General features: G+C 72.3%; 51 protein-coding genes (1 of these 51 running past the window's edge). 23 read left to right on the top strand and 28 right to left on the bottom strand.

The features are described 5' to 3' along the window. The 4 genes from rsrA to NUM_RS18550 all read right to left on the bottom strand — a co-directional run. Positions 1–251, bottom strand: the 5' portion of a protein-coding gene (gene rsrA, locus NUM_RS18565) for a mycothiol system anti-sigma-R factor (RefSeq protein WP_207126145.1). The gene continues 22 nt to the left of window position 1, outside the view; 251 of the gene's 273 nt are visible here — the first part of the coding sequence; its start codon is at positions 249–251; the stop codon falls past the left edge of the window. A gap of 63 nt (positions 252–314) precedes the next feature. Beyond that, a complete protein-coding gene (locus NUM_RS18560) occupies positions 315–1,166 on the bottom strand; it encodes a sigma-70 family RNA polymerase sigma factor (protein ID WP_370467015.1) in 852 nt (283 codons plus the stop codon). A 142-nt stretch (positions 1,167–1,308) separates the two neighbouring features. Continuing rightward, the gene (locus tag NUM_RS18555; protein WP_225918677.1) at positions 1,309–1,986 is read right to left on the bottom strand and encodes an alpha/beta hydrolase family protein; all 678 of its coding nucleotides are present in this window, start codon (positions 1,984–1,986) and stop codon (positions 1,309–1,311) included. Beyond that, on the bottom strand, positions 1,941–2,285 hold the full coding sequence (locus tag NUM_RS18550; protein WP_035298069.1) for a WhiB family transcriptional regulator: 345 nt from the start codon (positions 2,283–2,285) through the stop codon (positions 1,941–1,943). The genes NUM_RS18555 and NUM_RS18550 overlap by 46 nt, the downstream gene beginning before the upstream one ends. A 433-nt stretch (positions 2,286–2,718) precedes the next feature. Here NUM_RS18550 and NUM_RS18545 point away from each other — a divergent pair, with 433 nt between their 5' ends. From NUM_RS18545 to NUM_RS18535, 3 genes are all read left to right on the top strand, one after another. Continuing rightward, positions 2,719–3,978 (top strand): 3-phosphoshikimate 1-carboxyvinyltransferase, encoded by a 1,260-nt coding sequence (locus NUM_RS18545; RefSeq protein WP_225918676.1) that lies wholly within the window; start codon positions 2,719–2,721, stop codon positions 3,976–3,978. Between the two features lie 197 nt (positions 3,979–4,175). Beyond that, complete coding sequence (gene rsgA, locus NUM_RS18540; protein WP_207126188.1) at positions 4,176–5,102, top strand: ribosome small subunit-dependent GTPase A; 927 nt, start codon at positions 4,176–4,178, stop codon at positions 5,100–5,102. A 299-nt stretch (positions 5,103–5,401) separates the two neighbouring features. Then, on the top strand, positions 5,402–6,148 hold the full coding sequence (locus NUM_RS18535; RefSeq protein ID WP_207126144.1) for a lysozyme: 747 nt from the start codon (positions 5,402–5,404) through the stop codon (positions 6,146–6,148). A gap of 64 nt (positions 6,149–6,212) precedes the next feature. Here NUM_RS18535 and NUM_RS18530 read toward each other — a convergent pair whose 3' ends face one another. Next, positions 6,213–6,746, bottom strand: a complete 534-nt coding sequence (locus NUM_RS18530) for a DUF2087 domain-containing protein (protein ID WP_207126143.1) — start codon at positions 6,744–6,746, stop codon at positions 6,213–6,215. Between the two features lie 110 nt (positions 6,747–6,856). Between NUM_RS18530 and hisN the strand changes: the two genes are divergently transcribed. Together hisN and NUM_RS18520 are read left to right on the top strand one after the other, a co-directional pair. Next, positions 6,857–7,663, top strand: coding sequence for a histidinol-phosphatase (hisN, locus tag NUM_RS18525; protein ID WP_207126142.1), 807 nt, complete (start codon positions 6,857–6,859; stop codon positions 7,661–7,663). Positions 7,664–7,832: 169 nt separating this feature from the next. Next, on the top strand, positions 7,833–8,681 hold the full coding sequence (locus NUM_RS18520) for a hypothetical protein (RefSeq protein WP_225918685.1): 849 nt from the start codon (positions 7,833–7,835) through the stop codon (positions 8,679–8,681). 68 nt (positions 8,682–8,749) lie between these two features. Here NUM_RS18520 and NUM_RS18515 read toward each other — a convergent pair whose 3' ends face one another. The 4 genes from NUM_RS18515 to NUM_RS18500 all read right to left on the bottom strand — a co-directional run bounded on the left by NUM_RS18515 (position 8,750) and on the right by NUM_RS18500 (position 12,345). Next, on the bottom strand, positions 8,750–9,307 hold the full coding sequence (locus tag NUM_RS18515; protein ID WP_207126140.1) for a hypothetical protein: 558 nt from the start codon (positions 9,305–9,307) through the stop codon (positions 8,750–8,752). Positions 9,308–9,400: 93 nt separating this feature from the next. Next, on the bottom strand, positions 9,401–9,832 hold the full coding sequence (gene tsaA / locus NUM_RS18510; RefSeq protein WP_225918675.1) for a tRNA (N6-threonylcarbamoyladenosine(37)-N6)-methyltransferase TrmO: 432 nt from the start codon (positions 9,830–9,832) through the stop codon (positions 9,401–9,403). Positions 9,833–9,925: 93 nt separating this feature from the next. Further along, positions 9,926–11,611, bottom strand: a complete 1,686-nt coding sequence (locus tag NUM_RS18505) for a hypothetical protein (RefSeq protein ID WP_207126138.1) — start codon at positions 11,609–11,611, stop codon at positions 9,926–9,928. Then, positions 11,608–12,345, bottom strand: a complete 738-nt coding sequence (locus tag NUM_RS18500) for a hypothetical protein (protein ID WP_207126137.1) — start codon at positions 12,343–12,345, stop codon at positions 11,608–11,610. Before NUM_RS18500 ends, NUM_RS18505 begins: the two co-directional genes overlap by 4 nt. Before the next feature lie 40 nt (positions 12,346–12,385). Here NUM_RS18500 and NUM_RS18495 point away from each other — a divergent pair, with 40 nt between their 5' ends. Then, entirely contained in the window at positions 12,386–13,822 is a 1,437-nt protein-coding gene (locus NUM_RS18495; protein WP_308440577.1) for a helix-turn-helix domain-containing protein, read from the top strand. A gap of 24 nt (positions 13,823–13,846) precedes the next feature. On the opposite strand, the gene NUM_RS18490 is transcribed toward NUM_RS18495, so the two are convergent. The 5 genes from NUM_RS18490 to NUM_RS18470 all read right to left on the bottom strand — a co-directional run bounded on the left by NUM_RS18490 (position 13,847) and on the right by NUM_RS18470 (position 22,474). Further along, a complete protein-coding gene (locus NUM_RS18490) occupies positions 13,847–14,686 on the bottom strand; it encodes a phosphoribosylaminoimidazolesuccinocarboxamide synthase (RefSeq protein WP_207126135.1) in 840 nt (279 codons plus the stop codon). A gap of 239 nt (positions 14,687–14,925) precedes the next feature. Then, positions 14,926–19,032 (bottom strand): carboxypeptidase regulatory-like domain-containing protein, encoded by a 4,107-nt coding sequence (locus NUM_RS18485; RefSeq protein WP_225918674.1) that lies wholly within the window; start codon positions 19,030–19,032, stop codon positions 14,926–14,928. Between the two features lie 312 nt (positions 19,033–19,344). Next, a complete protein-coding gene (locus NUM_RS18480) occupies positions 19,345–20,178 on the bottom strand; it encodes a carbohydrate ABC transporter permease (protein ID WP_207126134.1) in 834 nt (277 codons plus the stop codon). Then, the gene (locus NUM_RS18475; RefSeq protein ID WP_207126133.1) at positions 20,178–20,996 is read right to left on the bottom strand and encodes a carbohydrate ABC transporter permease; all 819 of its coding nucleotides are present in this window, start codon (positions 20,994–20,996) and stop codon (positions 20,178–20,180) included. Before NUM_RS18475 ends, NUM_RS18480 begins: the two co-directional genes overlap by 1 nt. Before the next feature lie 110 nt (positions 20,997–21,106). Then, a complete protein-coding gene (locus NUM_RS18470; protein ID WP_207126132.1) occupies positions 21,107–22,474 on the bottom strand; it encodes an extracellular solute-binding protein in 1,368 nt (455 codons plus the stop codon). Between the two features lie 178 nt (positions 22,475–22,652). On the opposite strand from NUM_RS18470, the gene NUM_RS18465 reads away from it, so the two are divergent. Continuing rightward, positions 22,653–23,966 (top strand): ROK family transcriptional regulator, encoded by a 1,314-nt coding sequence (locus NUM_RS18465; RefSeq protein WP_207126131.1) that lies wholly within the window; start codon positions 22,653–22,655, stop codon positions 23,964–23,966. 124 nt (positions 23,967–24,090) lie between these two features. Next, complete coding sequence (treZ, locus tag NUM_RS18460) at positions 24,091–25,875, top strand: malto-oligosyltrehalose trehalohydrolase (RefSeq protein WP_207126130.1); 1,785 nt, start codon at positions 24,091–24,093, stop codon at positions 25,873–25,875. A gap of 186 nt (positions 25,876–26,061) precedes the next feature. On the opposite strand, the gene NUM_RS18455 is transcribed toward treZ, so the two are convergent. The 5 genes from NUM_RS18455 to NUM_RS18435 are packed head-to-tail and all read right to left on the bottom strand — an operon-like array spanning position 26,062 to position 32,465. Next, positions 26,062–27,003: an ROK family protein gene (locus tag NUM_RS18455; RefSeq protein ID WP_207126129.1), complete on the bottom strand. Its 942-nt coding sequence runs from the start codon at positions 27,001–27,003 to the stop codon at positions 26,062–26,064. Further along, positions 27,000–28,772, bottom strand: a complete 1,773-nt coding sequence (locus tag NUM_RS18450) for a dipeptide ABC transporter ATP-binding protein (RefSeq protein WP_207126128.1) — start codon at positions 28,770–28,772, stop codon at positions 27,000–27,002. The genes NUM_RS18455 and NUM_RS18450 overlap by 4 nt, the downstream gene beginning before the upstream one ends. After that, positions 28,769–29,650, bottom strand: coding sequence for an ABC transporter permease (locus tag NUM_RS18445; RefSeq protein WP_207126127.1), 882 nt, complete (start codon positions 29,648–29,650; stop codon positions 28,769–28,771). The genes NUM_RS18450 and NUM_RS18445 overlap by 4 nt, the downstream gene beginning before the upstream one ends. 43 nt (positions 29,651–29,693) lie before the next feature. Then, the gene (locus NUM_RS18440) at positions 29,694–30,653 is read right to left on the bottom strand and encodes an ABC transporter permease (RefSeq protein WP_207126126.1); all 960 of its coding nucleotides are present in this window, start codon (positions 30,651–30,653) and stop codon (positions 29,694–29,696) included. 3 nt (positions 30,654–30,656) lie between these two features. Beyond that, complete coding sequence (locus tag NUM_RS18435) at positions 30,657–32,465, bottom strand: peptide ABC transporter substrate-binding protein (RefSeq protein WP_207126125.1); 1,809 nt, start codon at positions 32,463–32,465, stop codon at positions 30,657–30,659. 264 nt (positions 32,466–32,729) lie between these two features. On the opposite strand from NUM_RS18435, the gene NUM_RS18430 reads away from it, so the two are divergent. From NUM_RS18430 to NUM_RS18420, 3 genes are all read left to right on the top strand, one after another. After that, entirely contained in the window at positions 32,730–33,932 is a 1,203-nt protein-coding gene (locus NUM_RS18430) for an ROK family transcriptional regulator (protein WP_207126124.1), read from the top strand. A gap of 40 nt (positions 33,933–33,972) precedes the next feature. Further along, positions 33,973–35,487: a M81 family metallopeptidase gene (locus NUM_RS18425; protein ID WP_225918673.1), complete on the top strand. Its 1,515-nt coding sequence runs from the start codon at positions 33,973–33,975 to the stop codon at positions 35,485–35,487. A 118-nt stretch (positions 35,488–35,605) separates the two neighbouring features. Beyond that, positions 35,606–36,331, top strand: a complete 726-nt coding sequence (locus tag NUM_RS18420; RefSeq protein ID WP_207126123.1) for a copper homeostasis protein CutC — start codon at positions 35,606–35,608, stop codon at positions 36,329–36,331. 21 nt (positions 36,332–36,352) lie between these two features. Here NUM_RS18420 and NUM_RS18415 read toward each other — a convergent pair whose 3' ends face one another. Then, positions 36,353–37,171: an alpha/beta fold hydrolase gene (locus tag NUM_RS18415; RefSeq protein ID WP_207126122.1), complete on the bottom strand. Its 819-nt coding sequence runs from the start codon at positions 37,169–37,171 to the stop codon at positions 36,353–36,355. A gap of 117 nt (positions 37,172–37,288) precedes the next feature. Between NUM_RS18415 and NUM_RS18410 the strand changes: the two genes are divergently transcribed. The 3 genes from NUM_RS18410 to NUM_RS18400 all read left to right on the top strand — a co-directional run bounded on the left by NUM_RS18410 (position 37,289) and on the right by NUM_RS18400 (position 39,492). Next, on the top strand, positions 37,289–37,894 hold the full coding sequence (locus NUM_RS18410; protein WP_207126121.1) for a TetR/AcrR family transcriptional regulator: 606 nt from the start codon (positions 37,289–37,291) through the stop codon (positions 37,892–37,894). A 212-nt stretch (positions 37,895–38,106) separates the two neighbouring features. Then, positions 38,107–38,316, top strand: a complete 210-nt coding sequence (locus NUM_RS18405) for a VOC family protein (RefSeq protein WP_207126120.1) — start codon at positions 38,107–38,109, stop codon at positions 38,314–38,316. An 84-nt stretch (positions 38,317–38,400) separates the two neighbouring features. Further along, the gene (locus NUM_RS18400; protein WP_207126119.1) at positions 38,401–39,492 is read left to right on the top strand and encodes a serine hydrolase domain-containing protein; all 1,092 of its coding nucleotides are present in this window, start codon (positions 38,401–38,403) and stop codon (positions 39,490–39,492) included. Positions 39,493–39,524: 32 nt separating this feature from the next. Here the strand turns inward: NUM_RS18400 and NUM_RS18395 are convergent, their stop codons facing one another. After that, positions 39,525–40,706, bottom strand: a complete 1,182-nt coding sequence (locus NUM_RS18395) for an ROK family protein (RefSeq protein WP_207126118.1) — start codon at positions 40,704–40,706, stop codon at positions 39,525–39,527. A gap of 75 nt (positions 40,707–40,781) precedes the next feature. On the opposite strand from NUM_RS18395, the gene NUM_RS18390 reads away from it, so the two are divergent. Beyond that, the gene (locus NUM_RS18390) at positions 40,782–41,888 is read left to right on the top strand and encodes a mandelate racemase/muconate lactonizing enzyme family protein (protein WP_207126117.1); all 1,107 of its coding nucleotides are present in this window, start codon (positions 40,782–40,784) and stop codon (positions 41,886–41,888) included. A gap of 334 nt (positions 41,889–42,222) precedes the next feature. Here NUM_RS18390 and NUM_RS18385 read toward each other — a convergent pair whose 3' ends face one another. From NUM_RS18385 to NUM_RS18375, 3 genes are all read right to left on the bottom strand, one after another. Continuing rightward, a complete protein-coding gene (locus tag NUM_RS18385) occupies positions 42,223–44,094 on the bottom strand; it encodes a glycoside hydrolase family 15 protein (RefSeq protein ID WP_207126116.1) in 1,872 nt (623 codons plus the stop codon). A gap of 118 nt (positions 44,095–44,212) precedes the next feature. Further along, positions 44,213–44,920 carry a YcnI family protein gene (locus NUM_RS18380; protein ID WP_207126115.1) on the bottom strand — a complete coding sequence of 236 codons (708 nt, stop codon included), beginning with the start codon at positions 44,918–44,920 and terminating at the stop codon, positions 44,213–44,215. 35 nt (positions 44,921–44,955) lie between these two features. Continuing rightward, positions 44,956–47,058, bottom strand: coding sequence for a copper resistance protein CopC (locus NUM_RS18375; protein ID WP_207126114.1), 2,103 nt, complete (start codon positions 47,056–47,058; stop codon positions 44,956–44,958). A gap of 330 nt (positions 47,059–47,388) precedes the next feature. On the opposite strand from NUM_RS18375, the gene NUM_RS18370 reads away from it, so the two are divergent. The 3 genes from NUM_RS18370 to NUM_RS18360 all read left to right on the top strand — a co-directional run bounded on the left by NUM_RS18370 (position 47,389) and on the right by NUM_RS18360 (position 50,650). Continuing rightward, the gene (locus NUM_RS18370; protein WP_225918672.1) at positions 47,389–47,952 is read left to right on the top strand and encodes a MauE/DoxX family redox-associated membrane protein; all 564 of its coding nucleotides are present in this window, start codon (positions 47,389–47,391) and stop codon (positions 47,950–47,952) included. Further along, positions 47,945–48,670 carry a DsbA family protein gene (locus NUM_RS18365; protein ID WP_207126113.1) on the top strand — a complete coding sequence of 242 codons (726 nt, stop codon included), beginning with the start codon at positions 47,945–47,947 and terminating at the stop codon, positions 48,668–48,670. Before NUM_RS18370 ends, NUM_RS18365 begins: the two co-directional genes overlap by 8 nt. A gap of 165 nt (positions 48,671–48,835) precedes the next feature. After that, positions 48,836–50,650, top strand: a complete 1,815-nt coding sequence (locus NUM_RS18360) for an alkyl/aryl-sulfatase (RefSeq protein ID WP_207126112.1) — start codon at positions 48,836–48,838, stop codon at positions 50,648–50,650. A gap of 39 nt (positions 50,651–50,689) precedes the next feature. Here the strand turns inward: NUM_RS18360 and NUM_RS18355 are convergent, their stop codons facing one another. Beyond that, entirely contained in the window at positions 50,690–51,361 is a 672-nt protein-coding gene (locus NUM_RS18355; RefSeq protein ID WP_207126111.1) for a GAP family protein, read from the bottom strand. Positions 51,362–51,574: 213 nt separating this feature from the next. Between NUM_RS18355 and NUM_RS18350 the strand changes: the two genes are divergently transcribed. Further along, a complete protein-coding gene (locus NUM_RS18350; protein ID WP_207126110.1) occupies positions 51,575–52,177 on the top strand; it encodes a DUF7144 family membrane protein in 603 nt (200 codons plus the stop codon). 93 nt (positions 52,178–52,270) lie between these two features. After that, positions 52,271–52,744 carry a thioredoxin-dependent thiol peroxidase gene (gene bcp / locus NUM_RS18345; protein ID WP_207126109.1) on the top strand — a complete coding sequence of 158 codons (474 nt, stop codon included), beginning with the start codon at positions 52,271–52,273 and terminating at the stop codon, positions 52,742–52,744. Here the strand turns inward: bcp and NUM_RS18340 are convergent. Further along, on the bottom strand, positions 52,653–53,666 hold the full coding sequence (locus NUM_RS18340; protein ID WP_207126108.1) for a DMT family transporter: 1,014 nt from the start codon (positions 53,664–53,666) through the stop codon (positions 52,653–52,655). The two genes, bcp and NUM_RS18340, sit on opposite strands and share 92 nt — an antisense overlap. A gap of 74 nt (positions 53,667–53,740) precedes the next feature. Here NUM_RS18340 and NUM_RS18335 point away from each other — a divergent pair, with 74 nt between their 5' ends. After that, the gene (locus tag NUM_RS18335; protein WP_207126107.1) at positions 53,741–54,640 is read left to right on the top strand and encodes a LysR family transcriptional regulator; all 900 of its coding nucleotides are present in this window, start codon (positions 53,741–53,743) and stop codon (positions 54,638–54,640) included. A gap of 114 nt (positions 54,641–54,754) precedes the next feature. Here NUM_RS18335 and NUM_RS18330 read toward each other — a convergent pair whose 3' ends face one another. Then, the gene (locus tag NUM_RS18330; RefSeq protein WP_207126106.1) at positions 54,755–55,390 is read right to left on the bottom strand and encodes a hypothetical protein; all 636 of its coding nucleotides are present in this window, start codon (positions 55,388–55,390) and stop codon (positions 54,755–54,757) included. Then, positions 55,387–55,983, bottom strand: coding sequence for a M48 family metallopeptidase (locus tag NUM_RS18325; protein ID WP_207126105.1), 597 nt, complete (start codon positions 55,981–55,983; stop codon positions 55,387–55,389). Before NUM_RS18325 ends, NUM_RS18330 begins: the two co-directional genes overlap by 4 nt. A 568-nt stretch (positions 55,984–56,551) precedes the next feature. Here NUM_RS18325 and NUM_RS18320 point away from each other — a divergent pair. Both NUM_RS18320 and NUM_RS18315 read left to right on the top strand, forming a co-directional pair. Beyond that, positions 56,552–56,704, top strand: coding sequence for a DUF5679 domain-containing protein (locus tag NUM_RS18320; RefSeq protein ID WP_169745899.1), 153 nt, complete (start codon positions 56,552–56,554; stop codon positions 56,702–56,704). A gap of 273 nt (positions 56,705–56,977) precedes the next feature. Next, positions 56,978–57,422: hypothetical protein (locus NUM_RS18315; RefSeq protein ID WP_370467014.1), on the top strand; the 445-nt coding region annotated here is incomplete at its 3' end.

Genomic DNA, 57,422 nt, shown 5'->3' with positions numbered 1-57,422 from the left:
ACCACCAGCTCGCGCAGCCGGGTGATGAGCCGGGCCTTCAGCTCCACCGGGGCGTGCTCGCCGCCGCAGCAGCGCGCCACCAGCACCTTGACCTCCTGCTCGATGCCGTACTCCCGCAGGCAGGGCGTGCACTCGTCCAGGTGCTCCCGGATCACCTCACGGCGATCGTCGGTGCACTCCAGATCGAGGTACAGGTACACCTCGTTGAGCACGTCTCGGCAGTCGGTCTCGTGCGGATCTCCGCAGCTCACGAGCGCACCTCACTTCGCACGGTCGTCATGCTGCCCACGCACCTCGTCGTCGCCTGCACGACGTCACACCTCCTGCCCGGCCGGCGCCGAGCTCGCGCGCGAGATGCCCCGGTCGTGTGCGTACGTCTCGAGCATCTGGCGCAGGTTGCGTCGACCGCGGTGCAGCCGGGACATCACCGTGCCGATCGGCGTGTCCATGATCTCCGCGATCTCCTTGTACGAGAAGCCCTCGACGTCGGCCAGGTAGACCGCCAGCCGGAACTCCTCCGGGAGCTGCTGCAGCGCGTCCTTCACGTCGGAGTCCGGCAGGCGGTCCAGCGCCTCGGTCTCGGCCGAGCGCAGCCCGCTGGACGAGTGCGAGCCCGCCTCGGCCAGCTGCCAGTCGGTGATCTCCTCCGTCGGCGCCTGCACCGGCTGACGCTGCCGGCGCCGGTAGGAGTTGATGTACGTGTTGGTCAGGATGCGGTAGAGCCACGCCTTCAGGTTCGTGCCCTGCTGGAACTGGTGGAAGGCGGCGTAGGCCTTCAGGTAGGTCTCCTGCACCAGGTCCTCGGCGTCTGCCGGGTTGCGCGTCATCCGCAGGCCAGCCGCGTACAGCTGGTCCACGAACGGCATCGCGTCCTGCTCGAACCGGGCGCGCCGGCGTTCCGGCGTCTCGGTAGGCGTCACGTGATCGTCCCCCCTCGACCGCACCTCGGCCGAGGATACGCCGAGCCGACCCACGCCGGAGCCGCTCACGCCCGGGGTGTCGGCGGACACGCTCGGGGTCCACTCGGGTGCCGTCAGCAGGCTGCGCAGCCGGGCCGAATCACCCGTCCTGGCGCTACGAGCCGTTACCACCACAATTGCTCCCTCCGTCCCCGGGCCGCCCCGGGGCGCGTCAACTGGTGACAACGCCCGCGGTGGTGGTGGCATTCCACCGGCAGCCGGCGCCGGCCCGGTGCGCCGGCTCACGCCGGGGCCCGCCGCTCGGTGCGGCGGCTCAACCCACTCGCCCCGCCGGCTCACGCTGCTCGCCAGCCGGCTCACACCCGGGGCGCGCGCTCGGTGCGACGGCTCAGACGTCCCGGCGCGCCGGCGCACGGCGGCGTGGGCGGGACCAGCCACGCTCGGCGAACCAGTCGCGCACCACGGCGGCGACCCCGGCCGGGTCGACGCTGAGGCCGTGTCGCTCCCCCGGCCGTACCACCACGCGCACGGTGCCCGACGACGGCGGTACGCCGAAGGGGTCGCGGTCGCCGTTGACGACCAGCGTGGGCAGCCCGGTGTCCAGCTCCGGCAGCCGGGACTTCTCCGGTTTGCCCGGTGGGTGCAGCGGGAACGCCAGTGCCAGCACCCCGGACGCGTCGAGGGCGCGGGCGGTGCGACAGGCGACCCGGGCGCCGGACGAGCGGCCACCGACCACCAGCGGTACCGCCGGAAGATCGGCCCGCAGCGCGGTGACCGCCTCGACGAACGCCTCGTCCAGGTGGTTGGCGGGCGCCGGCGCGCGGCGACCGGCCACCCGGTACGGCTGGGTGAGCCGGGCGATCGCCACCCGTGCGGGCAGCAGCGCGTCGCGCACCGCGACCAGGTCGACCGCGTCCACTCCGCCGCCGGCGCCGTGCCCGAGCACCAGCAGGCTGCGCGGCGCCGACGGCAGGTCGAGCTCGATCCGCGCCGCACCACGCGAGGTCTGCAGTGCCTCGACTACGGCATCGCGGGAGCCGGCTCCGGGGTGTTTTCCGATCGCCATGCCACCAGCATGGCGCGCCGCTCCCGGGGCGTGGTGCCACCCCAGACTCCGTTGCAGTCCCCCTGGTCGAGTGCCCAGGCGAGGCAGGCGCCCTGCACGTCGCAGGAGCGACAGAGGGCGAGCGCGACGTCGGCGGGTTCACTCGGCGCAGGGAAGAACGTCTCCGGGTCGACCGTCTGGCAGCGCCCCTGGGCACGCCAGGCGAGGTCTCCCAACCGGTCGCGCCGAGCCCTGAGCAACCGAGGGTCCCGGCATGCCGCCGCGACCTCGTGCGGGCGGGGCATCCGCGCCCGGGTCATGTGCCACCTCCGAGCTGGGTGGGGCAGTGGTGGGTGGTGCGGCGTCGAGGCCGCGGGGCTGTGTTTTACCCCACCACGCAGACCACACGCAAGGGTTGTCGGCGCGCCCACTGTCACCGTTCGCCACCAAACCGACCATTCGCCCGCGATTTTGCTGGTCATCGTGGTACGCCCGGCGACCTCGTCCGATCAGCGGAGCGAGCCGGGGCCGCCTCGACACCGGGCGCGTATCGTCCACAGTCGATGCCCGTACCGTTCGGCGGCCACACCCTCGCCCGCCGCGGGTGCGGTCACGAACCTGCCCTCACCCGGGCAGACTGGGATGATGAGTACGAGCGGGGGTCCGGCAATGCCGGCAGCGGACAAACCGGGCAGGCGACTTCCCAGCAGTCGACCGCCCCGCCGGGCCCGGACCGACGAGCCGAAAACGCCGGTGCCCTGGGCGACGCCGACGGCGAACCAGCCGGTCGACACCACCGTGCCGGTACCGGGCTCGAAGTCGATGACGGCCCGCGCGCTGCTGCTCGCGGCGATCTCGATGGGGCCGAGCACGCTGCAGTTCCCGTCCGAGTCCCGGGACTCGGTCGTGCTGGCCCGTGGGTTGCGCGCGATGGGCTGTCACGTGTCCAGCGCGGACGACGAGCAGTGGCTGCTGCGGCCGCGGCCACTGGCCGGCCCGGTACGGGTCGACACGGAGCTGTCCGGCGCCGCGACCCGGTTCCTGCCGCCGCTGGCCGGGCTGGCGAGCGGGCCGATCTCGTTCGACGGTGACCCGGTGCTGCGCCAGGCCCGGCTCGAACCGCAGCTGGCCGCGATGAGCAGCCTGGGCATCCGGGTGGACAGCGCGACCGGCGGGCTGCCGCTGACGGTGCACGGCGTCGGGCACGTGCCGGGCGGCGCGGTCAGCCTCGACTCCTCCGCCTCCAGCCAGATGGTGTCCGGGCTGCTGCTGGTGGGCGCCGACTTCGACCAGGGGCTGCGGGTGCGGCACGAGGGCCCACCGCTGGCCGGTACCCCGCACGTCGAGCTGACGGTGACGATGCTGCGGGCGGCCGGCGCGGCGATCGACGCGTCGGTACCGGACAGCTGGGAGCTGCGGCCGGGCCGCCTGACCGGGCGGGCCTGGACGATCGAACCCGACCTGGTCGCGGCCGCGCCGTTCCTCGCCGCCGCGATGGTGACCGGCGGCACCGTGCGGGTACCGCGGTGGCCGACCCGGGCGGCGCAGCCGACCGCGGCGCTGCAGGAGGCGCTCACCGGCTTCGGCGCCCGGTGCACCCACACCACCGACGGGCTGGTGGTGGCGGGCTGCGACAAGCCGCACGGCGCGGACGTGGACGTGGCCCGGCTCGGCGAGCTGGTGCCGGTGCTCGCGGCGATCGCGGCGCTCGCCGACGCCCCGTCGTACCTGCGCGGGGTGCGCCGGCTGGCGGGTGAGCCGGACCTGGTCAGCGGCGTGTGCGCGGGGCTGGCGGCGCTGGGTGGCGCGGTCGAGGAGGCGCCGGACGGGCTGCGGATCACGCCCCGGCCGCTGCACGGCGGCGTGTTCGACACCCGCGGCGACCACCGGCTCGCGTACGCCGGGGCGGTGCTGGGCCTCGCGGTGCCCGGGGTGCAGCTGTCCGACGTCGGTACCACCGCGAAGAGCCTGCCGGGCTTCCCGTCCCGCTGGCACCGGATGCTCGCCGGCTGACCCGGACGGCCGCGTCCGGGGGTGCCGGCGAGGGCCGCCGGATAGGGTCGCGGGCAGCAGGGTCAGTCTCGACGCCGGCGGGCATCGGGCGACGCGACGAGATGCCGGGTGGGTGGATGGCAACGGTCAAGCGCCGGGAGTACGACGAGGACGACGTCCGGGTGCGCCCGGGTCGCGGTTCTCGCCCCCGGACCCGGATCCGTCCCCGGCACGCCGACGCCGCCGGCGGGTTCGTGGTCGGCGTCGACCGGGGCCGGTACACCTGCGTGCTGGACGAGGGCGGCACGGTGACCGCGATGCGCGCCCGGGAGCTGGGGCGCAAGTCGGTGGTGGTGGGCGACCGGGTGGCGGTGGTCGGCGACCTGACCGGGGCGGCCGGCAGCCTGGCGCGCATCGTCCGGATCGAGCCGCGCCGCTCGGTGCTGCGGCGTACCGCGGACGACGACGACAACACCGAGCGGGTCATCGTGGCCAACGCCGACCAGCTGGTGATCGTGTCCTCACTGCAGGATCCGCCGCCGCGGACCGGGTTCATCGACCGGTGCCTGGTCGCCGCGTACGACGCGGACATCGAGCCGCTGCTGTGCCTGACCAAGGCGGACCTGCCGGCGGCCGACGAGGCCCGCTCGGAGCTGCTGGACTACTACGCCGACCTGGACCTGCCGCGGGTGGACACCCGGCCGGACCGGCCGCTGACCGAGCTGGTGGACCGGCTCGCCGGCCAGCTGTCGGTACTGGTGGGCCACTCCGGCGTGGGCAAGTCGACGCTGGTCAACCGGCTGGTGCCGGGCGCGGACCGGGCGGTCGGGGTGGTCAGCGCGATCGGCAAGGGGCGGCACACCTCGACCAGCGCGGTGGTGTTGCCGCTGGTCGACGGGGACGGCTGGCTGGTGGACACGCCGGGCGTGCGGTCGTTCGGCCTGGCACACGTGTCGGCCGCGTCGCTGCTGTCCGGGTTCCCGGACCTGGCCGAGGGTGCGGCGGACTGCCCGTCGGGCTGCTCGCACGGCCCGGACGCGCTGGACTGCGGGCTGGACGCGCTGGTCGCCGCCGGGCGGGCCTCGGCGCGCCGGCTCGCCTCGTACCGGCGGCTGCTGGCCTCGCGGTCCGGCGCCGAGTGGTGACCCGCCACGGTGGTGAGTGGTGACCCGCCGCGGTGGTGAGTGGTGACCCGCCGCGGTGGTGAAACGGCGATCGCTACCCACTGGTAACGAGAACGGCGGAAGTCACCACTCTGGGCGATGGTTGAGAAGAATTTCTCCAGGATCTCTTGAGCTGCCCGTCCCAAGGTGAGAATCTGTGCCGTATCCAGCCTGATTTGGAAGTTCGTTTCGGACTCGTACCCGATGCCCGGACAGGCACCGAACGGTCCGACACCGACCTCCGCCCCCCACTGTGGCTGGAACACTCAGGAGGTTCAGTCATGACCGGTTCCCCAGCCCGGCGGATCAGACGCCTGGTGATCGCCGCGATCGGGATGGCCAGCGCCGCGGTGATGAGTCTCGGCCTGGCCGCCCCCGCCCACGCGGCCACCTACGTCAAGGGCATGGACGTCTCCGGCTACCAGGGCAACGTCAACTGGTCGGCCGCCTGGAACAACGGCGGACGCTTCGCCTACGTCAAGGCGACCGAGGGCACGGGCTACATCAACCCGTACTTCGCCCAGCAGTACAACGGGTCGTACAACGTGGGCATGATCCGCGGTGCCTACCACTTCGCCCGCCCGAACATCTCCTCCGGCGCCACCCAGGCCAACTACTTCGCCGCGCACGGCGGCGGCTGGTCGGCCGACGGCAAGACGCTGCCACCGGCGCTGGACATCGAGTACAACCCCTACAGCGGCGGCACCTGCTACGGGCTGTCGCACGCCGGCATGGTCAGTTGGATCCGCGACTTCTCCAACACCATCAAGGCGAAGTACAACAAGTACCCGATGATCTACACGACGTTCGACTGGTGGAACACCTGCACCGGCAACTCCAGCGCGTTCGCCTCGACGAACCCGTTCTGGATCGCCATCTACCGCTCCACCCCGCCGACCTCGATCCCGGCCGGCAGCGCCACCTGGACCATGTGGCAGTACGCCGACTCCGGCACCTTCCCCGGTGACCAGGACTACTTCAACGGCGACATGACCCGGCTCAAGGTGCTCGCCACCAACCACGACTGATCGGCTCGCGGTACCCGCCTCGGCGCCTCTCGCAGCAGCGAGGGGCGCCGAGCGCCGTTCCGGCTCAGATGTCGACGGGACCGCCGGTACGCCAGTAGATGCCGTGCTCGCGGGACATCAGCTCCTCGTCCACCAGGTACCGGCGCAGCGACGCGTAGTCGTGGTACCAGGCGCGCAGGACCGCGTCGACGGCGCGCTCCGGGTACCGCACGCCGGGTTCGAAGCAGGCGGCCAGGTGCTCCAGCACCACGCGCCGCTTGCCGCGTGCGGCCGGGATGCTCACCAGCCGCCCGTCGGTGACGAACGCGCGCAGCACCGCGTCCCGGTTGTCGTCGGGATCCAGCCGCTCGGCCGGCGCGGCGGTCAGGTTGTCCCGTACCGCGGTCTTGAACACCGACAGGTCCGCGGCCAGCACGCCGCCGTGCTCGGTCACCAGGCCGCGATCGGTCAACACCCCCAGGGCCCGGACCACGTCCCGGGCGACCAGTCCGGTCGCCTGGGCCACCGCACTGGGCGAGGTGGCACCGAGCGCGACCGCGGCGTACGTCTTGACTCGCTCCGGCTCGGCCAGCAGCCGGCAGATGGTCTCCGGGTTCATGATCCGATTATCCGTGCGGCGCGGCCAAGCGGCACGCCGTCGGCGCGCGGCCGGTGCCGGCGCGGGCGGCTGCGGCACCGTGCTGTGCGGGTACCTCTAGAGTTCTCGGCATGACCCGCGCCCACGACGACCACCTCGACGACCTGTCGCTTGCGCACGTGCTCGCCGACGCGGCCGACCGCATCTCGATGGCCCGGTTCCGCGCGCTGGACCTGCGGGTCGAGACCAAGCCGGACCTGACCCCGGTGACCGACGCCGACTCGTCGGTGGAGGAGTCGATCCGGGCGTCGCTGGCCCGGGCCCGGCCGCGCGACTCGGTGCTCGGCGAGGAGTTCGGGGCGAGCGACCCGGGCGACTGGCGGGGCAACCGGCAGTGGATCGTCGACCCGATCGACGGGACGAAGAACTTCGTCCGCGGGGTGCCGATCTGGGCCACCCTGATCGCGCTGTTCGCCGGCGGCCGGCCGGTGGTGGGCCTGGTCAGCGCACCGGCACTGGGTCGCCGCTGGTGGGCCGCACTGGGCCACGGCGCGTACGCGGGGCGCAACGCCACGCACGCCAGTCGGATCGGCGTGTCCGGGGTGAAGTCGCTGTCCGACGCGTCGTTCTGCTACTCGTCGCTGACCGGCTGGGAGCAGCGCGGCAAGCTCGACGGGATGCTGTCGCTGACCCGGCGCTGCTGGCGGTCCCGGGCGTACGGCGACTTCTACGGCTACATGCTGCTCGCCGAAGGCGCGGTGGACGCCGTGGTGGAGCCGGAGCTGTCGCTGTGGGACGTGGCGGCGCTGATCCCCATCGTCACCGAGGCGGGTGGCAGTTTCACCGATCTGGCTGGCACGCCCGCGCCGGGCGACGGCAGCGCGGTGGCCAGCAACGGGCCGCTGCACGGCGAGCTGCTCACCACACTGAGCGACTGACGGTAGCCAGTTCGACACGGTACGAGCTTGCCTGGCGACCGTCGGCGGTCAGGCGGCGACGGGCGGTCGTCGCGGGTTTCCCGGCCGGACAATCACCGGTGTCGATGCCGTGGCGGGTAGCGCATATCCTCGCCCCGTGATGTCTGTGGGTTGGCTGAGCCTGTTCGCGATGATCCTTGCGTACGGCGTGGCCAACCTGCTGCAGTCCGTCGCGGCCAACCGGGTGCAGGTGCACGACACGCTGCACCCCGGCCTGTTCGTCCGGCTGGCCGGCCACAAGACGTACGTGATCGGCGTGGTGCTGCAGTTCGTCGGCTTCCTGCTCGCCTTCCTCGCCCGCCGTGACCTGCCGCTCTACCTCGTCCAGGCGTCCTCGGCGGCCGGTATCGGGGTGATGGTGGTGCTCGGCGTCGTCCTGCTGCGCTGGCGCATCGTGCCGCTGGAACTGGGCCTGATCCTGCTGCTGTCGGTCGGCATCGCCGCCCAGGTGCTCGCCGCGAAACCCGGCCCGGCCCACCGCATCGGTACCGTCGGGGCGATCGTGCTGCTCGCCGCCATCGGCGCCATCGGCGCGCTCGCGCTGCTCGCGGTGCGGCTGCGCGGCTCGGTCGGGTCGGTGGCGCTCGGCTCGTTGGCCGGGATGGCGTTCGGGGCCGGCGCGATCGCGTCCCGGCCGCTCGCCTCGGCGCCCAGCCTCAGCGGGCTGGCCACCAGCCCCCTGCTCTACCTGCTGATCCTGCACTCGATCCTGGCCCAGCTGCTGCTCGGACTGGCCATGCAGCGCGGCAGCGCGACCGCCGCCGTGGCGGCGATGGACGCCGCGTCGGCGATCCCGGCGGCGGTGGTCGGGCTGCTGTTCCTCGGCGACGGCATCCGGGCCGGCATGCACTGGATCGCCCTCGCCGGGTTCTGCGTCTCGCTGTGCGCGGTGCTGCTGCTCAGCCGGTACGCCCGGCCGCAGCCGCGGCGCATCGCCGCCGGCCGGGTCACCGCGTTCGGTCCCGCCGACGTGCACTGACCCGTCGAGCACCGTGGTGGCGCGGAGGCTGGTGCGAAACCTCGTGCTCGGCGCTCCCCCACGGCCGCTCAGCCGAAGCCCGGCGGTGGGGTGGCCTCCCGCAGGGCCCGGCGGCGGGCGTGCCGGCGCAGCGCCACGACCAGGCAGACGATGCCGGCGAACAGCAGGCCGCCGCACGGGCAGGCGAGCGCGGCGACGATACCGCCGACCAGCCGCGGCCCGCTGAGCATCGCGCCGATCGCCAGGTCCTTCCGACCGTCCGGGCTCGTGCAGGTCAGCCGGTAGTCACCGGCCCGGTCGGCACGCAGCTGGTAGGCGGCCGACCAGGACTCGTCGCCCTGGCTCATGGTCAGCCCGGACGTCTCGGCCAGCGTGAGCCCGGCCGGGTTGGCCGTACAGTGCAGCTCGCCGCCGGCGGTGTCCCCGGAGACGTACAGGGTGCGTTGCTGGCCGGCGGACAGCGACAGGCGCACGGTCTGCCCGGTCTCGAACCGCTGCAGGTGACCGAGCGCCGGACGCAGCGCGAACAGGAACGCGCCGATCCCGGCGGCGACGCCGAGCACCAGCACCGCGATGGCGATGCCGTACCAGAGGCGGCGGGGTCGGATCGTCGGCTGGTCGGTCATCGGTTCAGCCTGCCAGGCCGGCGCCAGTCGCGGTGACCGCCGCGCCCGCGTCGCCACCGTCGCGCCGGTCGGCGGCGACGGCGGGCGGACGGGTCAGCGTTCGGCGGCCGGGCCGAGGACCGGTTTGAGGTCGACGATCGGGGTGCCGTCGAGCGCCTCCAGGCCGGCGACCCGGATCCGCAGCCCGTCGATCGCGCGGATGGTGACCCGGTGCAGCCCGATCGGGTTCGGCCGGTCCGGTGAGCGGGTGGCGAACACGCCGGTGACCGGCCGGTCGGTGTCGCCGCGCGGATGCACGGCGAGCACGCCGCGGTCGGCCCGGTGCAGCCAGGTCAGCACCAGGACGTCGGTGCCGACCGCGAGGTCGCGCATCGCCTCGGTCAGGTCGGGCTCGAACACCAGCCAGGCGTCGGGCGCGCCCTCGTCGCCCTGCCGGGGCGCCTGGTCGCGCCGGGTCAGCGGCGACTCGACCCGTCCCACGGGTCGAATCAGGTAGTCGTCTCGGTCGGTGTCGTCGATGGGCACGGTCGTCCTCCCTGTCTCGGCCGATCGCGTCTCGGCCGATCGCGCCGCGGTCGACCACCGCAACGCGTCCACCCCCATGATCCGCCCATGGCGTCAGGTGGCCTGGTCCAGGACCGAGGGGTCGGCTTCGAGGAGGCGGGGGCTGCCGCCGTCGCGCGGATCCAGCAGCAGGTACGCGGTGTCCGGCAGGTCGCGCAGGAACTCCGGCGTCGGCGCGTACCGGGCGGCGCCGGGCGCCGCGGGCGGTACGTCCGGCCGGCACGGGTGCGGCGGCAGCGGCGGCACCGGCGGCGGTGCCGGCAGCCGGCCGGGCGGTTCCGGCTCGACACCGCCGCGGCGGACGGTACCGGTCGTGGCGGCGCGGCGGCCGGCGGTGCGGTCGGCGACGAGCAGTTCGATGCCGGCGGGCAGCAGCCGGGCGGCCTGGCTCGCCTGGGCGGCGCCGTGCTGGCGCATCAGTACGGTCGCGTCGGTACCGGTGGGTGCCGTGCTGTCGGCGCGCAACCGCCGGTACAGCAGCAGCAACCGGATTCCGCGGCGGCGGGCGAGCGTGTCGAGCCGTTCCAGCTGCGCGCGACGCAGCCCGTCGGCGCCCGCGACGACCAGCAGCCGGGCCGGGCCGGACTCGGTGGGTACCAGCCGGCGCACCTGGTGCAGCAGGGTGCCGGCGAGGATCTGCGCGAGCAGCCCGGTGGACAGGTCCTCCTCGTCGCCGGCGAGTTGCATGACCCGCAGCTGGGCGTGCGGATCCCGGTACGGCCGCACGCCCGGGTCGTGCTCCTCCAGCAGCGCGAGTTGCTCGGCCGCGGCGGCCAGCCGGCGCAGCCGGCTCGCGGCCGTCTGGTTGCCGACCTGGCGCAGCGCGGCGGCGAGGTTGGCGCGTTCGGCCGCGGTCAGCGCGTCGCCGTCGGCGACCGCGCCGTTGAGTGCCCGCAGTGCGGCGCCGACCCGCCGGAAGGTGATCGGCCCGCGCAGCGCGGTCACCGCCTGGCCGACCAGCGCGGCGTCGCCGGACCGGTCACCGGTGTCGGAGTCGCGGTCCACCGCGTGTACCGCCTCCGCCAGTACCGTGCCGACCTGCGCCGGGGCCAGGTCGGCGAGCAGCCCGACGGCGGGCAGGTGGTCGGGCAGGGTGAGCAGGTCGAGGCGGTGGCCGGCGGCGCCGGCGGCGCGGATCAGGTCGCGCGCGGCGCTGCTGCCGGTCAGGTCGAGGATGGTGACCGAGCCGCCGGAGCCGATCACCGAACCGGCCACGGTGGACAGCAGGGCGGCCCAGCCGCGGTCGGTGCCGCCGTACACGTCGACGTGGTCGGCCCCCGCCGGGCGCAGCGGCCGCCACCGACCGGCCGGTACCTCGGGTGCGGGCGCCGGGATCGGCTCGATGCACCGGGCACAGCCGCGCAGCCAGCGCTGGTGTGCCGCGTCGGCGTGGCGGGCGGCGAGCCGCCGGGGCAGGACCAGCACCGCGACGCCGGCCAGCGCGAGCACGGCACAGCCGGTACCGGTCAGCGCCAGGGCCCCGCTGCCCAGCACGGCGGCGAGCACGAGCGTGGCGACGGCGAGCGCCGCGGCGGCGAGGGTCGGCCACCGGTACCGCAGCGTGTGGCGACCGGCGGCGGCGTAGCGCTGCGCGGCGGCGGGCAGCCAGTCCGGCTCCGGTACCGGTGGGGTCGCCGGCGCGGCGCGTTCCGGGGCCGGCGCGGGCTCCAGCCGGTACTCCCAGCCCCACCGCTCACCGGGAGCGAGCAGCGCCGTGGACCGACGCTCGGTGCGGTTCACGACGACTCCCCCGGTCGGTCCGCCTGGTCGACCGGTTCCGGGGTGGTGGGCCGGTCGGTGGACGGGGGTCCGCCCGCGACGTCGGTCGGCGGGGTGGGTTCGTCGGTGCTGGTGCGCATCGGGCGGTCCCGGGCGAGGCGGTCCAGTTCGGTGCCGAGGCGGTGCAGCCGGTCGCTGGCGGCGCGGTGGGCGGCGTCGCGGCGCTCGTCGTCGGCGCCGGTGAACCGGCGGTCGCAGCCGCCGCAGTGGGTGGCGAGCCGGTCGCTGATCGCCGGGCACGCCGGGCAGCGCCGCCGGGTCAGCTCGGCGCGCTCGGCCGCGGCCCGTTCGTGCAGGTCGGCGGCGGCCGCACCGCGATCGGCGGCGGCCCGCAACCGGCCGGGCAGTTCGGCGTCGGACAGCGGTCGGCCGTCGACGGACAGGGCGGCCTCGGCGAGCCTGGCCAGGGCGCGCCGGCCGGCCCGGCCACCCGCGGGGTCGGCGCCGACGGTGACCAGCAGCGGGTACCAACCGAGTACCGCGAGGCGCAGCGTGCCGGCGGCGGGGTGACGATGCCAGCGCCGGGCGAGCACGGGGTCGGCGTCGTCGTACGGGCGCCAGCCGTCGGCGGCGGTGACCGCGGCGTCGAGTACCGCCACGGCCGGCTCGGTCAGGTACGGCACGGGCAGCAGCAGGTGCGCGTAGTGCCGCCCGGTCCACCGTCGGCGCAGCGACACGCCAGCCGGCTCGGTCACCTGTCCCTCCCGCGCCACCCGCCCGTCATCCTCACGCTCCGTGTGCGCAAGAAAGCACGCACCGGGTGGGAAACAGCCCATCCGGTCGGCCGCGAGCCTATCTTCACCCGGGTACCGGCCGGCAACGGAGGCGTCCGTCGGCACCACGGTCACGCCCCGGCAACCGGACATTCGACCGATAGGTCGCCAACCGCGGTGCGGATGGTGGGATCGGTCCCGAATCGGCTCGGTAAGGGACAGGTTCAGCACTTACCATCCACGCACGAAGAGGTGCTGGTCGGCACGCGTGCCGACCCGGACCTCTGCGGGCTGCCGGGGGCCACGCGGCGGGCGCCACCCGCCGACCGGGTCGCGAGGTGACGGGGGGAGGTGCGTCGCGGTTCCCGCGCGGCCGGCACAGGGATGCCAACACAATGGCGGGCAACGGCAGTTGTGGTGGGATCTCGATACCGGCGCGATCCGCGTGGTCGCGCACCGTGTGTCACGGGGAGGCGCTCATACCGTGCTGGAGGCCGTCGGACTGCGACCGCCGGAATGGCGTACGTACCACGTACTGATGCGGATGCCCACGAGCACCGCGGACGAGCTCGCCGAGCGGTTGGGGCTGGGGACCGACGAGGTCGCCGCCGCGCTGACGGTGCTGCAGCGGCGCGGTGCGGTGACCCGCACCCCGGACGACCCGCACCGGTTCCGGGCGGTACCGCCGGATCTGGCGTTCGGGCCGGAGCTGCGGCGCCGGCAGCGCGACCTCGCCGTGGTCGAGGAGGCCGTCGACCGGCTGTCCGCCGAGTACCGCAACCAGCTCGCGCTGCGCGGCACCGGCGACCTGATCGAGGTGGTGTTCGGCGAGGCGATCGGGCCGCGGATCGCGGAGCTGGAACGCAAGGCGCAGCAGGAGGTCTGCGCGATCGTCAAGACGCCCACGTTCGCGCTGGAGGCGTCGGAGAACGTCGCCGAGTTGGAGGGGCTGCGCGCCGGGGTCACCTTCCGCACCATCTACCCGCGCGAGGTGCTGACGATGCCGGGCGACCCGTTCCGGCTGTCGGAGTCGGTGGAGATGGGCGAGCAGGCCCGGGTCATCGGCGAGACACCGCTGAAGATGATCATGGTGGACCGCTCGGTCGCGGTGGTGCCGGTGTTGCCGGCCGACTCGACCGAGCCGTCGGCGCTGCTGGTCTACCCCAGCGGGCTGCTGGATGCGCTGGTCGCGCTGTTCGAGGCGATGTGGGGCAACGCCACGCCGCTGCTCGCCGCGCCCGGCGACACGGTACGGGAGGCCAACGACAACGCGCCCTCCCCGCAGGACCTGCACCTGCTGTCGCTGCTGCTGGCCGGGCTGACCGACCAGGCGATCGCGGCGCAACTGGGGCTGTCGATGCGTACCGTGCAGCGGCGGGTGCACGACCTGATCGAGCTGGCCGGGGTGCGTACCCGGCTGCAGCTGATCTGGCGGGCCGCCCACCGCAACTGGCTGTGATCCCGACGCGGGGGCGGCGGCGCGTCAGGAGGTCCAGGTGTTGCCCGTGATGCGCTCGTACGCCTCCTGGTAGCGGGCCCGGGTGGTGGCGACGACCTCGGCCGGGATCTCCGGGCCGGGATAGGTCTTGTCCCAGCCCGGCACCGCGGCCGCCCACTCGCGCAGGAACTGCTTGTCCATCGCCCGCTGCGGCCGGCCCGGCTGCCACTCGTCGATCATCCAGAACCGGGACGAGTCGGAGGTGAGCACCTCGTCGGCCAGCACCAGCTGCCCGTCGGCGTCGACACCGAACTCCAGCTTGGTGTCGGCGACGATGATGCCGCGCTCCCGGGCGAGCTCGGCGCCACGCCGGTAGACCTCCAGGGTCAGCTCGCGCAGCCGGTCGGTCAGCTCGGTACCGAACTGCGCGGTGACCTCGTCGAGGGTGATGAACTCGTCGTGCCCCTCGGTGGCCTTCGTGGTCGGGGTGAAGATCGGCTCGGGCAGCTTCGACCCCTCGACCAGCCCGGCCGGCAGCTGCACCCCGGACACCGACCCCTGCTTCTGGTACTCCTTGAGGCCGAGCCCGGCGAGGTAGCCGCGGGCGATGCACTCCACCGGCAGCATCGTCAACGGCCTGCACCGCACCGCGCGGCCGGCCCACTGCGCCGGTACGTCGGTGCCGGAGAGCACGTGGTTGGGCACCAGGTCGGCGAGCCGGTCGAACCACCACAGCGACAGCTGGGTCAGCAGCTTGCCCTTGTCCGGGATCGCGGTGGGCAGCACGACGTCGTAGACGGAGATCTTGTCGGAGGCGACCAGGATGATGTCGCCATTGTCGTCTTCGTACAGGTCACGGATCTTCCCGCTGTACACGTGCTTCACCGCTGCTGCTCCTGTTCCGGTCCCGGTCGGCTGGCCAGTGCGTCCTTCCTGGTCAGCCTCCCACGGCGCGGCCGGGGCGGGTCGGTCGGACCCCGCCGCCGTGGATGCGGTGCCGGCCGGGCCGGGCAACAGCAAGCGGGCCCGTCCGGCGCTGGGGGCCGGGCGGACCCGCGGTGCAGGTGGGCCGGCCCTCCGGTCCCGGCGGACCGGCCCACTGCGTGTGCGTCAACAGCCGTCGATCAGCTCTTCTTCAGCGTGACCGAGACCGTTACCGTCTTCCCCTGCTTGATCGTCACGCTCTTCACCTGCGGCGCGTAGCCGTCCTTGGCGTAGATGACGGTCAGCGGGTTGTTCCGGTAGTCCAGCCACAGCGCGAAGTTGCCGTTCTTGTCGGTCTTCAACGTGTAGCTGGCGGTCCAGCTGTCGATCTGGACGGTGGCTCCGGCGATCGGGGCGACGTTGCCCTTCCCGTCGTCGCCGGACACGGTGCCGGTGATCTTGCCCCAGGTCGTCGGCGGCTGTACGTGCATCGTGACCTGCACCGGCGACACCTGGTACGGCGTGTTGGTGCTCAGGGCGATGCCCGCGGTGTAGTCGCCGGGCTGGGTGATCTCCGGAACCGAGGCGTCCAGGCTCACCTTGATCTTCTTGCTCTGGCCCGGTGCCAGGGTGATTTCCTTGGTGTTCAGGGACATCCAGGTGACGTCCGAGTTCCCACCCTGGTCGTAACCGCCGAGCACCTCGGAGGTGGCCACCGGCGGCACGAAGGCACCACCGGGGTTACCGCCGATGGCGTAGAACCCGATCGCGCTGCCGGAGCGGTACAGCGAGGCGTTCGCGTTGGGCAGCGGGCTCCACGTGTCGTCCTGCGGGTTGTACGCGTAGCCCTGGTTCGTGATGGCCGCACCGTTGCCGGTGACGCCGCCCGAGACCAGCAGCAGCCCGTTGGCCGCCGTGTGCGCCGAACCCCACAGGTCGATCGGCAGGTCCGCGACCTGGGTCCACGAGTTCGAACCCGGGTCGTAGGCGAAGGTGTGCTTGCTCGACGAGGCACCCGAGCCACCGGCGCAGTAGATCTTGCCGGACAGCGCACCACAGGAGAGCCACGAGGTGGACTCCGGGTAGTCCGCCGCGGTCGACCACGAGTCGCTCGACGCGTCGTACACCGTCACGGCGCTCTGGCCGCAGGAGCTGGTGCAGCCGCCGATCGAGTACAGCTTGCCGTCCAGTACCGCACTGCCCGCACCGGCGTAGATCGACGGGGCGGAGGTACCGGTGGACCAGCTGTCGTCCGCGGGGTCGTAGATCTCCAGCTTGGTGTCCGGGTTGCCGTCGGCACCCCAGCCACCGACCACGTAGAACTTGCCGTTGATGAACCCGTGCGCGGGGTTGCCCTCACGCGCGTCGGCGGCGCTGGCTGCCTGGCTCCAGCTGCCGTCGGCCGGGTCGTACACGTACAGGTCCTTCGTATCGGCCGAACCGTTGAAGCCGAAGGCCGAGTACACCTTGCCGTCGTAGACGCCCACGGCGCTGTCCTGGATCGCGGTCGGTGCGTTCGCGATCGAGGTCCAGGCGTCGTCGGCCGCGGGAACCTCGGCCGGCGCGTTGTCGGCCTTGCCCTTGCTGCCGGCGAGACGCTTGGCCGACGTGTCGGCCTTCACCTTGTGCACCGGCGCACCGGTGCTCTTGGACTGCATCTGGAAGTCGCCCGGCTGCTCGCTGACCTTGACCGTCGCCGGCTGGCCGCCGGTGTTGGTCACGGTCACGTTGCCGGAGGCGGACTCGCCCCAGCCGACCGTCTTCTTGATCGAGGACTTGTCGAGCGTGATCTGTCCCGCGGTCAGACTGAAGTCGGCCCGGGTGACGTCGTCGGTGGCAACCGACACCGACTTCGACACCGACTGGTAGGCGCCCTTGCTGGCGGTGAACGGGTGCGCACCGGTCAGCGACGAGAACATCCAGTAGAAGCCGCCGTCGACGGCGTCGATGGTGCTGGCGCTCTCGGCCGGCTTGTCGTCGCTGCTCACCGAGGCGGACTTGATGCCGTTCCCGGTGTTGGCGTCGGTGACCTGACCGGCGACGAGGCCGCCGTGCACCGGCGCGCAGTACGCGTCGCCGACGAACACGTTGTCCAGCTCCCAGTACCAGCCGTAGTGGCCGGTGAAGTGGAACCGGACCTGCACCGCGGACTGGTTCGCCGCCTCCGGCACCTGGACCTCCTGGTGCCCGGACGTGACGCCGGTCGTGTGGTGCCAGACGTTGCTCCAGTTGGCCCCACCGTCGACGGAGACGTCGACGTCGGCGACCTGGCTGGAGTAGCCGTCGTAGTACGTGTCGAAGCCGACCGCCGGCGAGTCCACGTCGGACAGGTCGGTCACCGGCGAGCTCAGCGTCGTGTCCTCGGTCTTGGACGAGCCGAGGTGGTCGCTGTCGATGATGGCGAAGCCGCCGTCACCACCGGTCTTGTTGCCCCGGTTGCCCGCGTCGGTGAAGCTCCAGCCGCCGTCGCCGGTGGCGTCGGTGACCGTCCAGCCGTCCGGCGTGGTGGTGCCGTCGAACGACTGGTTGGTGCCGTTGTACCTCTTGGTGTAGCCGGGCGCGGCGCAGGTGGTGGCGTCGGCCAGCAGCTGCAGGTTCTGGTGCACGTCGGTGTCACCCACGTGCACGGCGCTGTCCACACCCGTGTAGCCCGGCAGCTCGGAGCTGACGTGCAGGGTGTAGTCGGCGTCCGCCGGCAGGTCGATCGAGAACTTGCCGTTGTAGGGGTTGGTGTACACCGGGCCGCCCGGGACGCCGTCCACGGTGACCTTGGAGTACAGCGGCCAGCCGTGGCCGGAGCCGTCGGTGACGGTACCGGTGACGGTGTGCTTCTGCACCGTCGACAGGGCGAAGTCGGCCGTGACGGTGCCACCGTCCTCGACGGTGATCGACGCCGTCTTGTTCTGGTAGCCGTACGCGGAGGCCGTCGCGGTGTAGTCACCCGGCGGCAGGGTCAGCGTGTAGCTGCCGTCGTCGCCGCTGGTGGCCTGGTTGTCCCCGACCTTGATGGTCGCGCCGGAGATCGCCGAGCCGGAGCCCGCGTCGGTGACCGAGCCGGACACCACGCCGTGCGGACCGCTGCGGAACGCGGCCAGCCCGTTCGGCGTGCCCAGGCCGGTCGGCCCGTCGTAGCCGGTACCCGCGGTGCACAGGTACGCCGGGTCACAGCTGCCGTTCGCGCCCTGCGTGACGTCGTTGAGCGCGCCCGCGTTGGTGTACGGGTAGGCGTTCGGGTAGCTGCCCGCGACCGGGGTGCCGGCGGTGGCGTAGACCCCGGCGATGATCGGGGACGCCGCGCTGGTGCCGCCGTACTGCGCCCAGCCGGACGCCTGGTAGCTGTTGTAGACCGCGACGCCGGTCTCCGGGTCGGAGACCGCGGACACGTCCGAGACGGCGCGCATGTCGCAACCGGTGTCGTGCTGGAACGCCGGCTTCGGCTCGTACATCGAGCAACCCGAGCCGGGGCCGCCGTACGAGTTGTGCCAGACGCTCTCCGACCACCCGCGGTCGCTGTTGTCGCGCACCAGCGAGGTGCCGCCGACCGAGGTGACGTACTGCGAGGCCGCGGGGAACGCGACGCCGTAGTCGCTGTCACCGGACGAGACGGTGATCGCCACGCCGGGGTGGTTGTAGTACTCCTCCTCGTAGGTCAGCTCGTCGGCGGACTCGCCGCTGCCGGGCTGCGAGGTGTAGCCGGTGCCGTACGAGTTCGACACGTACTTGGCGCCCATCGACACCGCGGTGTTGACCGAGGTACCGAGGTCGTCGAAGTTGGCGGTGTCGCCCTCGACCAGCAGGATGTGCGCGTTCGGCGCGATCGCGGAGACCATGTCGAGGTCGAGGGCGATCTCACCGGCCCAACCGGAGTCGGGGCTCGGGTAGTCCGTCCCGCCGCGCTGGTCCACCTTCTGGAAGCACCCGTTGTCGGTGGTGCAGGGGGGCAGCCCGTACTGCTGGCGGTAGACCGCGAGGTCGGATTCGGCGTTCGGGTTGTCGTACGCGTCGACGATCGCCACGGTCTGACCCGCACCGCCGTTGTCCGGCAGGTTGTAGGCGCTGCGCAGGTCGGTCGGCCCGTACCCGGACGGTGTGTCGTTGGGTTGAATGCCCTTCGCACCGGCCACATCGGTGCGACGCAACGAGAAGCAGGTGAACTCGCCGGCCTTGGCCGGTCCGCAGACCTGTTCCACGTTGGGGCGGGCGGTGGTGGTGTCCCCGGACGGGGCGGCGAGCACCGGGGTCTGCGTGCCCAGGCCTCCCAACGCCACCGCCGAGGCGACGGCGAGGCCGTACATGCCGGCTCTCACGCGTCGGTGCAGCCTTCTTCTACTGTGCATCAAGGTCCTCCCAGCCTTTCTGCACGTGTTGTCACCCGGGGCCTCCTTGCCCCTGAATGTGAACAACGACGCGGCTGGTACCGCGCTGGGGGTAACAATCCCGAAGCTGGCGGTAGGCATTCAATGTCCGCCATGTGGCGGACATGCGCCATGACCACAGTCCGCCAGGACGAACCAACGCCAAGTTATTTAAATCGTCCTTAACGGTCTTTTCGCCTCGACGGTGGCAGCACGAAAGCCGGGCCGCCGCTCGCGGCCCGGCTCACGTTCGGGACAGCCTTCTCAGCCCTTCAGGGCACCGCCCAGGGCGAACGAGCCGGACAATTTCCGCGACATGACCAGGTACAACACCGCCACCGGGATGCAGTAGAAGATCGAGAACGCGGCCAGCTGGCCGTACTGCACCCCGCCGTGCTGCGGATCGAAGAAGGTGAAGATGCTGACCGAGGCCGGCAGCTGGTTCGGATCGATCAGCAGGATGAAGGGCACGAAGAAATTGCCCCACATGCCGATGAACGTGAAGATCGTCACCACGATCACGCCGGGCCACATCAGCGGCAGCACGATGCGGCGCAGTGTCGCCATCGAGCTCGCCCCGTCGGTCCAGGCGACCTCCTCCAGCTCCACCGGCACGCTGTCCATGAAGTTCTTCATCAGCCAGATGCCGAACGGCAGCGCCGTCGAGCCCATGAACACCGTCGCCGACCACATCTGGTCGATCAGGTTGAGCTGGGTGAACATCGCGTACACCGGGATCATGATCGCGGTGATCGGCAGCCCGGTGGTGAACAGGATCGTCAGCAGGAACGGCCGCTTGAGCCGGGATCGGTAGCGCGACAACGGATACGCGGCGAGGATCGCCACCACCACGGTGATCAGCGTGCCGCCGCCGCACAGGATCAACCCGTTGAGCAGCGGCCGGAACAGGATGTCCACCGTGGTCACGTGCGCGAAGTTCGCACCGGTGAAGTGCTTGGGCCACTCCACCTTCAGCGTCTGCCCCTGCGCCACCGACGTGGTCACCACCCACAGCAGCGGCACCAGGAACGCGACACCGACCACGGCGAGCCCGACGTTCGCGGCGACCTTGCCCGCCGCCTGTACCGACTTGGCCATCAGTCCGCCTCCGGTCGCAACGCCCGCAGGTAGACCAGCGAGAACAGGGCACCGATCACCAGCAGTACCAGTGCCATCGCGGTGCCGTACCCGATCTCGTAGTTCTGCAGCGCGGTCTGGTACGTGTAGATCGGCAGCGTCGTGCTCTTGTTGCTCGGGCCACCCTTGGTCATCGCGAAGATCAGCCCGAACACCGACAGCGTCTGCAACGTGATCAGCATCAGGTTGGTCGCCACCGACCGCCGGATGGTGGGCAGCGTGACGTGCCAGAACCGTTGCCACACACCGGCACCGTCCATCGCCGCGGCCTCGGTCAGCTCCGCCGGCACCTCGGCCAGTGCGGCCGAGTAGACCAGCATCGAGAACGCGGTGCCGCGCCAGACGTTGGCCAGCGACACCGCCAGGATCGGCAGCGTGTAGAGCCAGTTCTGCTGCGGCAGGTGCAGGAACTTCAGGATCTCGTTGAGGCTGCCCTCGTCCCGGAAGAACGCGTACATCAGGTAGCCGGCGACGATCTCCGGCACCACCCAGGCGGCGATCACCAGCGCACCGACGATCGACCGCAACACCTTGGTGGCCAACCGGAACAGCAGCGCGATGACCAGACCCAGGATGTTCTGCCCGACGATCGCCGACAGCACCGTGAAGATCAGCGTCTGCAGGATCGCGTTGTAGAACTGGTCGTCACCGAACGCCTTGCGGAAGTTGGCCAGCCCGACGAAGTTCGTCGTCGTCGCGCCGGTCAGCTGCATGTCGGTGAACGCGTAGTAGATGCAGTAGATGATCGGTCCGGCCAGGAAGACCAGCAGCAGCACCACCGCCGGCACCAGCGGCAGTCCGCGAAGGATCGTCCGGCTGCGCGTCGGAACCCGCGCGGCACCGGGAGCTTCCGGTGCCGCGGGGGTCCGTTCGGCCGTCGTGCTCGCGGTCATTTCGCCGGGCCCGAGTCCTTGGTCGTGTTGTTGCCGACGATGTCGGCCACCGCCTTGTCATAGTCGGCGGATGCCTTGGCCGGACTGGAACTGCCGGTGGTCACCGCCTCCATCTGCTCCTGGATCACCGTGGACACCTTGGGGTACTCGGCGTAGGCGGGCCGGTAGTGGGTGGCCGCGACCAGGTCGGTGAAGAACTTCACCGTCGGCGAGGAGTTCTGGTACTTCGCGTCGGCCGCGACGTCCTTGCGCACGGCGATGTTCTGCGAGGCGTTGTCGTACTTCACCGCGTTCGGCTCGGTCTGCATCGCGGTGATGAACTTCCACGCCAGCGTGGGGTTCTTGGCGTTCTTGGTGATCGCCCAGCTCCACCCGCCGGACATGCTGGTCTTGCCGGGCGCCTGACCGTTCTGGGTCGGCATCGCGGTCCAGCCGATGTCCTTCGTCCAGTCCTTCCACGGCTTGGGGCCGGTGGAGATCCAGTTGTTCGCCGTCCACGAGCCGTCGATGGAGAACCCGATCTTCGCGTTCGGGAACCAGTCGGTGTTGATGTTGGTACTGATGTTGGCGTCCAGCGCCTGCGACGGCTTCGGGCCCAGACCGGTGGAGTACACGGTCTTCAGGAAGTTCATCGAGTCCTGGAAGCCCTTGCTGCCGACGACCCACTTCTTCTGCTGCGGGTTGTACAGCTGGTCGCTGGTGCCGTAGAGCAGCATCTCGAAGCCCTGCATGCTCGACGCCTCGCCACCGGCCTTACCGGTGTAGAGGTTCATCGGGATCGCGCCGGGAACCTTCTTCTTGATCTGCCGCGCGGCCGACAGCAGGTCGTTCCACGACTTCGGCTCCCAGTTCGCGGGCAGCCCGGCCTTGGCGAAAACCTGCTTGTTGTACCAGATCCCACGGGTGTCGGTGCCGTCCGGCACGCCGTACACCTTGCCGTCCTGGCCGGTGACCGACTGCTTCGCGGTGTCCTGGAACTGGCTCCACTGGTCCCAGGACTTGACCTGCGCGTCGATCGGGCGCAGGAAGCCGGCCTTGATGTCGGAGTTGATGAGGAAGGTGTCCTCGTAGGCGAGGTCGGGCGCAGTGCGCGGCGACTTCATCATCAGGTCGAGCTTGGTGTAGTAGTCGTTCTCGGTCGCCTGGATCGGGATCAGCTTGACCGTCTTGCCCGGATTTGCCTTCTCGAACTGCTTCTTCACCCCAGCCAGGAAGTTGTCCATGATCCGGCTGTTGTTGTCGGTGGACCGCTGGTAGGCGATCTTGATCTCGTTCTTCGAGTCACCGGACGAGCCGCACGCCGCCAGCAGGGGCGCGATCACCGCACCGGTGAGGGCGATCGTCGCGAGCTTTCGGAACCGCATGGTGGTCCTTCCCGAGCGGCCGGGGAATCCGCAGCGATGTGGACCGTCCGCTCAACCTGTCACGCGAGGGCACCAACCACTCAGGGCGCGGCAGCCCCGTGCCGCGTGGTAGCTGGTTCCCATGTCGGTCATGCCAACCGTGTTGCACGAAAGTAAAACCATTGGATTAACTAAGTCAATGACTTCCCGGACTCGAACTGACGACGACGGCGAACCGCCGGTCCCGGCGCTACCCGAAGCAGTCGCGCAGACGCGCAGCGGCACCAACCTGCCCCGGGTCGGCGGCTACAACCAGGCGGTCGTCCTCGACGCGATCCGCGAGGCAGCCGGGATCAGCCGGGTCGAGCTCGCCGCGATGACCGGTCTGACCACCCAGACTGTGTCCAACATCGTCCGGCGGCTGCTCGCCGCGGGACTGATCGCCGAGACCGGCCGGGCCCCGTCCAGCGGCGGCAAGCGCCGCACCCTGCTGACCATCCGCTCCGACGCGTACTTCTCCGTCGGCGTGCACCTCGACCCGGACGCGATGGTCACCGCGGTGGTCGACTTGGCCGGCGGCACCGTGCACCGGCACCGGCGGCGGCTGGCCTCCACCGGCGACCCGGCCAGGCTGGTCGGGGTGGTGGCCCGGGCCGTCGACCGCGCCGTGCAGCAGGCCGGCGTACCCCGGGGCCGGATCCTCGGGCTCGGTGTGGCGGTGCCCGGCCCGCTGGACACCCGGCACGGGCTGGTCGTCGAACCGCCGAACCTGGCCGGCTGGCACCAGGTGGCGCTGCGCGACGCGCTGCACACCGCGACCGGACTGTCCACTGTGGTGGACAACGACGCCACCGCCGCCGCGATCGGGGAACGCTGGGCTGGCGGCGCGCAGCGGTCCGGCAGCTTCCTGTTCCTGTACCTGGGAACCGGCATCGGCGCCGGCGTCGTGCACTGGGACCGGGTGCTGCGCGGCGACTCCGGCAACGCCGGCGAGATCGGCCACGTGGTGGTGGTGCCGGACGGTCGACCGTGCCGGTGCGGTGCCCGCGGCTGCCTGGAGGCGCACTGCTCGCCGGCCGCGCTGGTGGCAGATCTGCTCGACCGGCACGGTCGCCGTGCCGCCAACCGGCTCGGCCTCGACCTGCGGCCCGATCGGGCCCGGGCCGACTACGACCGGCTGTGCCGCGCCGCTCGCGACGGTGACAAGGCCGCCGCCGACACGGTGCGGGTGGCCGCGGAGCGGGTCGGCCAGGCAGTGCTGAGCGCGGTGAACCTGCTCGACGTGTCCCAGGTCGTGCTCGGCGGCGACGCGCCGACCGGGTTCGCCGAGCCGGTCCGGGACGAGATCGACCGGCAGGTCAACGGGCACTCGATCGCCCGCCGGGTGCGCACGGTGGCGATCGAGGACAGCCTGGTCGGCCCGGACGCCGGCGCGGTCGGCGCCGCCTCGCTGGTACTGCACGGCACGTACGCACCGGGCTGGCGGCTGCTGCTCGGCACCGACGGTCACTGAGCGGGCTGGCGGCTGCTGCTCGGCACCGACGGTCACCGAGCGCGCCGCCGATCCGGGGGCGCAGCGGCCGACGCGCGGCGCTCGCGTTCGCCGGTACCGATGGTGATCATGCGATGATGCTCCGGTGACGGCGTTCGAGGTGTGGGCACCGGCCGTGTCCCGGGTACGGGTGCGGCTGCGACCACCCGGCGACGAGCCGAACGGGGTGGGCGCGGCGCTGGCGGCGGTCGACGAGGTGCACGAGCTGGCCGCCGGGCCGGACGGCTGGTGGCGGCTGGAGCTGGCCGAGTTGCCGGCCGGCACCCGGTACGGCTTCCTGCTCGACGACGACGAGGCCGCGCTGCCCGATCCGCGCTCGCCGCGGCAGCCGGACGGCGTGCACGAGCTGTCGGCGACCTACGACCAGGACGCGTTCGACTGGACCGACGGCGACTGGACCGGCCGCGCGCTGCCCGGCAGCGTGCTGTACGAGCTGCACGTCGGCACGTTCACCCCGGGCGGCACCTTCGACGCCGCGATCGAGCGGCTGGACCACCTGGTCGAGCTGGGCGTCGACCTGGTGGAGATCCTGCCGGTCAACGCGTTCAACGGGCCGCGCAACTGGGGCTACGACGGCGTGCTGTGGTACGCGGTGCACGAACCGTACGGCGGGCCGGACGGGTTGAAGCGCTTCGTCGACGCCTGCCACGCGCGCGGGCTCGGCGTCGTGCTCGACGTGGTGTACAACCATCTCGGGCCGTCCGGCAACTACCTGCCCCGGTTCGGGCCCTATCTCCAGGCGGGCCGCAACACCTGGGGCGAGCTGGTCAACCTGGACGGCCCGGACTCCGACGAGGTTCGTCGCTACATCGTGGACAACGCGCTGAGCTGGCTTCGCGACTACCATCTCGACGCGTTGCGGCTCGACGCGGTGCACGCGCTGGCCGACGATCGGGCGCTGCACCTGTTGGAGGAGCTGGCCGTCGAGGTGGACGCGCTGTCGTCCCGGCTGAACCGGCCGCTGTCGCTGATCGCCGAGTCCGACCGCAACGACCCGCGGCTGGTCACCCCGCGGGCAGCGAACGGCTACGGGCTCGCGGCGTCCTGGGACGACGACGTGCACCACTGCGTGCACGCGCTGCTGACCGGCGAACGGCAGGGCTACTACGCCGACTTCGGCTCGGTCGACGGCGTGGCCAAGGTACTGACCGGGGCGTACTTCCATGACGGCAGCTGGTCCAGCTTCCGGCGCCGGCACCACGGCCGGCCGGTGGACCGGCGCGCGACGCCGGGGCACCGGTTCGTGGTGTTCCTGCAGGACCACGACCAGATCGGCAACCGGGCCACCGGCGACCGGATCTCGGCGACGCTGTCCGACCGGCTGTGCCGGGTCGGCGCGATGCTGATGCTCACCTCGCCGTTCACGCCGATGCTGTTCATGGGCGAGGAGTGGGCGGCCAGCACGCCGTGGCAGTTCTTCACCAGCCATCCGGAGCCGGACCTGGCCGCGAACGTCGCGGCCGGCCGGCGGGCCGAGTTCGCCGCGCACGGCTGGCCGCCCGGCGACGTACCCGATCCGCAGGATCCGGAGACGTTCGCCGCCTCGGTGCTGCGCTGGGAGGAGCTGGCCGAGCCGGCCCACGCGGCGATGTTCGGCTTCTACCGCAAGCTGATCGCGCTGCGCCGTTCGATCCCGGAGCTGTCCGATCCGCGCCTGGAGGAGGTACGGGTGGACACCGGCGCCGAATGGTTGACCGTCCACCGTGGACCGTACCGGATCGCGGTCAATCTCTCCGATCGGCGGAGAGCCGTTGCCCTGCACGGCGTTCCGGTGGACGTTCCGCTCGCCACCGCGCCCGGCTTCGTCTACGCCCGGCAGGAGATCCAGCTGCCGGCGCACTCCGCCGCCGTCGTCCACTGCCTGAGCTGAACCTCTTCCCGGCACGACCAGCGCCCTCCGAGCCGGCGCCCCGGATGCATGGGCCCCGGATGCGTGGGCCCCGGATGCGTGGGCCCCGGATGCGTGGGCCCCGGATGCGTGGGCCCCGGATGCGTAGCGCTGGGGATGGGTCGAGGCCGCGCGCGGCACCCGGGTGATCGGGTGCCGCGCACGGGGTCAGTGGGTGGGTGCCTCGCGCAGCACGCCGGCCAGCTCGGTACGCACCCGGGAGGCGGCGCCGACGACGACGGCGTCGCTGCCCAGACCCGCGCGTACCAGCCGGATCGGTTGGCCGCTGACCGGGGGTTCGGCGGCCAGCGCGGCCCGGATCGGCGGCTCCAGCAGCGACCACGCCGCGCTCACCCCGCCGCCGACCACCACGGTGGTCACGTCCACCACGCCGGCGGCGATCAGTACGGCACGGGCGATCCCGGTACCGGCGGCGTCGAAGACGGCGCGGGCGTCGGGGTCGCCGTCCGCGGCCGCGCGGGCGACCTCGCGCGCGGTGGCGACCCGGCCGGTACGGTCGGCGTAGCGGGCGCCGATCGACCGACCCGACGCCAGCGTCTCCAGGTGGCCGCGGCCGCCGCAGGAGCATGGCAGATCACCGAAGCCCGGTACGTGGCCGATCTCGCCGGCCGCGCCGTGCGGCCCCTCGTACAGCCGGCCGTCCAGCCACAGCGCGCCGCCCACTCCGGTGCCCAGCGTCATGCCCAGCACGGACGGTTCGCCGGCGACCGCACCGCCGGTCGCCTCGCCGCGCAGGAACGCGTTGACATCGTTGTCCAGGAACGCCGGTACCGCGAGGTCGGTCGCGATCGTGTCGGCGACCGGGAACCCGGCCCAGTCGACGAACGAGTCGCTCGCCGCGACCACCTCGCCGGTACGGGTGTCCACCACCCCGGCCGCGCCGACGCCGACGCCGAGCAGCTGGGCCGGCGTGCGGGACAGCAGCATCCGTACCGCGTCGACCGCCGCGGCGACCATCGCGGCACCGCCGCGCGCCGCCGGGGTGGCGAGTTCGGCCCGGGACAGGATGGTCAGCTCCGTCGTGCAGAGGGCAACCTGGGTCGTCGTGCCGCCGATGTCCACCCCGGCGTACACCTCGGGTACGGTCACGCGCCGGCTCCGGCGACCGCCTGCCGCGCCGCGCGGCGACGGCGCTGTACGGCGGGATCGGGGACCGGTACCGCGGCGAGCAGCCGCCGGGTGTAGTCGGTCTCCGGGTGCAGCAACGTGGCGTCGGTGCGGCCCTGCTCCTCGATCCGACCGGCGCGCAGCACCACCACCCGGGCCGCGAACCGTTGCACCACGGCCAGATCGTGCGAGACGAACAGGCAGGCGAAGCCGAGATCGGCCTGCAGCTCGGCGATCACCTCCAGCACCGCCTGCTGCACGCTGACGTCCAGCGCGCTGGTCGGCTCGTCGGCGACCAGCAGCCGCGGATCGAGCACCAGGGCGCGGGCCAGGCTGACCCGCTGCCGCTGCCCGCCGGACAGCTCGCGCGGTGCCCGGTCGGCGAGCGCGCGCGGCAGCCGGACCCGGTCGAGGACCTCCTCGACCCGGGACCGGCGCTGCCGCGCGGACATCGACCGGTGCACCCGCAGCGGCTCGGCCACGCACTCCGCGACGCTCATCCGGGCGTCCAGCGACGCCACCGGATCCTGCAGCACCACGCCGATCCCGGCGCGCAACCGGCGGCGGGACCGGCCACGGGTGCGGCGCAGGTCGGCGCCGAACAGCGAGACCGCGCCGGCGGACGGCGCGATCAGCCCGAGCGCGACCCGCGCGGCGGTGGACTTGCCGGAGCCGGACTCCCCCACCAGGCCGACCGTCTCGCCCGCCCGTACCTCGATCGACACCTGGTCGAGCGCGCGCACCGCGCGGCCGCCACGGCCGAACACCACCGACACGTCCCGCAGCCGTACCACCGGTTCACCGGCCGACCCCTCCGCGGCCGGTGTCACCCCAGCGCTCGGCCGCGCCGAAACGGTCGTGCTCGCCTGCGCGGCGCTCTCGCCCGGCTCCGCGACCGCCAGCCGCGGTACCGCCGCGAGCAGCCGCTGGGTGTACTCGTGCCGCGGGCGCAGCAACACCTGCTCGACCGGTCCGGTCTCGACGATCTCACCGGAGAGCATCACCGCCACCCGGTCGGCGAAATCGGCCACCACGCCCATGTTGTGCGTCACCAGCAGCACGCCGGTACCGGCGTCGGCGGCCAGCTCGCGCAGCAGGTCGAGGATCTCGGCCTGCACCGTGACGTCCAGCGCGGTGGTCGGCTCGTCGGCGATCAGCAGGCTCGGGTCGTTCGCGATCGCCATCGCGATCACCACCCGCTGCCGCTGCCCGCCGGACAGCTGGAACGGGTACGCCGCCGCGCGCCGGGCCGGATCCGGGATGCCGACCCGGCGCAGCAGCTCCACCGCCTCCTGGCGGGCCGCCGCCTTCGACACCGGACGGTGGTTGCGGATCACCTCGACGATCTGCGCGCCCACCCGGGTCAGCGGATCCAGCGCGGTCGCCGGCTCCTGGAACACCATCGACGCGGTACGCCCGCGCAGCCGGCTCAGCTCGACGGCACCGGCCTTCCCCGCCGCACCGGAACTCCCCGCGGCACCGGCCTTCCCGGCGGCACCGGACTTCCCGGTGGTCGAGCCGACGATGTCGGTACCGTCGATGGCCACGCGGCCGGTGATCCGGGCGTTGCCGGACAGCAGGCCCATGGCGGCCAGCGCCACGGTGGACTTGCCGGAACCGGACTCGCCGACCAGCGCCAGCGTCTCGCCGGGCGCCACCGTGAGCGAGACCCCGCGTACCGCCGGGACCTCGCCGGTCTCGGTGCGGAACGTGACCCCGAGCTCCTCGACGTCCAGAATCGTCTTCGTCATGACCGTCCCCGTACGTCGAAGGCGTCGCGCAGGCCGTCGCCGATCGCGTTGAACGCGCAGACGACCAGGATCACCGCGAGGCCGGGTGGCAGGATCAGCCACCACCGTCCGGAGTAGACGGCGGTCAGCCCGGCCGACAGCATGCCGCCCCAGTCGGTCTGCGGCGAGCGGACCCCGAGCCCGAGGTACGACACGTACGCCACCAGCATGATGGCGTCGGCGATCTGGAACGTCGCGGCGACCACGATGGTGGACACCGAGTTCGGCAGGATGTGCCGGGAGATCGCCCGGGTGTGGGTACCGCCGATCGCGCGCAACGTCAGCACGTAGTCGCGGTTCTTCAACGTCAACGTCTCGGCCCGGATCAGCCGGGACGGCACCAGCCAGGACACCAGGCCCAGGATCGCCACCATCCCCCAGATCCCGGGGCTGACGATCGCCGAGATGACCAGCAGCACGAACAGTGCCGGGATCGCGATCCCGGCGTCCACCACGCGCATCATCGCCGCGTCGACCCAGCCCCCGGCGTACCCGGCGACGGCGCCCCACAGCATCCCGATGATGGTGGCGAGCGCGCCCGCGGCGAGGCCGACGAGCAGCGAGACTCCCCCGCCGTACATCAGCCGGCCGAGCTCGTCGTGGCCGACCGCGTCGGTGCCGAGCGGGTGGCGGGCGCTGGGCGGCTGGTTGACCGCGTCCAGCGCGGTGTGCGTCTGGTCGGTGTGGTAGAGGTGCGGCCCGACGAAGCAGAACAGCACGAACGCCACCACGACGGCCAGGCCGATCACGGCGAGCTTGTTGCGCAGGAACCGCCGTACCACCAGCCGCAGCCCGGTGACGCCCTCGGCCACCGGCAGCTGCTCCGCGATCGCGGTCATGCGCGCACCTCCCCAGAATCGCTTGTCCGACAACGGATTCCGGTCACGACTTGCCTGCCACGACGCGGGGGTCGATGACGCGCTGCACGATGTCGGCGAGCAGGGTGCCGATCACGGTGGCCACCGAGATCACCAGCACGCAGCCGAGCAGTACCGGGTAGTCCGACGACTGCGCGGCGCTCCAGAACAGCAGCCCCATGCCGGGGTAGTTGAACAGCTGCTCGACCACCAGCGCGCCGCCGAACAGCACCGGCACGTAGTACCCGAGCATCGCGATGACCGGGGTCAGCGAGTTGCGGAACACGTGCCGCCACAGGATCGCGCGCTGCCGGGCGCCGCCGGCCTTCGCGGTACGCACGTAGTCCTCGGCCAGGTTCTCCAGCGTCGCCGAGCGCATGTACCGGCTGAACACCGCCACCATCGAGGCGGCGCCGGCGACGACCGGCAGGACCAGGCCGGCCGGGTTGGCGAGCACCTGGCCGAGCGTGTCGCCCTGTGGCGCCTGGGACGGGAACCAGCGCAGCGCCTGGCTGAACACCAGCACCAGGATCAGCCCGAAGAAGTACACCGGGGTCGCGTAGGCGACGAAGCTGAGCGTGGTGATCGCGTAGTCGAACGGCTTGTTGCGCCGCACCGCCTGCCACATGCCGAGCGGGATCGCGAGCAGCAGTCCGAGGATCGCCGACAGCACCGTCAACACCAGCGTCTTGGGCAGCCGCTGCACGATCAGCGTCGACACCGGCTCGTTCAACGTGTACGAGGTGCCGAGGTCACCGTGCAGCAGCGTGCGCAGGTAGTAGAAGTACTGCGCGACAACGGGTTTGTCCAGCCCCTGCTCGTGGTTGAACGTCGCGATCTGCTGGGCGGTGGCCTGCGCGCCGAGGATGCCGCGCGCGGGCCCGCCCGGCAGCGCGTGGAGCAGCGCGAAGACCACGATGGTGACCAGGAAGATCACCAGCACCGCCTGCGCCACGCGCCGAACCAGGTACCACAGCGTTGCCATGGACTACTTCGTCCACTTCCACTGGGCCGGGTGGAAGTTCGCCAGCGAGTCCTGGCTGAAGCCACCCAGGCCGTTCTTCAGCACCGAGATCTGGTAGTCCGGCTCGGGCAGCCAGATCACCGGCAGGTCCTTGGCCAGCGCGGCGCTGTAGTCCTGCATCGCGCTCGGGTCGTTCGACGTGGTGGTCTTGTTGATCAGCTTGTCCACGTCCGGGTTGCTGTAGTTGCCGAAGTTCGAGCCGCCGTTGCTGGCGAACAGCGAGTCGCCGGTCGGGAACGCCGGGAAGTACCAGCTGCCCGCGGTGCCGAAGTAGGACAGGTCCCACTTGCAGATCGACTGGCTGGCCTTGCACTGCGGGGTCTGCGACAGCACCGAGTTGACCGGCGCGGTACGGATGGAGAACTTGATGCCGGTCTTCGCGAGCGAGGACTGGATCGCGCTCATCTCGTTGTCGGTCACGGTGGACCCGGACTGGGACAGCACCTCCATGGCGAACGTGGTGCCGGCCTTGACGCCGCTGCCGCACTGGTTCGCGCCGCTGCCCGGCTTGGAGCAGACCATCACGCCGTTCTGCTTGGTCCAGCCGTGGTCGGTGAGCAGCTTGGTGGCGGCCTTGGTGTCGAACGGGTAGGGGTTGTTCTTCTGCACGTCGGACACGTAGTCCGAGGCCTGCCCCTGCGGGACCGGGCCGTACCCGGGTGTCGCGGTGCCGTTGAAGATCGCCTTGACCAGGCCGTCCTGGTCGATCGAGCGCTGGATCGCCTGCCGCGCGTACAGCTGCTTGAACACCGGGCCCATGGTCGGGTTGTTGAAGTTGTACGGCATGTAGGTGATCGCCCAGCCGGTCCACGGCTTGACGGTGTACCCGCGGGAGGCGAACGAGTCCTTCTGGTCCAGGTCGCCCGGATCGATGTAGCCGTAGTCGACGGTACCGGCGCGCAGCGCGTTGGTCTCCGCGGTGCTGGTGGTGAACGGCAGCAGGTTGACCGTCTTGATGCCGGCCTTCTCGCCGCCGTCGTACTTCTTGTTCTCGGTCAGCACGACCTTGCCGGCGGTGGAGAACGACTTCACCGTGTACGGGCCACTGACGGTCTTCCACAGTGGACTCGACGCGTACTTCGAGATGTCCTTGCCCGCGTCGTTGAGGTAGGTCCACACCTGCTTCGCGCCGGCCGCGGAGCGGTCCGCGTCGCTCACCTTCGCCGAGGCGGAGGTCTTGTCCCAGGCGTGCTGCGGCAGCGGCTTGATCAGGCTCAGCTCGTTGGCGAGCATCCACTGCGCGTTGTACGCCTTGTCGAACGTGATGGTGAAGTGCCGCTCGTCGGTGGCCTTCAGCGAGGTCCAGTTGTCCGGCACCTTGCCCGGGCTGTAGCTCGCGTACTGCTTCTTGTTGACCGTGATCAGGTTGTACCAGAACTCCACGTCGCGGCTGGTGATCGCCGTGCCGTCGCTCCAGTGCCGGTCGCCGAGCGTGATCTTGACGCTCTTGCCGTCCGGGGCGAAGTCGGCGGCGCTCGCGATCGAGCCCTTCTTGTTCCAGCCGACCTTGCCGGTGGACCCGTCGTACGCGACGAGCGGCTCCCACATCGCCGCGGCGATGGAGCCGTTGTTGGTGTTCAGGTGCGCCGCGGTGCCGATCGGCAGCAGCCAGTTCGGGGTGAAGTTGGCGGGCAGGGCGTAGTTGATCGAGTCCGACGACCCGGACGACGAGCTGCTCGTCCCGGTACAGCCGGCGAGCAGCGCGCTCGCCGCGACGGCAGCGCCGGCGGCGAGCGCGAAGCGGCGGCGGGCCGCCATGCGGCGCAAGGACATCGTCACTCCTCGAAAGTGAACTCCAGGGGAACGCAGGCCAGTGAACGCGGCCCCCTGCCGAAAAAACAGATGGTGCACCGTAACAAGTCGGTTTCTGCGGCCCCGAAATAAGACGAGCCCGTCCGGTACGCTGCCTGAATGGCGTTTTCGCTGGTCAGTGCCGTACGAACAAAGCCGCCTCGGGCGACGACCCGCACTGCCGCCGAGCCGGCGATCGGCGTACTGTGAACCGCCAGTCGGACCGTCGAGGAAGTTACTTTCTGCATGAGTGAAAAAAGTGCACGCGCCGCCTCGCCGCCGCTCGTGGCGCGCGTGCTGGAGCTGGTCGCCGCCAGGCGCGCCTCGTCGCGCACCGAGCTCGCCGCGCTGCTCGGCGCCGCGCCGTCGACCATCTCGACCGCTGTCGGCCAGCTCGTCGAGCGCGGGCTGATCGCCGAGCACGGCACCCAGTCGTCCACCGGCGGCCGGCCGCGCAAGGTGCTGCGGCTGGGCAGTACCGACGAGTTCGCGGTCGCCGCCGACGTCGGCGGCCGGCACGCCCGGGTCGGCGTGGTGCTGCCCGGCGGCACCCTCGCCGACGCGACGACGGTGCCGTTCGCGGTCGGCGAGGGCCCCGAGGTGGCGCTGCCGCTGCTGGCCGACACGCTGGAGTCGCTGGCCGAGGCGCGCGGCCGGGGCCGGCTGCGCGGCGTCGGCCTGTCGCTGCCCGGCCCGGTCGACCCGGCCACCGGTACCGTCACGCTGCCGTCCCGGATGCCCGGCTGGAACGAGTTCCCGGTCACCGCGTGGCTGGAGGAACGGTTCGGACTGCCCGCGGTGAGCGAGAACGACGCGAACAGCATGGCGCTCGGCGAGCACGCGGTGCGGCCGCCGGAGCAGCGCCAGTCGATCACGGTGAAGATCGGTTCCGCCATCGGTACCGGCATCATCGTCGACGGCCGGCTCTACCGCGGCGCGGCCGGAGTGGCCGGCGAGATCACCCACGTGCGCATCGACGCCGCCGGCGACAAGCCGTGCGGCTGCGGCAACACCGGCTGCCTGGAGACCGTCGCCTCCGGCGCCACCCTCGTTCGGGAGCTGCGCGCGGTCCGGCCGGAGATCCGCTCGCTGGAGGACGTGGTCCGGCTGGCCACCGAGTCCGACCCGGAGGCGACCGGCGCGGTCCGCCGGGCCGGCAAGTACCTGGGCATGGTGCTCGCCGCGAACGTCAACTTCTTCAACCCGGACGCCGTCTACCTCGGCGGCATACTGTCCACACTGGACCCGCTGGTGGCCGCGGTGCGCAGCCAGCTGTACGAGGGCTGCCACCCGCTCGCCACCAACCACCTGGTGATCGAACGGGTCAGCCTCGGCGCGAACGCCGGCCTGGTCGGCGCCGGCCAGGCCGCCCTGCAGCACGCCCTGGAACGCACCCTGGCCACCATGTCCACCGCACCGGCCGCCGCGCCGGCCCGCACCGCCCGCTAGCCGCGTCTGCCGTCCCCGTCCCGAACAACGTTGGAGAGCCATGTCCCGCACCCCGATCGACCGTCCCGTCATCGCCATCGCCGGGCTCGGGATCGAGTCGTCGACGTTCTCGCCGGCCCGTACCGAGGCGCCGGCGTTCCACCCGCAGCGCGGCGCCGAGGTACTCACCCGGTACCCGTTCCTCGCCGACGGCGAGGAACTGCGCGCGGCGGCCGACTGGCGCGGCGCCCTGGTGGGCAAGTCGCTGCCCGGCGGGATGGCCACCGCGGCCGCGTTCGAGGAGCTGTCGGCGGACCTGCTCGCCCGGCTCGCCGCGATGCCGCACCTGGACGGCCTGTGGTACGACATCCACGGGGCGATGACCGTCGAGGGCATCGACGACGCGGAGGCGTTGCTGCTGGGCCGGATCCGGGACGTGATCGGACCGGACGTGATCGTGTCGACCTCGATGGACCTGCACGGCAACGTCTCCCGCGAGCTGGCGCACCGCAGCGACCTCATCACCTGCTACCGGATGGCGCCGCACGAGGACCACATGGAGACCAAGGAGCGCGCCGCCCGCAACCTGGTGCGGTTGCTGCGCTCCGGCGCGGACCGGCCGGTGAAGGCGTGGGTGCCGGTGCCGGTGCTGCTGGCCGGCGAGCAGACCTCCACCCGGATCGAACCGGCGAAGTCGGTCTACGCGGCGGTGTCCGAGGTGGAGGCCGCCGACGGGGTGACCGACGCGGCGATCTGGGTCGGGTACGCGTGGGCGGACGAGCCGCGCAACCGGGCCGCGGTGGTCGTCACCGGACCGGACGAGACCGCCGTCGCCGCCGGGGCCGAACGGCTCGCCTGCGGGTTCTGGGCCGCCCGGCGCGACTTCGACTTCGTGGCGCCGACCGGCACGTACGACGAGTGCCTGGATGCGGCGCTCGCCAGCGAGGCCCGGCCGTACTTCGTCTCCGACACCGGGGACAACCCGACCGCCGGCGGCGCCGGCGACGTGACGTGGGGGCTGACCCAGCTGCTGGCCCGGCCCGAGTTCGGCGAGGGCGGGCCGACCGTCATCTACGCCTCGGTACCGGGCCCGGCGGCGGTCGCCGCGGCGGTCGAGGCCGGGGTCGGCGCGACCGTCACCGTCACCGCGGGTGCCGAGGTGGACGACCGGCACGCCGGCCCGCTGACGATGACCGGGGTGGTGCACGCGATCCGGCACGGCGACCGGGACGCGGAGACCGAGGTGGTGCTGCGGGTGGGCAGCGTGTACGCGATCCTCACGAAGCTGCGCAAGCCGTACCATCACGAGCACGACTTCACCGACCTGTCGCTGGCGCCGCGCGAGGCGGCCATCGTGATCGTGAAGATCGGGTATCTGGAGCCGGAGCTGTACGCGATGGCCGCCGACTGGAAGATGGCGGTGAGCCCTGGTGGCGTCGATCAGGACCTCGTTCGGTTGGGGCACGAGCGGATCCGGCGGCCGATGTTCCCGTTCGACCCGGACATGGCCGACCCCGACCTGACCGCCCGGATCATTCCGGCCTCGACCGAGCCGCTGTCCGGAGCGGACGAATGAGCACCGTCGTCCGGAGCGGGCACCCCGCCGCGGAACGCACCTTGCCGGCGACCATCCGGAGGCGGCGAAGGAAGGACCGCATCGCGCCGGCAGCCTCCCGACCGGCCGGAGTGGCCGGATGACCGCGCTGGAGATCGCGGTCACCAGCCCCGCCGGTGCCCGGATCGCGCGGGCCGGTGGGGCGGACCGGGTCGAGCTGTGCGTCGCGCTGGAGCTCGGCGGCGTCACCCCGTCCCAGGCGCTGGTCGAGGCCGCGGTCGCCGCCGGTCTGCCGGTACACGTACTGGTGCGCTGCCGGCCGGGCGACTTCCGCTACGACGCCGACGAGATCGCGTTGATGACCGCGGAGGTACGCAGCGTGCTCGCGGCCGGCGCCGCCGGCGTGGTGGTCGGCGCGCTGACCGACGCGGGGACGCTGGACACCGGAGCGATTCGGCGCTGGGCCGACGCCGCGGGTACCGCGGAGGTGACGTTGCACCGGGCGATCGACCGCTCGGTCGACCCGGTCGCGGCGGCCGCGGCGGCCGCCGAGCTCGGGCTGACCCGCGTCCTGACCTCCGGCGGTGCCGCCACCGCCGGCGCCGGTGTCGCCACCATCGAACGGATGGCCGCCGCCGCACCGGGCATCCAGGTGATGGCCGGCGGCGGCGTGCGTACCGCCGACATCCCGGCGCTGGTCGGCGCGGGAGTCGCGGCGGTGCACCTGTCCGCCAAGCGGGCGGCGACCCCGCGGCACGCGGGCCCGGCGGTACCGCTGGGCAGCGCCGACGACGACACCCACGTCGTCACCGACCCGGCCGTGGTCGCCGCCGCCCGTACCGCCCTGGATGCGCCGGCCGGCTAGCCGCTCCCCGCGGCTCGGGAGTCAGCGGCGCCTCGGGGCCGGCTCGGCCGGCAGCCCGGCCAGGAACGGTTCGACCGCGCGCAGGAACGCGGCGGGCTCGGACGAGAAGACCACGTGGCCGGTGTCGAAGACCTGCATGGTGGCGTGCGGGAGGCGCCGGTGGGTCGCGCGCCCGATCCGCAGCGGCGCCGCCGTGTCTTGCCGGCCCCACACGATCATGGTGGGTGCGGTGAGCCGGTCGGCCTGTTCGTGCAGGTCGTGGTCGGGGCTGGCGAAGCTGCGCCACATCGAGGCGGCGATCGCCGCGCCCTGCGGGCTGCGGGCCCGGGTGACCGCGCGCGACACGATGGCCCGGTCACCGGCGGTCCTGGGCCGCATGTAGGACCGGACGAAGCGGGGCATCAGCCGGGCGGCGACGGCCGGCGTGCCGATGACGCGAAACAGCGTCCGGGTGAACGGATCGTGGCCGGCGAAGCCACCGTTGTCGACCAGGACGAGCCCGGCGACGCGGTCGGGGTGGCGGATCGCGAGCCGGGCCGCCGCGAAGCCGCCGACCGAGTTGCCGATCACCCGCAGCCCGCGCAGGTCCCGTGCGAGCACCAGCTCCTCCAGCACGTCCGCGAGCAACCCCGCAGTGACCGGCCGCCCACCGGCGTCGGGGTCCGACTCGCCGTGGCCGGGCCAGTCCATCGCGACGACGCGGTGCGCGGCGGCGAGCGCAGGTACGACCGGGTCGAAGTCGTGCCGGTCGTGCAGGGTGGCGTGCAGGAGGACGAGCAGCGGGCCGGTTCCGGTGTCGGAGTAGGCGACGCGACCCGCGGAGGTCTGAAGGCTGGGCACTGGGTGCTCCCTGGCATCTCGATTCATTGACCGACCGGTCGGTCAAACTATACGACGAGGGCGGCCCGGTCGGAAGAGCAACGGCACCGCGACAGGGCGGCCTGCGACCATGGTCACGTGAGCGACAGCGTGTCCCCCGATGCCGGTTCCCGCGCGGCGGCCGGCGACCGGCCCGTCGGCAAGCGGCGGGCCGCCGCCGCCGAGACCCGGCAACGCCTCATCGACGCCGGGCTGCGGCTGGCCGAGCAGACCGGCCTGATGGGCCTGAGCATCAACCTCCTGGTCGAGGAGGCGGGGGTGTCCAAGGGCACCTTCTTCCACCACTTCGGCGACCGCCCCTCGTACGTCATCGAGCTGCACCGCGAGTTCCACGACCGCCTGTTCGACCGGATCAGGACAGCCATGCGAGGGCTCGAACCCGGCGCCGAGCGGCTCGACACGATCGCCCGCAGCTATCTCGACACCTGCCTGCAGCACCGCGGTGTACGGGCGCTGCTGCTCGAAGCGCGCGCCGACCCGCAGATCGCCGCGGAGATCGCGGCCCGCAACACCGCCAGCGCGGCCGAGGTGCTCGCCGACTTCGAGGCGCTCGGCTGGCCCGATCCGCAGCAGACCGCGCGGCTGTGGGTCGGCCTGGTTGCCGAGGTGGCGCTGCTCGAACACGCCGCATCGCGGCGGGACACCAAGCTTCGCCGCGCCCTCGGCCAGCTCACCCGCCGGTGAGCGGCGCCGCAGCACTCGGCCGCCGGAGACCGGCGCTGTGGCACCGGGCCGCCGGTGACCGCCGCTGTGGCACCGGGCGCCGGTGACCGGGCACCAAGCGCCGCATCACCCCGGCCGCCGCACCCCGTGGAGTCGCGCGAGGCGCCGTCCTGCGGCGTGTTCAGCAACGTCCAGCTCGACGAGGGGTGCTGCTGCAGTTCGCCGAACCGCCGATGGAGCGCACTGCAGCACTACGCCTTCTGGTCGACGACGAGCTGTTCGACCGGGCGTACCAGCGGCTGGCCGACCGGCGGATCGAGAACTGGGCCGACCCGTTCCGGGAGCGGGCCCACGAGATCAACCACCAGCACGGCGGCCGGGGCGGCTACTTCCTCGACCCGGGCCGGCACGGGCTGGAGTTTCGTACCCGTCCATACCCGTGATCCACCGCGGCGGCCCCCCGCGGCGGGGCCGACCACGCGACCCACCGTGCCCCGATGGTCCGCTCCGGTCCTATCGTTGCGGCGATGGCGGACTCGACCGGAGGAACGATGGACACGGTGGCGGCGCTGGCCGGGGTTCCGGCCAGCGAGGCGGAGCTGCTGGCGGTGGCGCACCGGGAGCGCATCTTCTCCGGCGCCGCCTGGTCGGTCGGCAACCTGGACGGACCGGTGCGCCGTGGCCTGCTCGGCACGCTGTCCTGGGGCGGCCCGCCGGTGCGGCCGGACACCCTGTGGGACTGGGCCTCGGTGACCAAACCGGTGGTCGCGCTGGCCACGATGTGGCTGGTCGAACGCGGTGCGCTGGGGCTGGCCGAGACCGTCGCCGAGCACCTGCCCGAGTACGCCGACGGCGAGCTCGGCCGGGTCACCGTCGAGCAGCTGCTCACCCACACCTCCGGGCTGCCCGGACGGCAACCGTTGTGGCGCCGGCACCCGGAGCGGGAGTCGCTGCTCGCCGCGGTACGGGCGCTGCCGCTGCGGACCGCACCCGGTACCGCGGTCGACTACAGCTCGGTCGGGTTCATCGTGCTGGGGCAGGTCGCCGAGGCAGCGTCCGGCATGCCGCTGGACCGGTTGGTGGCCATCGCGGTGACCGAGCCGGTGGGCATGCCGGACACCGGGTTCCGGCCCGCCGCACGCGACCGGGACCGGTGCGCCGCCACCGAGCACTGCCCGTGGCGGGGCGAGGTGGTGCAGGGCAGCGTGCACGACGAGAACGCCGTGGTACTGGGCGGTGTGGCCGGCCACGCCGGGCTGTTCGGCACGCTGGACGACCTGGAGGGGCTCGCGCTCGCCGTGCTGTCCGGCGGCGGCACGGTGACCGGCGAGTGGCTGGCGGCGCGGACGCTGGCGCTGATGGGCCGCGGCCACACCGACCGGCTCAACCTGCGGCGCGGGCTGGGTTGGCAGGGACGGGATCCGCACGGCAGCCCGTTCGGCGACCTGAGCTCGCCCGAGTCCTACGGGCACACCGGGTTCACCGGCACCAGCATCTGGCTCGACCCCACCCTCGGCCGGTACGCGGTGCTGCTGACCAACCGGGTGCACCCGAGCCGGGACACGCCGGGTATGGAGACGGTGCGCCGGCGGTTCCACAACCTCGCCGCCGCCCGCTGACGCCCGGCGGCGCGGCCGCCCGCTCCGTACGGTCAGCGCACCAGCTGCATTCCCTGGGAGAGCACGAGTCCGGCGCAACCGAGCAGCACGGTGTCCGGGCCCGCCGCGGCGAGCGTCACGGTGGGTACGGCGTCGGGATGGTGCGGCGAGTGCGCCGTGAGGTGACCGGCGACCAGCTCGGCGAACCGCACGCCGCCGGTGGCGGCGTCACCGTGCAGGACGAACGTACCGGGTGCGAGCAGCTGCTGCACGTTGCCCAGGCCCAGCGCGAGGTTCGCCGCGTACTCGTCGATCAGCCGGACCGCCGACCGGTCGCCGCGGCCGGCACGCGCGGTGAGCCGGGCCAGTGTCGTACCGCGGGCTCCCGGGACACCGAGCGCGGCGGCGCGGCGGCGCAGCCAGCCGATCGTGGCGACCGTCTTCCAGCAGCCGCGCCGGCCGCAGTCGCAGCGGTCGCCGCCGGCGGCGACGGTCAGGTGCGCCCCGCTGCCCGCGCCGGGTGCGGACAGCACCGCACCCTGCTGGACCACGCCAACCCCGACACTGTCCCCTGTGGACACCGAGGCGAACGTGTCGAGGCCGCGGCCGGCGCCGAACCAGCGGTCGCCCAGCGCCTGCACCCGGGCGTGATGCTCCAGGTAGACCGGCGCCGCCAGCTGCTCGGCGAGCGTGTCCCCGATCGGGTGGCCGGTGAGTGCGGGCGCCGCGTTGAGCTCGACCAGCCGGCCCTGGCCCGGGTCGACCAGGCCGGCAGAGGCGACACCGATGCCGACCACGGTGGTACCGGCGAAGGCCTCGGCGCAGCAGGAGCGCAGCGCCGCGGCGAAGCCGGCCGGATCGGCGGTACGGGTGGCGAACGGTGCGGTGGCCCGGCCACGGATCTCGCCGGTCAGCGACACCGTCGCGGCGCGGACCCGGCCCGGGAGGATCTCCACCGCCCCGATCGACGGCGCCGACGCGGAGAACCAGACCGGCCGCGGCGGCTTGCCGCCGGAGCGCGGCCCGCCGGACGACGCTGCCGCGGGTTCGGTCTCGATCAGGATCCCGTTGTCCAGCAACGGTTGCAGGATCGTCCCCACGGTGGCCCGGGACACCCCGAAGGTACGGGCGAGCTCGGCGCGGCTCTGCGGCCCGGCGGCGTGCAGAGCGGTGAGCACCCGCATCCGGTTCAGCACTCCGAGCCGTTCCGGCGAGATCAACGTGGCCGAGCTCATCCGTCGCCCTCCTCGTGTATGTAGTAGCTTCTGACATACGAAGCCAGCGTAGTCCGTCGCGAGGGGTGCAGCGCAGTGAAGATCGTCGGGGTCGACGTGTGGGTGGTGACGGTGCCGATGCGCACCGCGTTCACCTCCTCGTTCGAGACCAAGACCGGCAACACCCGCACCGTGCTGCGGTTGCGCACCGACGAGGGCGTCGACGGTTGGGGCGAGACGATGTGGGGCGCGCCGACCGCGGCCCTGGTGCGCCAGCTCGCGCCGATCCTGATCGGGCGCAGCCCGTACGAGCTGGAGCGGTTCCACGCCGACACGCACATGCTGCCGTTCTTCCACGGCTACCTCGGCTACGCGGCGAAGGCCGGCATCGACGTCGCCTGCTGGGACCTGATCGGCACGGCGGCCGGCCGCCCGGTGTACGAGCTGCTCGGCGGCCGGGTGCGCGACCGGGTGCCGCTGACCGCGCTGGTGACCCGCGCCGACGCCGGCGAGGTCGCACCGGCCGACCTGCCGGGCGCGCTCGCCGAGCACACCGCTGCCGTCGTCGGCGAGTACGGCTTCACCGCGGTGAAGCTGAAGGGCAGCACCGATCCGGACGGCGACGTGGCGATCCTGCGGGCGATCCGGGCCGCGCTGCCGCGGATCCGGCTGCGGGTGGACCCGAACGCGGCCTGGTCGGTGCCGGACACGCTGCGGCTCGGCGGCGCGCTGCAGGAGCTGTCCCTGGAGTACTTGGAGGATCCGGTCGTCGGCATCGAGGGCATGGCCACGGTCCGCACCAGGCTGGGGATTCCCTTGTGCACCAACATGTGCGTGGTGCGCTTCGAGGAGTTCGCCCCGGCGGTACGGGCCGGCGCGGTCGACGTGATCCACGGCGACGTGTTCAAGTGGGGCGGCATCGCCGCGAACAAGGCGCTCGCCGCGCACTGCGACACGTTCGGGCTGGGGATGAACCTGCACTCCGGTGGCGAGCTCGGCATCTCCACCGCGGCGCACCTGGCGCTGGCGGCGAGCACCCCGGCGCTGCGGTACGCGATCGACTCGATGTACTACCTGCACGCGGACGACCTGGTCACCGAGCCGTTCGCGCTCACCGACGCGGCCCTGCCGGTACCGGCCGGGCCCGGGCTCGGCGTCACCGTCGACGAGGAGAAGCTGGCGCGCTACGGCGAGCCGGCATGACCGTACCGCCCATAACGGCTCTTACCATGAAATTACGCCATTGACCCGCGCCGATCCGATCACGTGCTGTAGCTTCATAGTTGCCGTAAGTGTTCGTGAGGTCAGCCTCGCGAACAGAACGGAGGGGAAGCGGCCATGTTGATCGGCATTGGCGTGGGCATCGCAATCATCATCGGCGCGTGTCCCTGGTGGTGACCAGGCGGGTCCGACCACCACGGCGATCGGTTGGCGGCCCGGCGGTGCGGCCGGCCCGACCACGGGGGGATCGCCCGGAAAACCGAAGGCCTCTGGCGCATGGCGTCAGGGGCTTTCGGCCGTCCGGGCACGCGGCCGCTCAGCGGCTGCGCTGCTCGCCGTAACCGGGGCCGTCCACCTGCTCGCGCACCCGACCGCGGTCCGGCGCGCCGGCCGTGGTGACCGCCTGCGCGGCCGAGATCAACGCCAGATGGCTGAACGCCTGCGGGAAGTTGCCGAGCATCCGGTTCTGCTCGATGTCGTACTCCTCGGCGAGCAGCCCGACGTCGTTGCACAACCCGAGCAACTGGTCGAACAGGTCGGTGGCCTCCTCGGTGCGGCCGGCCATCGCGTACGCCCGGACCAGCCAGAAGCTGCACATCAGGAACGCGCCCTCGCCCGGCGGCAGGCCGTCCACGGCGGTCTTGTCCGCCTCGGTCGGCTCGGTCGAGTACCGCTTGACGAACGGCCCGTCGCGCAGCTCCCGCTCGATCACCGCCATCGTGCTGACGAACCGCTCGTCGTCGGCCGGCAGGAAACCCATCTGCGGCATCAGCAACACCGCGGCGTCCACAGTGGACCCGCCGTAGTACTGGGTGAACGCGCCGATCTCGTCGTTCCAGCCCTTGGTCAGGATCTCCTCGTGCACCTCGTCGCGCATCGTGCGCCAGCGCTCGACGTCGCCGGGCAGCCCGCTCACCTCGACCGCCTGCACCAGCCGGTCGAGCGCGACCCACACCATCATCCGGGAATGGGTGAAGTGCCGCAGCTCGCCGCGCACCTCCCAGATCCCGTTGTCCGGCTGATCCCACTTGGACAGCAGGTTGTCGGCCAGCGCCAGCTGCAGCGGCCAGGAGAAGTCGTCCTCCTTGATCCCGTCGATGCGCGCCTCGTGCAGCGCGTCCAGCACCTCGCCGTACACGTCGAGCTGCAGCTGGCCGCTCGCCGCGTTGCCGATCCGCACCGGCTTGGCGCCCTGGTACCCGTCGAGCGTGTCCACCGTCCACTCGAACAGCCGCCGCTCGCCGGCCACGCCGTACAGGATCTGCAGGTCCTCGGGGTCGCCGGCGACCGAACGCAGCAGCCAGGACCGCCACGCCTTCGCCTCCGCCGTGTACCCGTGGTCCAGCATCGAGCGCAGCGTCAGCGACGCGTCCCGCAGCCAGCAGTAGCGGTAGTCCCAGTTGCGCTCGCCGCCGAGCTGCTCGGGCAGCGAGGTGGTGGGTGCCGCGACGATGCCGCCGGTCGGCTCGTAGGTCAGCGCCTTCAGGGTCAGCGCCGAACGCACCACCTGCGCCCGGTACGGCCCGCGGTACTTGCACTTGCGTGCCCAGCTGCGCCAGAACCGCTCGGTGCGGGGCAGCTGCTCGTCCGCGTCGTGCACGGTCGGCACCGTCTGGTCCGAGGACGGGTACCAGGTCATCGAGAAGGTGCGCCGCTCCCCCGCCGTGACGGTGAACTCGGCGGTGTGCCGGTGATCGGTGGAGTCGTGCTCGGGCAGCGGATCGCCGCGCAGGCAGACCGCGTCCGGCCCGCCGATGGCGGTGATCGCCGGCTGCCCCTGGGCGTCGAGCCGCCGCTGCACCCACGGCACGATCTCGCCGTAGTCGAACCGGATGACCCACTCCATCCGCATCTCGACCGTGCCGTCGACGCCCTCGACGACGCGCATCACGTCGGCGCGACGGTCCCGCACCGGCATGAAGTCGATGACCCGGACCCGGCCCGTCGGGGTCACGAAGTCGGTTTCCAGCACCATCGTCTCGTCCCGGTACCGTCGGTGCACCGACGTGATCTCGCCGACCGGGCAGAGCTGCCAGCGGCCGTCGGACGGGCCGCCGAGCAGCGCGCTGAACACACCGGGCGAGTCGAACCGGGGCAGGCACAGCCAGTCGATCGACCCGTCCGTGCCGATCAGGGCGGCGGAATGGGTGTCACCGATCAAGGCATAGTTCTCGATGGGCAATGGCATGACACCATTCTGTCCCCTCGACGCCCGCGTCGCAGGTCACCGCGTGTCCCGACCGGATGCGGCGGACCCGCCCCGGGCGCCGAGCACGCGGCGGGCGACGCGTTGCGCCGCGCCGCCCCTAGTGGGTGTCCTCGGCGCGGCGGGAGCGGGTGAACGCGACACCGCCCAGCGCCAGCCCGGCCAGCCCGGCGACCAGCCCGATCACCCCGACGGTCAGCGCCGTACCGGAGCTCGGCCCGTCGCTCTTCCCGGCCGCCGCGGCCTTGGTCGGGGTGGCGGCCGGCGCACCCGGTGCGCCGCTCGCGGCCAGGGTCAGTACCGGCGCCGGGTTCTCCAGCTCGCTGTCGCTGCTGCCGGTCTGGATCCAGCGCACCACCTTGCCGTCGGAGTAGGTCTGCAGCGCCTTGAACGTCATCGTGCCGGACTTCGGCAGCGGCCCGAGGCTGACCGGGAACTCCTGGAACTGCCCCGGTTCGATCGCGGCACCCGACTGCGCGGTCCAGGTGATGCGGTCGACCGCCTCGGTCACGTTGCCGCCCTCGGTGGTCAGCGGTTTGGCCAGCTTCGCCTTGTGCAGCACCGCCTTCCAGCCCGGTACCGGCTGGACGCTGACCGACGCCACCGGGTGATCGGTCGGCAGGTACACCACGAGCTTGGTGGTGCTCGCGGTGTCCGACTCGGTCGGCACCCGGAACGCCACCCGGGCATAGCCGCCCGGCTCGGCGGTACTGGGGTTGACGGTGACGTGCGCCGCGGCCGGCGCCGCCACGGCGAGCGCGCCGACCACCCCGGCGAGCACCGACAACAGCAGCTTCTTGCGCTTCATCTTGTCCCTTTCGAACAGTCCACTGTGAATCGACGTCAGCGCACCGGCACCGTGGTCGTGACGGTCGACTCGTCGATCTCGGAGATTCGCAGCGTGAACGAGAACTTCCAGTTGCCGGCCTTCGGCAGCGCCACGTCGGCGATCGCGTGGTTGTCGGTGATCGCCTCGGTCGGGATCGTGATCGGGCCGATGCCGGCGCTGGGCAGGCTCGCGGTCACCTTCCACTGGCGCACCCGTACCGGGCTGCCGTCGTCCGGGTGGTACGCGATGGCGTGCAGGGTGTTCTTCCCGGTGCGGGCCGGGTCGAGCTGCACCTGCAGGCTGAACAGCTTGTCGTTCAGGGTGGCCGAGTACGGCAGGTTCTTCGCCTCGCTGGCCGCGCTGGTCGCCGACCGCGCTGGTGTGGTCTGCACCAGCACCGCGGTGACGCCGAGGATGACCGCCGCGATGCACAGCTCCACCAGGATCAGCCGCCACAGCGCCCGCCGATCCACAGTGGACGGCTCGGCCGGCGGCTCCGGTTCCGCACCGGCGGCGGCGCCGGGCAGGCGCTTGCCGGCCGGCGCGCCGGGACTCCGCGCCTCGGCGGTGTCACGGTGGCCCGACCCGGCCGCGTACACCTCTTCCCAGACCGGGTCGGTGAACTCGGTCGCGTCCGGATCGTCGGCCGAGCCCGCGCCGTCGTCCGGCTCGGCGCCCACGGTCCGCTCGGCACCGTCCGCCCGTTCGACGTGATCGCCCGGCTTCGCGGCGTCGCCCGCTCCGCCGGCGACCGACACCTCGCCCTCGTCGGACGCTCCGCCAGCGACCGGCACCCCGCTCTCGTCGGACGCTCCGGCGGCGACCGGCACCTCGCCGTCGGATGCGTCGGCCGCGGGCCGGGCGGGGAGGCCGGCCAGGGCGTACCGGCGGGAGGCGGAACGGGAGTAGGAGGCGACCGCGAGGATCGCGGCGAAGGCCACCACCTTGACGATGATCAGCTGCCCGTACAGCGTCTGCACCAGCGCCGACGGCGTGCCCAGCTGCAGGCAGGCCTGCACGATGCCGGCGGCGGCGAGCACGCTGACGGCGATCGTGGCCCACCGCGACCAGACCGGCAGTACCGCGGCGAGCTCGCGCGGCGCCGCCCGGGGCAGCAGGAAGCACACCAGCATCACCAGCCCGCCCAGCCAGGCGGCGATCGCGCCGAGGTGCACCGCGTCGGACAGTACGGTCAGCCACGGCACCGGTGAGGTGCTCGGGTGCCCGCCGTAGCCCCAGGTGAACACGGCGAGCGCGGCCATCACCGCGAGCGCGACGCGTTCCCCGGTACCGAGCCGGTTGCGCCGGGCCGCGCCGATCACCGACAGCAGCGGTACCGCGGCGGCGAGCAGAATCAGCCGGGCCAGGTGGGCCCAGCCGAACCGGCTGTTCATGATCTGCACCAGATCGTGGTAGCCGACCGAGGTCAGCGACCCGCCGGTCGAGTACGGCACCTGCAGGTACCCCTCGGCCAGCGTGGACACCGCCACCAGCAGCACGCCGAGGCCCATCACCCGGGCCGGCCCGCGCCGTGGCAGCCGCCGCGGCCACAGCGAGATCAGTACCAGGGCGGCGCCGACGGCGAGCACCATGCCGGCGTAGCCGAGGTAGCGCACGACCGGCATCGCGACCCCGACCACCGGCTGCTCGGCGGCGCCGGTACCGCCGGTCGCGGCCGGCGCGGTCTTCGACGGCGCACCGATGGAGAACGAGAAGCCGCCGGCGACCGGATGGCTGTCGGCCGAGATGATCCGGTAGGTGACGAGGAAGGTGCCCTTGGGCAGCCGCTCGGACAGCGGGATCGACAGCACCGTGCCGTCGTGCGTCAGCGTGGGCGTGCCGCCGACCTTCGCCCCGGTCGGCGCGACCACCCCGATGTCGGCCGGGACCAGTTGCACCGGCTCGTTGAACGTCAGCGTGACGCGCGTCGGGGTGTCCTGCACGATCGAGCCACTGCCCGGGTCGGTACGCAGCAGCACCGCGTGCGCGCTCGCCGGCCCGGCCGGCAGCAGTACCGCGAGCGCGGCCACCACGGCCGCAAGCAGGAGTCCGAGCGCGCGGCGGCGGGCGGAGCGGGGCGAAGCCGAGATGTGCACCCTCGTCCGGATCGCGGTCACGACTCCCCTGCCGACCGGCCGCACCACGCCCGCCGGCCGACCCGCGCCGGCCCCGGGATCGCGCCGACCGCCGCGGTCCACCCCTCGCCACACCTCATGCCAGTACTGTCGTCGGGTCCGCCGGCGCGGTTCCCGACGTGACGTGGCTCACACGATAGCGCGCGAACGGAGCCGCGCCGGCGGCCGGCCCGTCCGATGCAGGGCGGTACCCGGACCGGATTCGAACAATCCGGTCACGTGTGGCGCCCGGACGCGTTGAGCATGTCGACGCACTCCGTGTGGTCATGGCAAGTTAGAAGCCACCAACCTAGGACCCGGGACGGTCAGCAGATGACGTTCGAACAGGCGACGCCGATGGATCCCCGCTCACCCGCCTACTGGCTGCGGTTCGACCGCACCCAGGTCGGCTCCTGGGTCGCACTGGTGCTCCGGCTCGGCCTGTCGGTGGTCTGGCTGGTCTCCGGCGGCACCAAGATCGTCGACCTGTCCCAGTCGGTGAGCTCGGTCGCCGCGTACAAGCTGTTCCCGTACTGGCTGTCCACCGTGATCGGGTCGGCGCAGCCGATCATCGAGGTGCTGCTGGGGGTGGCGCTGCTGGTCGGCATCGCGGTGCGGGTGATGGCGGCCGCCTCCGCGGTGCTGTTCCTCATCTACATCGGCGGCATCATCTCGGTCTGGGCCCGCGGGCTGCGCATCGACTGCGGCTGCTTCTCCTCCGGCGGGGCGCTCGGCGCCGACCAGTCCACCACCTACGGGCTCGACATCGTGCGAGACATAGGCTTCGTGCTGCTGGCGCTGTTGGTGTTCTGGTGGTCGCGGTCCCGGTTCTCGCTGGACTCGGTGCTGTTCCCGCCCGTTCCGGCGGTGGACGACGACGAGGACGACGATGAGTAGTCGCAAGGGGCAGAAGCGCGCGAACCAGCTGATCCGGGCCCAGCAGGCGGCCGAACGCCGCCGGCGCCGGACCATCTGGATCTCCGCGGTGGCGGTGCTGGCGGTGCTGCTCGCCGGCGGCGTGACCGGCGCGATCTACCTGAGCCACCGCAACGCCCAAGCCGCCCAGTCGTACGCGATGCCGGTCGGTGCGACCCGCACCGACCTGGGCGTGCCGGTCAGCAACGGCGGCGTCGACGTCGACATCTACCTCGACTACATGTGCCCGCACTGCAAGGAGTTCGAGACGCTGGCGGCCGGCCCGCTCAACGACTTCTCCGGCAACAACACGATCACCCTGACCTACCACCCGCTCAACTACCTGAACCGGTACTCGTCCGGCACCGAATACTCCACCCGGTCGGCCGCGGCGGCCGGGTGCGCCGCGGACGCGAAGAAGCTGCCCGACTTCACCTCGGCGATCTTCGGCAAGCAGCCGGCGGAGAACAGCAAGGGCCTGACCAACCAGCAGATCCTCTCGATCGCGCACGGTGCCGGCATCACCGGCGCCACCTTCGACAAGTGCGTGACCTCGCAGAAGTACGCGAAGTGGGTGACGCACGTGTCCAACGCCGCGCAGGCGAAGGGCGTGCAGCAGACCCCGACCGTGTTCGTGGACGGCAAGCAGGTCGACGCCTCGGTCAGCGCCGTGACGAACGCGATCAACGCGGCGGGCTGAGCCCCGACACCCTGACGCCCCGACGCCCCGACGCCCCGACGCCGCGTTCGGGAGCCGGCGGGCCCACCGCTACCCGACCCGCGGCGATCCGGGGGCGTCTGCCGGAAACCCGCTCGCCACCGTCCCGCCCTTCGTACGCTCCAGGCAGGACCACGGGGGGGCGAGATGGGCACCGACGAGCTGCCGTACCAGGACCGGACCGACTTCGAGAACGCCGACCGGGGCCGGATCGGCGCCCTGGAGCCCTGTGTCGTCACCGATGCGCACGGCCACCAGGTGTGGAACAACGACGCGTTCGGCTTCCTCGCCGACGACTGCCCGGACACGGCGAACCCGAGCCTGTGGCGGCAGTCCCAGCTGTGCGCCCGGCACGGGCTCTACGAGGTCACCGACGGCATCTACCAGGTGCGCGGGCTCGACCTGTCGAACATGACCCTGGTCGAGGGAGACACCGGGGTGATCGTGATCGACCTGCTGGTGTCGGCGGAGGTGGCCACCGCCGCGCTCGCGCTGTACCGACGGCATCGCGGCGAGCGCCCGGTGACCGCGGTGATCCACACGCACTCGCACATCGACCACTTCGGCGGCATCGACGGCGTGCTCGGGCCCGACGACGACGTACCGATCGTCGCGCCGGCGGGGTTCCTGGAGCATGCCGTGTCGGAGAACGTCTACGCCGGTACCGCGATGCTGCGCCGCGGCGTCTACCACACCGGGGCGTCGCTGCCGCCCGGTCCGACCGGGTTGATCGGCACCGGGCTGGGGCAGACGGCCTCGCAGGGCACGGTCGGGCTGCGACCGCCCACTGTGGACGTCACGCACACCGGCCAGACCGAGACGCTGGACGGGGTGGAGATCGAGTTCCAGTGCACCCCCGGCACCGAGGCGCCGGCGGAGATGAACTTCCTGTTCCCGCAGCGCCGGGCGCTGTGCCTGGCCGAGAACGCCACGCACAACCTGCACAACATCCTCACCCTGCGCGGCGCGGTGGTGCGCGACGCCCGGGTCTGGGCGCGCTACCTCAACGAGGCGATCGTGCGGTACGCGGACCGGGCGGACGTCGCGTTCGCCTCGCACCACTGGCCGACCTGGGGCCGGGAGAACATCGTCGGCTACCTCACCGAGCAGCGCGACCTGTACACCTACCTGCACGACCAGACGCTGCGACTGCTCAACCAGGGGCTGGTGGGCAGCGAGATCGCCGAGCGCATCGAGCTGCCGCCGGCGCTCGCCACCGCCTGGCACGCCCGCGGCTACTACGGTTCGGTCAGCCACAACGTCAAGGCGATCTACCAGCGCTATCTCGGCTGGTTCGACGGCAATCCGGCACACCTGTGGGAGCATCCGCCGACGGAGCAGTCGAAGCGGTACGTGGACTGCCTCGGCGGGGTGGCCGCCACGGTGGCCGTCGCCAAGCGGTACGCCGACGACGGTGACCTGCGGTTCGCGGCGACGCTGCTCAACCATGCGGTGTTCGCCGACCCCACCGACACCGCGGCGAAGGCGCAGCTGGCCGACGTGTACGAGCGGCTCGGGTTCGGCGCCGAGAACGGTACCTGGCGCAACTTCTACCTGGTCGGTGCGCAGGAGCTGCGGCACGGCATCCAGCCCGGCCACCAGGTCGACTCGGCCGGCATGCTCGCGGCGCTCACCGTCGAGCAGCTGTTCGACTCGATCGCGATCCGGCTGGACGGCCCGCGCGCCGCCGAGGAGGCGTTCACGATCGACTGGCAGCTGACCGATTCCCGGCAGTGGTACCGGATGCAGCTGTCGAACGGCGCGCTCAGCCACTGGCCGCTGGACGAGCCAGGGGCCGGCGCCGACCTGACCCTGAGCCTGACCAGGCGGCAGCTGCTCGGCCTGCTCGGCGACGGTGCCGTGCTCACCGGGGTGGGCGTCGACGGCGACTCCGCGGTACTCGGGCGGCTCCAGTCGCTGCTCGACCGGCCGGACCCGGCGTTCCCGATCGTCACTCCCTGACGTCCGTGGAACCGTTGCGGGGCAACGGTTCCACGGACGTCACAGGCCGGCGATTCCCTTGCCGATCAGGACGACCCCGATCAGGCCGAGTACCGCGGTCATCACCGCGGCGTTGTGCGCCACCAGCCAGGTGCGCAGCTCGGTGAGGGCACCGCGCGCCCGCTCCCGCGCCACCGCGTACGCGAGCACCGGCAGCGCGACGGTGCAGCCGGCGAGCACGGTGAAGATCGCGACGACCACCACGATCTGCCCGATCGCCAGGTCGGCCGAGCCGATCGAGACTCCGGCGGCGAGGATCATCGCGAGGTTCTTCGGGTTCACCCCGGAGAGCAGGAACGCCAGCCCTGCGGCCTTGGGCAGCGTCATCGTGTCGATGGCCGCCATCCACTTGGGCGCCTTCGGTTCCGCGCCCGGACGGGGCCGGGACCGCCACTGCCGGCCGGCCAGCAGCACGGCGCCGGCACCGAGGACCAGCTTGACGATCGCGCCGGCGGTCGAGCCGCTGCCGTGGCCGCTCAGCCCGATCGCGGAGGCGATCATGACCACGACCACGCTGACCACCACGATGCCGGCGAGCCAGCCGAGCAGGAACCCGAGGCTCGCCCCACCGGCCCGCGGCGCGAGCAGGGTGAGAATCACCGCGACGATCGGGATCGGACTGATCGCGACGGTCAGGGCAAGCGGCAGGATGTCCCCGATCACCTCGCGCACGTGGCCCTCCCGCTCCCGCCGGCAAAGTGTCTACTTTGGACAATAGATGATCGATCCGGCTTGGCTGGGCCGAACCACGATCGTCGCGGCATCGGTGATTACCGCGCATCGGGTCAGCAACCGCGCAAACCGACAGCCGAGTTTCGCGGATCGGGTCGGTGGGCGTCGGAGGCACCGTAGCGTCGAAGCAGGACCGATTTTTCAGGGGGAGCCATGGCGCGTTCACAGCACGCCGGCCTGGCGATGGCCGGGTCGGTGTTCGCGGCGACGATGATGGTGATGATCGGCGTTTTCGAGGCGATCATGGGCGTCGTCGGGATCGTGAAGAACCAGTTCTACGTGGCCACGAACAACTACCTGTTCGATCTGGACACGACCGCCTGGGGCTGGGTCCATCTGGTGCTCGGCGTGTTGCTCGTCCTGGTGGGCATCGCCCTGTTCGGCGGCGCCGGCTGGGCGGCGGTGACCGCGATCGCGCTGGCCGGCCTGTCGGCGATCAACAACTTCTTCTTCCTGCCGCACTACCCGATCTGGTCGATCGTGGTGATCGCCGCGAACGTGTTCGTGATCTGGTCGCTGGCCACGGTCATCAACAGCCGGACCGCCTCGCGCCGCGAGGACTGGCAGGCGACCGGCGGCGGCGCGGAGAAGTGGCCGCAGCGCAACGTGGGCGCACCGGCCCGCACCGCGGCCGACGCCGACGCGCCGAGCCGGGCCACCGGCGGTACCGACGCGCCGCGGCACGCGGCCACCCAGCAGGCGCGCGACACCGCGGCCGACGCGCACATCGTGCCGGAGCACCGCGCCGACACCTGAGAGGTCCTGGCCGCAAGGACGGTCGACACCTTCCGGCCAGGACCGTCGAGACAGCACCGCCCCACGGTCGGGCGTCGCGGCTAGGCTCGGGCCATGACTGAACAGGTACGGCTGGCCCAGGGCGACGCGGCGCCCGACTTCACGTTGCCCACCGACGACGGCGATCAGCTGACGCTGTCCGCGCTGCGCGGCCGGAAGGTGATCCTCTACGCCTACCCGGCGGCGATGACCCCGGGCTGCACCAAGCAGGCCTGCGACTTCCGCGACTCGCTCGACTCGCTGGCCGCGGCCGGCTACCAGGTGGTCGGCATCTCCCCGGACCAGCCGGCCAAGCTGGCGAAGTTCCGGGAGCGCGACGGCCTGACCTTCCCGCTGGTCTCGGACCCGGAGAAGAAGGTGCTGTCGGCCTACGGCGCGTTCGGCGAGAAGAAGAACTACGGCCGGGTGGTGCAGGGCGTCATCCGGTCCACCTTCGTCATCGACGAACAGGGTCGGATCGAACTGGCGCAGTACAACGTTCGAGCGACGGGGCACGTCGCGAAGCTGCGCCGCGACCTCGGCCTCTGAACCCACCGGTTCGCCCCGGCGTGATCCCGGCCGGTCGGCGCGGCCGCAGCTGCGAGAGCGCCGCACCGGCCAGGACCACCAGGGCACCGACCGGCTGGTTCCAGCTGAGGTGCTCGTGCAGCAGGCCGATGCCCGCCGCCGCCGCGACGATCGGGATCAGGTAAGTGACGGTCGCGGCGAGCACCGCGCCGCCGTCCCGGATCAGCCCGTACTGCAGGACGTAGGCGATGCCGGTGCCGAACGTGCCGAGCGCGGCGACGGCGAGCAGCGGCAGCGGCGCGACGTGCCGCGGCAGGCCGGTGAGCAGCGGCGCGACGAGAGCGACCTCGACCGCCGCGGCGAGCAGCTGACCGGCCGACAGCGCGAGGGCCGAGTTCGGCGTACCGGCGAGGAAGCGCCGCAGGTACACCCAGCCGACGCCGTAGCAGGCGGCCGCGCCGAGCGCCATCCCGGCGCCGAGCAGGTCGCCGCTCATCGCGCCGCGCCAGACGCCGAGTACCAGCAGCACGCCGAGGAAGCCGACCGCGAGCCCGGCGGTACGCCGCCGGTCGGGTCGCTCGTCCGGCAGCGCCAGCAACGCGACCGCGACCGTCCAGAGTGGAGTCGTCGCGTTGCAGATGCCGGCCAGGGTGGACGAGGTGTGCTGCTCGGCGTAGGCGAACAGGCTGAACGGGATCGCGTTCAGGATCAGCCCGGCCACCGCCAGGTGGAACCAGACCCGCCGGCCGCGCGGCAGCCGGTCCCGGCGTACCAGCAGGATCAGCAGCAGCGTGCCGGCCCCGAACAGGAGCCGGCCCAGCGTCACCTGGATCGGGCTGAACCCCTCGTCGCCGAGCTTGATGAACAGGAAGCTGAGCCCCCAGATCAGTGCGAGCAGCCCGAACCGGACGAGCCCGCTGGTCGGCGCCGTACGAATCACCATGCCGCCCATGCTCGTCCGGGCTGACTGTTTAGACAAGAAAATAGTTCTTCAGTGAATGCGTTAGCATCCCTGAAATGATGAGCCTGGAGCGGTTACACACCCTGCACGCCGTGGCCACGTACGGCTCGGTGACCGCCGCCGCGGACACGCTGCACCTCACCGCGTCCGCGGTCTCCCAGCAACTGGCGAAGCTGGAGCGCGAGACCGGCCACAAACTGCTCGAACCCCAGGGCCGCGGCGTCCGGCTCACCGGCGCGGCACAGCTGCTGGTCGAGCACGCCGGGCGGATCCTGTCCCTGGTCGAGGAGGCACAGGCCGACCTGGAGGCACACCGCGACCAGGTCATCGGGCACGTCACGATCGCCGTGTTCGCCACCGCCGCCCGGGGCATCATGCCGCGGCTGCTGCGCGCCGCCCGCGAGCAGTACCCGCGGCTGCGGGTCGAGCTGCTCGAGATCGACATGGACGACTCGCTGCCGCTGCTGGCCCGCGGCGACCTGGACGCCGCCCTGTACGGCGACTGGGTCAACTCGCCGCTTGCGCTGCCCGACGGGCTGTCCGGCGAGCACCTGCTCGACGACCCGATCGACCTCGTCCTGCCCGCCGACCACCCCATGGCCGACCGTGCCCAGGTGAGTCTGGCCGAGCTCGCCGGCGCCGACTGGATCGCCTGGACCAAGGGGTCGATCTGCTACGACTGGCTGCGCCAGACGCTGCGCGGGGCGGGCGTCGAACCGCGCATCGCGCACACCGCCGAGGAGCACCAGACCCAGCTGGCGCTCGTCGCGGCGGGCCTCGGCGCCGCGGTCATCCCCCGGATGGGCCGCGATCCGGTACCGGCCGGGGTGCGCGTGGTCGCCGTCGCGCCGACGCTGCGGCGCCGCTGCTACGTCGCCTGGCGCACCGGCACCGAACGCCGACCGGCCCTGCGCGGCCTGCTCGACCTGCTCCGCACGCACGCCCGGGCGGCCTGACCCGCGTCGCCCCGCGGCCGGATCAGCGCACCAGCGGCCGGGCGCTGATCAGCGTGGCTGCCGAGGCCGGATCGGCGGCCGAGCGGTGTGCCGCGTCCGGCCGTCGCGGCGAGCTCAGCGCACCGCGCCGGTGGCGAGCAGGGCGCGGGTGGCCTCCCAGCCCTCCAGGCTCTCGTCGAGCCGGGCCAGGTCCGCCGGACCGCGCAGCCGGTGCCAGCCCGGGCAGGCCGCGACGTCGCCGTGCGGCGGCGCGCCGGGCACCGTGCGGCCGGCGGCGCGCAGCCCGGCCTGGTCCGTACCGGTCAGCGCCGGATCGGCCGTGACCAGCCATTCCGGTACCGGCAGCCGGCTGGCCAGCGCGGCCAGGTCGGCCCGGTCCGGCAGCCGGGGCGCGGCCGCGACGGCCCGGTCGGACAGCGCCCGGAACAGCTTGCCGATCAGCAACCCGGGCAGGTCCGGCAGATCGGCCGGCAGCACCGCCGCCTGCCGGTACCCGGCCTGAGCCGCCGCGGCGAGCGCCGCGACCGGCCGCGCCGCGGCGATCTCGTACACCGGGGTGGTGGGCCAGCGGATCGCCTCGGCCAGCGGCCGGTCGGCCGCGGTGGCGGCCAGCGCGACGTCGACCTCGGCCAGCGGGGCGAGCAGGTCGACCACGTCCTCGGCGAGTGCCCGCCGCCACGCCTGCGCCGGCACCCCGGGCGGCGCCCAGCCGGGCGGGTCGAGCAGCACCAGCACGCAGCGCTCGGTCATCCGACCTCCTCCCGCGGCGCCGGTTCCAGCGACTCGCTCGGCTCGTCGTCGGTGTCGTGCAGCGACAGGCCGGCGGTGGCCGACACGCCCTCCAGGAAGCCGCGGGCCCGCTCGGTGCGCGGGTAGCGCGCCATCAGCTCCCAGAACCGGGCGTCGTGGCCGGCGACGACCAGATGGCACAGCTCGTGGAACAGCACGTAGTCGACCACCCAGTCGGGCATTCCCGCCAACCGGGTGGACAACCGGATGGTCCGGTCGGCCGGCGTGCACGAGCCCCACCGGCCGTTCTGGTTGCCGACCCAGCGCACGCTCGCCGGCACCGCCACCGCCGGATGGTCCGGCAGGTACCGCCGGGCGAGCCCACCGGCCCGTGCCAGCAGCTGGTCGTCGCTGCGCGGGGTGCGGCGTTCCCGCCGCTCCAGCCGCTGCACCATCCGGTCGACCCACTCGCGCTCCTCGCGGGCGCTGAACCGGGCCGGGATGAGCACCACGACGCGCTCCCCGTCGCGGTAGGCGGAGACCGTGCTGCGCCGGCGCGCGCTGCGCCGCACCTCGATGTCGGGCCCCGGCGGCGGGCCGCTGTGCTCGGTCACGCTCGCACGCTATCCGGCCCGGAGGCCCCGGGACCAGTTGCGACACCGTGGTACCGCCCGAAGCCGGTACGGCTTTCGCACCGTACGGGTGCGTTACCGGCTGGTTTTCCGGATTTCCTCGCGCGCGGCGCGTTGACCTCGCCTTGCGGTCCGCTTAGCGTCAGGGGCGACGAGATCCCGGCCGGTGCACGTTCCGGCGCTCGGGGAAGGTGGCGGATGCGTCGTCGCGCCGGGATCTCGCACCGACCGTGACGAGTCGGTGCGGGGGGCCGGGTCGCGAGCGGCGCGGCATCGTCGGATCCGGCGTAGGGCGCGGTCGGCACCGGCCGGGGGCGGCAACGCGGCCAGGGTGGCGTCCGGGCGCGGCGCGGCGAACCGCTACCCGTACTCTTAGTCCTCGTCCACACACAGTTGGTGATTGCTGGTTTGTGCGGGGCCGTCCGGCTCCGAGGTCGCGTTCCTCACACGCACCGCGCGGTGCGAGGGGGAGGGCAGCCTCGCTGGGTAGGGTCCGCGCCGGGCCGGAGCTGCGATCCGGCAGCGCCGGGACAACACGAGGAGGGGCACCGTGGCCGAGACTTACAACGGCTACTGCGTTAAGTGCAAGGAGAAGCGGGACTTCGAGGGCGAGGTGTCGGTCAGCGACTCCGGTCGCCGGATGGCCAAGGGCCCGTGCCCGGTTTGCGGCACGAAGATGAACCGGATCCTGGGCAAGGCCTGATCCACCGGGCGCGGGCGAGCCCGTGCCGACGGTACGGATCCGTTCGTACCGACGTTTCGCTCGAGACCGGAGGTGCCACCCGGCGCCTCCGGTCTTTTGCGTGTCCGGCCCGTTCCGCGCCGGCCTGGGGCCCGGTACGGGTGTCGGAACGGCGACAGGACGCACCGGATTCCTGTGGACAACCCGGTGATTTCTGTGGACAACCGGCGATCGTCGCGTACGGACTGTGGATAACCCGACCACGTCGAGCACCGACGAAGCACCGTGGACGGCATGAAGCGACCCATGCTGCTGCCGACCGTGACACCGCTGCACCGTGACCGCCGTTCGATCCAGGTGGGCCTGTCCGGCGCCCGTTCGCTGGTCCTGCACTCCGGCCGGTCGCCGGTGGCCCGGCTGTTGAAGCTGCTCGACGGCCGGCACACCGAGAGCTCGCTCCGACAGGAGGCGGCCCGGCTCGGCTTCGACACCGACGAGCTCGACCGGCTGCTGCGCGCGCTGACCGAGCGCGGGCTGCTGCGCGACGCGAGCAGCCTGCTTCCCGGCCGGCTCGCGCCGGCGACCCGGCGACGCCTGGAGCCCGAGGCGGCCGCGCTGTCGATGCGGCTGTCGAGCACGGTCTCCCCCGCCCGCGCGCTGGCCCACCGCCGCCGGGCGCGGGTGATCCTCGTCGGCCGCAGCCGGCTCACCGCGCCCACCGCCGCGCTGCTCGCCGCGG

Origin of the sequence: Actinocatenispora comari (genome assembly GCF_017312725.1) — a bacterium.
In the GTDB taxonomy this organism is placed as follows: domain Bacteria; phylum Actinomycetota; class Actinomycetes; order Mycobacteriales; family Micromonosporaceae; genus Actinocatenispora; species Actinocatenispora comari.
This window is presented reverse-complemented; position numbering and strand designations above follow the sequence as displayed.

Coding starts and splice junctions, on each gene's coding strand:
- NUM_RS18560 (WP_370467015.1), bottom strand. CDS start 1,166: ATGCCACCACCACCGCGGGCGTTGTCACCAGTTGACGCGCCCCGGGGC.
- NUM_RS18555 (WP_225918677.1), bottom strand. CDS start 1,986: ATGGCGATCGGAAAACACCCCGGAGCCGGCTCCCGCGATGCCGTAGTC.
- NUM_RS18550 (WP_035298069.1), bottom strand. CDS start 2,285: ATGACCCGGGCGCGGATGCCCCGCCCGCACGAGGTCGCGGCGGCATGC.
- NUM_RS18535 (WP_207126144.1), top strand. CDS start 5,402: ATGACCGGTTCCCCAGCCCGGCGGATCAGACGCCTGGTGATCGCCGCG.
- NUM_RS18530 (WP_207126143.1), bottom strand. CDS start 6,746: ATGAACCCGGAGACCATCTGCCGGCTGCTGGCCGAGCCGGAGCGAGTC.
- hisN (WP_207126142.1), top strand. CDS start 6,857: ATGACCCGCGCCCACGACGACCACCTCGACGACCTGTCGCTTGCGCAC.
- NUM_RS18520 (WP_225918685.1), top strand. CDS start 7,833: ATGATCCTTGCGTACGGCGTGGCCAACCTGCTGCAGTCCGTCGCGGCC.
- NUM_RS18515 (WP_207126140.1), bottom strand. CDS start 9,307: ATGACCGACCAGCCGACGATCCGACCCCGCCGCCTCTGGTACGGCATC.
- NUM_RS18480 (WP_207126134.1), bottom strand. CDS start 20,178: ATGGCCAAGTCGGTACAGGCGGCGGGCAAGGTCGCCGCGAACGTCGGG.
- NUM_RS18470 (WP_207126132.1), bottom strand. CDS start 22,474: ATGCGGTTCCGAAAGCTCGCGACGATCGCCCTCACCGGTGCGGTGATC.
- NUM_RS18465 (WP_207126131.1), top strand. CDS start 22,653: ATGACTTCCCGGACTCGAACTGACGACGACGGCGAACCGCCGGTCCCG.
- NUM_RS18450 (WP_207126128.1), bottom strand. CDS start 28,772: ATGACGAAGACGATTCTGGACGTCGAGGAGCTCGGGGTCACGTTCCGC.
- NUM_RS18445 (WP_207126127.1), bottom strand. CDS start 29,650: ATGACCGCGATCGCGGAGCAGCTGCCGGTGGCCGAGGGCGTCACCGGG.
- NUM_RS18440 (WP_207126126.1), bottom strand. CDS start 30,653: ATGGCAACGCTGTGGTACCTGGTTCGGCGCGTGGCGCAGGCGGTGCTG.
- NUM_RS18435 (WP_207126125.1), bottom strand. CDS start 32,465: ATGTCCTTGCGCCGCATGGCGGCCCGCCGCCGCTTCGCGCTCGCCGCC.
- NUM_RS18430 (WP_207126124.1), top strand. CDS start 32,730: ATGAGTGAAAAAAGTGCACGCGCCGCCTCGCCGCCGCTCGTGGCGCGC.
- NUM_RS18425 (WP_225918673.1), top strand. CDS start 33,973: ATGTCCCGCACCCCGATCGACCGTCCCGTCATCGCCATCGCCGGGCTC.
- NUM_RS18420 (WP_207126123.1), top strand. CDS start 35,606: ATGACCGCGCTGGAGATCGCGGTCACCAGCCCCGCCGGTGCCCGGATC.
- NUM_RS18405 (WP_207126120.1), top strand. CDS start 38,107: ATGGAGCGCACTGCAGCACTACGCCTTCTGGTCGACGACGAGCTGTTC.
- NUM_RS18400 (WP_207126119.1), top strand. CDS start 38,401: ATGGCGGACTCGACCGGAGGAACGATGGACACGGTGGCGGCGCTGGCC.
- NUM_RS18395 (WP_207126118.1), bottom strand. CDS start 40,706: ATGAGCTCGGCCACGTTGATCTCGCCGGAACGGCTCGGAGTGCTGAAC.
- NUM_RS18385 (WP_207126116.1), bottom strand. CDS start 44,094: ATGCCATTGCCCATCGAGAACTATGCCTTGATCGGTGACACCCATTCC.
- NUM_RS18380 (WP_207126115.1), bottom strand. CDS start 44,920: ATGAAGCGCAAGAAGCTGCTGTTGTCGGTGCTCGCCGGGGTGGTCGGC.
- NUM_RS18370 (WP_225918672.1), top strand. CDS start 47,389: ATGACGTTCGAACAGGCGACGCCGATGGATCCCCGCTCACCCGCCTAC.
- NUM_RS18365 (WP_207126113.1), top strand. CDS start 47,945: ATGAGTAGTCGCAAGGGGCAGAAGCGCGCGAACCAGCTGATCCGGGCC.
- NUM_RS18360 (WP_207126112.1), top strand. CDS start 48,836: ATGGGCACCGACGAGCTGCCGTACCAGGACCGGACCGACTTCGAGAAC.
- NUM_RS18350 (WP_207126110.1), top strand. CDS start 51,575: ATGGCGCGTTCACAGCACGCCGGCCTGGCGATGGCCGGGTCGGTGTTC.
- bcp (WP_207126109.1), top strand. CDS start 52,271: ATGACTGAACAGGTACGGCTGGCCCAGGGCGACGCGGCGCCCGACTTC.
- NUM_RS18340 (WP_207126108.1), bottom strand. CDS start 53,666: ATGGTGATTCGTACGGCGCCGACCAGCGGGCTCGTCCGGTTCGGGCTG.
- NUM_RS18335 (WP_207126107.1), top strand. CDS start 53,741: ATGATGAGCCTGGAGCGGTTACACACCCTGCACGCCGTGGCCACGTAC.
- NUM_RS18330 (WP_207126106.1), bottom strand. CDS start 55,390: ATGACCGAGCGCTGCGTGCTGGTGCTGCTCGACCCGCCCGGCTGGGCG.